The sequence below is a fragment of the Streptomyces sp. TRM70350 genome (assembly GCF_019219825.1).
Taxonomy (GTDB): domain Bacteria; phylum Actinomycetota; class Actinomycetes; order Streptomycetales; family Streptomycetaceae; genus Streptomyces.
Window position 1 is genome coordinate 57,672 of record NZ_JAHUXH010000011.1, and the last position, 57,671, is coordinate 115,342.

Genomic DNA, 57,671 nt, shown 5'->3' on the forward strand with positions numbered 1-57,671 from the left:
GCGGTGGCGCGGACCGGGCTGAAAGAGCTGTCGTACGCGCTGGCCGAGCTGGTCGCGCAGGCGCGGGCCGCCCGGCCCAAGGAGGAGTCGACGCGGATCGTCATCCGGCCCAAGGCCGTGGACGACGCGGGCTTCACCGTCGTACGCGAGGACGACGGGCTGTTCCGGGTGCGCGGCGAGAAGCCGGAGCGCTGGGTGCGGCAGACCGACTTCAACAACGACGAGGCGGTCGGCTATCTCGCCGACCGGCTCAACCGGCTCGGTGTGGAGGAGGAGTTGGTCAAGGCCGGAGCCCGGGCCGGGGACGGGGTGGCCATCGGGCCCGAGGAGAACGCCGTGGTGTTCGACTGGGAGCCGACCGTCATGGCCGGTGCGGAGATGCTGGGCCGCCGCGGCGAGGACCACCGCATGGAGGCGCAGCGGCCCGCGGTGCAGCGACGCCGGGACCGGCAGGCCGAACGGGACGAGCTCCAGCGGGAGTTCGACGACTTCGAGCCGTTCTGAAGCCAGCCGTTCTGAAGCCAGCCGTTCTGAAGCCAGCCGTTCTGAAGCCAGCCGTTCTGAAGCCAGCCGTTCTGATTCCGGCCGTTCTGATCCCGGCCGTTCCGAGCGGCGGCCGTGCGGGCCGTACCCGGCCGGTACGGGGTGCTGTGGTGATGTCAACGCTCGTGGGTGATTGTCCCTTTATATCGTCATGTCTGGCTGCTTGCTAACGTACACAAGTATGCAGACGTGAGGTAAACACACTGCATACTTGATATTTCCGTATTCTGAGCAGTGGTTGATCGGAGCGGCCGTTCACCGGACGGCAGCCCATCGGAGGGGGAGTTCCCGCAGTGCGAAACCCTGAGGCGTCGCGTTTGGTCGGTGTGTACCGTCGCGCGGTTCCGGTCGGCGCGCGACGGATGATCGCGGAGCACGTGGGGACGGATCTGCGAGAGCAGGTGAAAGCCCGCATAGCCGCCGCCGCCGAGCTGCGGGAGCAGGCGGTACGGCTACGGGTGACGCGCCGCCACCGGGAGCTGCTGGCGCGGTACGACAGGACGGTCGTCAGCGTGGCGGGGGCGCCGCGCATCGCCCATGTCGTACCCGGCATCACCCCGCTCCAGGCGCGCCGGGCCAATCTTGAGACGGTGACGGCCGCGCTGCGCGACGCCGGTGTCGACTACTTCTGCGTGCGCTCCACCTCCGACACGGCGGCCGCGGTCGCCGTCCGCGCCGAGGACCGGGAGCGTGTGCTCACCGCGCTGCGCCGGGTCTGCCGGGCCAGACCCGGCTACGTCGTTCCGGTGCGCGGGAGGCAGCTCCAGGAGGACTCCGCGCTGCCCGGCTACGGGCCGGGTTCGTGGAAACGCGTCGCCGGCGCGGACGTCGTCCGCTGCACCTGGTACCTCACCGACCGGACCAGCCGTCTGGTGCTGGGCGTGCGCTACGGCTGCGACATCGAGTTCTGGCGGCGGGAGGACGGCGAGCTGGTCGCCCCGCGGCGCAACGGGATCGCCGAGGCGGTGCCCGCGGACGAGCCCGCGGTCGAGGCCGACGAGAGCCTGTTCACCGACTTCACGTCGCTGCCCGCGGAACGCGAGCCGGTGCGGGTAACGACGCGGCCGGTCTTCGCCGCGGGAGCCGTCGGGCGCCGCACCTTCCCCATCGACGTGGTGTACACCTGGGTGGACGGCTCCGATCCGCGCTGGCTGCAAGAGCGGGCCGCCTTCTCCGACCGGCCGTACCACGAGGAGGCGGCCAACGCCGCGCGCTACCTCAGCCGGGACGAACTGCGCTACTCGCTGCGCTCGCTGCACCTTTACGCGCCCTGGGTGCGCCACATCTACCTGGTGACCGCCGACCAGACGCCGGCGTGGCTGAACACCGACCACCCGCGGATCAGAGTCGTCAGCCACAAGGAGATATTCAAGGACCCGGCCGCGCTGCCGACGTTCAACTCACACGCCATCGAGAGCCAGCTGCACCACATCGACGGCCTGTCCGAGCACTTCCTGTACTTCAACGACGACGTGATGCTCGGCCAGGAGATTCTTCCGCAGCACTTCTTCCTGCCCAACGGTCTCGGGAAGTTCTACCTCTCGCCTGCCCTGATTCCCTACGGTGAACCGTCCCCCGACGATCCGCCCGTGGCGGCCGCAGGCAAGAACAACCGCAGGCTCCTCGCCGAACGTTTCGGCGACACCATCTTCCGGAAGATGAAGCACGTTCCGCACGCGCTGCACCGCAGCGTGCTGGACGAGATTGAGGCGGAGTTCCCCGAGGCGCACCGGCGCACGGCGGCCAGCAGGTTCCGCAGCTCCGGCGATGTGTCGGTCACCTCGTCGCTGCACCACTACTACGCCTTCCACACCCAGCGTTCCATCCCCGGCGAGGACCTGGTGTACCGCTACTGCGACGTCGGCAAGCCCGGCGTGGAGCGGGTCCTGGGCCGGCTGCTGGCCACCCGGGACGCACACGTCTTCTGCCTGAACGACACGACGTCGACGGAAGCGGAGCTGAGCCGCCAGCAGGCCCTGATGACGCGCTTCCTTGACGAGTACTTCCCCTTCCCCAGCCCCTTCGAGCGTGGTGCAGACAACCGATGAGACAACTCCCCACTCCGCACAAGGTGATGCGCAAGGGGTATGCCGTAGTCCGCTCGACCCGGTCGCGCCTGAACCATCTGGTCCTGGTACCGCCGAGCGCCGACGACTGGCCGCGGGTCACCGCCGAGCACCTGTCCCTCTTGGACGGCAGGACCCTGAACTTCTGCGTCCGTGTGCCGGACGAGGTGACGGCCTCGTCGGCCTCCCTGCTGCTGGGCGGATCCTCGTCCCCGGTCGTCATCCCGCTCACCCTCGTCCAGCGCGGCGACGGTCACGTCGAGGCACAGGGCACCGCCGTCCTCGACCTGCTGGAGGCGGACGCCGACCAGCACCGGCCGCTGCCCGCGGGGATGCGCAGGTTCCTGCTGGCCGCCGGGCAGTGGCGGCTGTCCGTCGTCTTCACCGACGCTGCCGGGGCCGAACGCCGGTACGCGCTGGCCAAGGCGCCCCGGCTGATGCCCGACGGGCCCACGACTCCCGGGCCGGTGCGCGAGGACGGTACCTACTGCCGCCTGATCGCATCGGGTACCGGACGGGCGTACGTGTCCGTGGGCAGGGACGACGCCGAGGCCGAGATCCTGTCCGTGAAGATCGGCTGGTCCGAGGTGACGCTGGAGGGCCGGCTCGTCAACGCTCCGGCCGATGAGTGCCGCGGCGACGTCGAACTCGTCCGCAGGGGTGGCAAGGCGGCCCGTGTCGTGCCGGCCACCTGGCAGGGTGACACCTTCGTCTGCTCGCTGAAGCCGGCCGACTTCGGCGACCTCGGCACCAAGGAGCAGATCTTCGACGTACGTCTGCGGCGGCCGCGTCGCCGGTCGCTGAAGATCTCCCGGCGGCGCACCGAGGTACGCAACCCCGGCGACGTCTTCCGGATGCCGTACCGGCTGCTGACCGGGGAGGACGACGGCACCGTGCTCAGACTCAACCCGTACTACACGCCCATCGGCAGCCTCGCCTTCCGTGCGGCCCACCTTCCTTCTGGATGCTGACAACAATGAAGATCACTTTTCTGCTCACCTGGGGCGACGAGATGGGCGGCACGGAGCAGGCCGTCTACACCCAGGCGACGCACCTGGCGCCCCGGCACACCGTCGAGGTGCTGAGCGTCTTCAAGACGCGTGAGCGCCCCTTCTTCTCCGTGGACGAGCGGGTCTCGGTGCGGTACCTGGTGGACCGCACCGGCAAGACCGAGCGGCCGGTGCGCGACAGCGGCATCGGCGCCGAGGAGTGCCGCCGCCTGGCCGGGCTGCCCAGCGAGCTGATCAGCCCCAAGTGGGAGGCCACCTTCGACGCCCTCTCCGACGTCGAGATGAACCGCGCCCTGCGGACCATCGACACGGACGTCCTGATCACCACCTCGCCCGCCCTGATGTCCGCCGTCGCCGACCTGGTGCCCTCCCGGGTGATCACCATCCACCAGGAGCACCGGCCCTCGCAGCTGCGCGGCGCCACCGGCGAGCCGCTGCTGCTGCGCGCTCCCGAGATCGACGCCCTGGTGGTGCTGACGGAGCGCACGAAGCAGTGGCTGGAGGAGTCGCTCGGCAAGGCGGCCCCGCGCCTGGCGGCCATCCCGAACGCGATCCCCGAGGGTTTCCGGCCGCGTTCCAGCCTGACCGGCAAGAGCATCGTGATGCCGCGCCGCCTGGTGCCCGACAAACAGGTCGACCACGCCATCCAGGCCTTCGCCAAGGCCCTGCCCGACCACCCGGGCTGGCGGCTGCGCATCTTCGGCGACGGCCCGCAGATGTCCCGGCTGCGCAACCTGGTCCAGGGCCTCGGCCTGCACGACGCCGTGGAGATCCTCGGGCCGAGCCAGCACATGACGGAGGAGTGGGCCAAGGCCAGCCTGACCATGCTGCCGTCCCAGGACGGCGAGGCCTTCCCGCTGGTGCTGCTGGAGGCCTTCGCCGCCGGTGTCCCGGCGGTGGCGTACGACATCGTCACCGGACCTGCCGAGATCATCCGGCACGGCGTGGACGGACTGCTCGTCCCGCCCAACGACATCGACGGGCTGGCCGAGGCGATATCCCGGCTGATGGGCGACGAGGAACTGCTGCGTTCCTACGGGGAGAACGCCTACGACGGCTCCGCGCGCTTCGCCGCGGACGTCATCGTCAAGCAGTGGGAGGAACTGTTCACCGAGCTCGTGCTGCGGCGCGACGACCCGCAGCGGATGGCGGAGCGGGCCGACCGCATGGCCCACCGCGTGGCCCACGGCGGCGCGGGCCGCTTCCACGCCGCGGTCGCCGCGGACCGCACCGCCCCGTCGTCGGGCGACCAGCGGGCGCGTGAGCTGGTGATCGGCGCGGCCAACCGTTCCCTGGTACGGGCCGCGGGCCGGCTCTCCGAGGTCCGCGACGACCTGCAGGGCTCGGACATCCTGCAGCGGAACTTCGAGACGGTCATCGCCGCACTGGAGAAGCACGACATCCCCTACGTGCTGCTGCGGGACCGGGAGGACACCCCGCGCCAGCGGGTGGCGGTGGACAACACCCACCAGGAGCGGGTGCGCAAGGCCCTGGCCACCGAGTACGAGGGCAAGGCGGTGTACGCCGAACTGCTCAAGCCCCGCACGCACGCCCCGGGCGTGCTCCTGGCCGAACGCCTGGAAGGGGCCGGCGAGGTCGCGGGGTTGCGGGTCTTCCGTCCCGTGGTCACCTCCAGCCGTACCCTGCGCTTCGGCCCCGCCTACGGCTGCGACGTGGAGTTCTGGCGCCTGGTGCCGGAGGAGGAGGGCGGCGACGGCCAGTTCGTCGCGCCGCTGCGGCCGAGCGCGGTCGGCCCCAAGCTGCCGTCGCTGACCGCCGACGCCCGCCTGCGCGTGCGGGACCGGGAGTACCCCACGCTGGAGCCGTTCACCAAGAAGCTGGTCAGCGACATCACCTTCCCGGTGGACGCCGTCTACACCTGGGTCGACGACTCGGACCCGCGATGGCAGGAGCGCCGGGCCCAGCGGCGCGCGGCCCTCGGCCTGGACGCCGAGGCGTCCGGGGACGAGGCGGCGCGCTTCCGCAACCGGGACGAGCTGCGCTACTCCCTGCGCTCGCTCGCGATGTTCGCGCCCTGGGTCCGCAAGATCTACCTGGTCACCGACGACCAGACGCCCGAGTGGCTGAACACCGAGCACCCGGGCATCGAGGTGATCTCGCACCGGGACATCTTCACCGACGCAAGCTGCCTTCCCACGTTCAACTCCCACGCCATCGAGAGCCAACTGCACCACATCGACGGGCTGTCGGAGCACTTCCTGTACATGAACGACGACGTTTTCGTCGGCAGGCCGCTCAGCGCGCAGAAGTTCTTCCAGCCCAACGGCACGAGCCGCTTCTTCTGGACGCCGACGACCGTGCCGATCGGGGAAGCGACCGAGGAGGACGAGGGCTACTTCGCCGCGGCGAAGAACAATCGCCGGCTGCTCGAGGACCGCTTCGGGGTGACCGTGGCGAACAGCTTCGCGCACGCTCCGCACCCGTTGCGCAAGAGCGTCCTGCAGAAGATCGAGGCGGAGTTCCCCGAGAGCGTGGCCCGCACCGCGGCGAACCCGCTGCGCGGCTGGCAGGACATCTCCATGGTCTCCTCGCTGCACCACCACTACGGCTACCTGACGGGTGCCGCGGTGCCCAGCAGCATCCGGTGCGCCTACATCGACGTGGGCACCTACGCACGGCACCCGGAGCTGACGCGTCTGCTGGCGATCCGGGGCCACGACGTGTTCTGCCTCGGCGAGTCGCGGGACGCCGAGGTTCCGGACCAGGAACAGGCCCGCATCATCGACGCCTTCCTGCGCGCCTACTTCCCGGTGAAGAGCCCGTACGAGCTCTGAGCACGACGCGTCACGACGAAGGGGGGCTTTCCCCGGCCGAAGGCCGGGGAAAGCCCCCCTTCTTGCTGTCGGGTCCGGCTAGCGGACCACGTAGCCGAAGCGGCCGCCGGTGGCCGGCAGACCACCCTGGCCGGGCTGGTAGGTGGTGATCGCGGCGTTCGAACCGCCGGCGGTCACGTTGGACAGCGGCAGGGCGTAGACCGTGCCGTAGCTGCCCGGACCGTACGGCATGCCCACGTACAGCTTGGTGCCGGTGTAGTGGATGCTCCGGCCGAGGTGCTGGTTGGCGCCCGCGGGACCCGGGATGCCGGAGTTGCCCGCCTCGATCCAGCGGTTGTTCGTGTCGCGCGAGCCGAGCAGCGAGAAGGTGGTGATTGCGCCCGCCTTCGCCGTCGTACCGACGGCCTCGTCCGTGATGCCGACGGCCAGCTTCATCGTCGCGGTGGTGCTCACCTCACGCGGTGCCGTGTTCACCGCGGCCAGGGTCTGGCCGAAGCGGTCACCGGCCTCGGAGGTGCCGGGGACGGCATCGGAAGAGGTGCCGGAGTAGTACGTGCTCAGCTGCTTGTACGTCCCCGCGGCGGTGACCTCGAACGTGATGACGTTGCCGGTGTCGGTCTTGTTGACACCGTCGATGTCCAGGTCCTCACCGGGAGAACCGACCGCGAGAATCGAGTGGGTGGCGGCCGCCGCTCCGGACGGGCGGTAGGGGACCAGGGCCAGGGACCTGCCGAACTGGTCGCCCGCCTCGGCTGCGCCGGCGACGGTGTCCAGGTCCTGGTCGAGACCGAACAGCGGGGTGGGCCGCTTCTCGGAGTTCAGCCGGTGGCTGAAGACCGCCAGGTTGCCGGCGCCCGCGTCGGAGCCGATGGCCTCGCCCGGGGCGCCGATGGCGATGTGGTTGGCGTCGGCCGCGACGACGGCGCCGAAGCCGTCGTTCGCCTCCACCGCACCCGGCACATCGGTGCTGTCCTGGCTGATGGCGATGTTGGTGTCGCCGTGCACGTAGAAGGCCATGCCCGCCTTCGCGGTGGAGCCGATCGCCTCGCCCGGCGAGCCGATCACCACGAACGGCTCGCCCGCGGCGGTGGTGCCCGCGGCGATGGCCTGGCCGGTGCGGTCACCGCTCTCGGGGGCGGAGTTCTTGAAGGAGCCGGTGCCGGCGCCCTGCTCGAAGTGGGTGTTCTTGATCGCCCCGGTGCCGATACCGCCCCGCGCGCCGTACAGAATGTCGACCATGCCGGCGTCGGTGGCGCTGCCCAGGTCCTCGGACGGCGTGCCGACGACCAGGTCGGTGCAGCCGTCCTGGTTGTAGTCGACGGTGTCGATCGCCTCGCCGAACCAGTCGCCGGCCTCCGAGCCGCCCGGCACCCAGTCGAGGTCCTGGTGGAACTCGGCGGTGCCCTTCCCGCCGCCGTAGACCACCCGGACGACCCCCGCTCCGTCGTCGCCGCCGACACTCGCCTTCGGGTCGGCGATGGCGACGTCCTCGACGCCGTCGCAGTTGAAGTCGGTGATGGGCAGGGCGCCGACGGTGGACGTCACCCAGGAGTTCAGGTCGTCGACGCGGGCGGCGATGCCGCCGGTACGGGTCTCAGCGGTGTCGATGCCGAAGCAACCGCCCTGGTAGGAGCGGCTGTTGAGGGCCACCAGCTGCGGGCTGCCGTTGGTCGTGCGCACCACCGGACCGCCGGTGTCGCCCATGCAGGCGGCCGCGCCGTCCTTGCCGGTGAAGGTGGCCGTGGTGGCGTCGGCGGCGTCCACCGTCAGCGCGCCGGTGTGCAGCTTCAGCGGCGCCCACTCGGTCTTGGTGCGCCCGTACCCGGCGAACTTCAGTTCCTCGCCCGCGGCGGGTGCGGTGGTGGCCACGGTGACCGGGGCCACGTTGGTGACCGGCCGGTTCAGACGGGCCAGGACGACGTCGCGGTCGGTGCGCGGCACGAGCTGCACCACCTCGCGCTCGGCTCCGTCGGAACCGCTCAGGTCGGAGCGGCCGATGGTGGCGGTCGTGGGCTTCGCGGGCTTGCCCGCGGGCACCGACAGGCTCGTCGCCGGGTCGTCGGCGAAGCAGCTCGCCGCGGTCAGCAGCCAGTCGGGGGCGACCAGCACGCCGGAGCAGCCGCGATCGTGGTCACCGACGATGACCTGCGCGGTGTAGCTGAAGGAGGTGTCGGTGGCCGGTGTGCCGGTCACCGCTGACGCGGGCGCGGCGCACAGCGCGACCGGGCCGACGGCCAGGGCGGCGACCAGTGCCGCAAGGCGCACGTGTCTGGTGTGTCGCATGATGTGATTCCTTGGACTCGAAGGACTGCCGGGCCGAGCGGCCCGGGGCAGCCTGGGAAATGCCGACGGGCGTGCGCCCAGCGCTACTTGGCGGTCCTGATCTCCACGAGCATGAACTCGCGGCCCTGTTCGTCGGCGCTCTCGCCGACCGCGGTCCAGGCGTTCTTGTCGACGTCGAAGGACTTCTCCTCGGTGCCGGTGGTCATGTCCACCTGCGTGGTGTAGTCGTTGCCCCTGATGCCGTAGACCGAGGGGATCTCCAGGGTCAGCCAGCCGGAATTGCCGGTCACCTGGAAGCAGATCCTGTCCTTGCTCCGCGCCCAGACCTCGAGCTGTCCGGTGCCGCTCACGCAGTCGGCGAGCGTGATGTGGCCGTCGCCGCGCTTGAGGACGATGTTCTGCTCCGCGAGGATCTTGTCCGCCTGCGGGTAGTTGAAGTCCTCCACGGCGTAGCCGGGGGCTTCGCCCGCGACGGGTGCGGCCGCCCGTGCGTCCGCGCCCCCGGTGGCGGAGGTACCGGCCGGGACGGCGAGCCAGGTCAGTGCGCCGGCCACCGCCGCGGCCAGCAGGGTGCCGACTGTTCTTCTGTGGTGCGGCCTTGCCGCGATTGCGCTGAGCGCCTTCATTGAAGTCCTATGGGTCGATTCCGATGAAATTCAGAATACGTTCGAAACAGCTGTGAGGCTGCGATGGCCGGGGGCGGCAGCAGCGGGCATGGATTGAGAATTCTCAGAAATGCGCATGGCCATGAAACTGCCCCAGCCTCGTTTATCAAAGCCGGAATGATTGATCTCTGTCCACCGGGCGAAGAGTGCCAAAACGGGCACATTGGGAACGGCTGACATGGCGTGTGTCACACCGTGAAAAGGGTGCCGATCAGCCGCCGTTCTTCACGCCCACCGCCCAGACGGCACCGATCACCACCAGCATGACCGTCATGGAGGTGCAGATCCAGACCGTCACGACCCGGCTGCTCTTGGTCGCCGGATCCTCGACCCACCGGTGGTAGTCGCGCGTGATGCGGCCCCGCACGGGGGCCAGCATGGCCGGGAACATGAGCATGGTCGCCGCGTAGAGGTAAAGGGCGGCGGCCGGGACCTGGCTCTCGGCGAAGCCGCGCGCTCCCACACCGACAATGCCGATGACCGGAAGCCAGAACATCTTCTTGCGGTACTTCGGAATCTGGATGATCCACTGCATGGCGGCGAGATTGACCAGGGTGGCACCTATCGCAATCAGAATCCAGGCACCTGTGGACAGTGACAGAAACATACAGGGCCTCCCGGGTCGGAACCTCGTCATTCTTTCATATGCGGTTCCGACCCCGAGTGCGTCGTCTAGAAGAGGGAGTCCCACCCGTCGGAGATGGCGCCTCCGATGCCGGACGCGACATCACCGGCCTTGTCCCACGACGTGGTCGCGAAAGTGACCGCGGGACCCACCATTTCGTGCCCGATCCGCGAGGCGATCACGGTGCCGCTCTTCAGGCCCTGGGCGCCCCACTCGATGGCCTGGGACACGCCCGGAAGCTTGATCTTGCCGAGGGCGAAGCCGCCCGTGAGAGCGCCGACCGCGAGCCCGGCGACGGAGCCGAAGAACGCGTCGGACGTCCATCCGTCCGTGAAACCGGTGATGACGGCCGAACCGATGCCCGTGACCCACGAGATGGTGCCCGCCACTCCGGCGATGACCTGACCGGCCGGTGGCGGAACGAGCAGGCTGAACGCGGCGACGGTCCCGGAGACGGCGCTGATCGCGTTGAGCGCCTGCGCGACGTCGCGCCAGTCGTCCTTGCTGCCCCAGCCCTCGGGGTTGTCGACCTTGTCGTGGTCGCTGGTGTCGGACGGGTCGACCCCGTTCTGCTGGTTCTCCCTCGCCGCCTGTGCGGCCGCGCGCGCGGCCGCGGCCAGTTCCTCCTGCCGCTTGGCGGCGGCTGTCCTGCGGGCCTCGGAGGCCGCCTGTGCGGCGGCCGCCGCGTCCTGCCCGGCCTCGTAGGCGGACTGGCGTGCGGCGTTCGCCGACGCCTGCGCCTGGCCGGCGGACTGCACGGCGGCAGCGGCGGAGGCCACGGCCTGGTTGGCGGAGTAGTTCGCCCGCCGTGCGGCGCCGCGCGCGGCGGCGGCCGCGGTCTTCGCCTTGTCCGCGGACGCCTGCGCGTCCAGCGCGGACCGTTCGGCGGCGTCCGCGTTCGCGTCGGCCTCCGTGGCGTAGTCGGCGGCCCTGTCGGCGGAGGCCTGGGCCTTGTCCGCCCACTGCGCCGCCTCGGCCGCCGCCTGGCGCGCCTCGGCCGCGGCCCTGGACGCCTCGTAGGCGTCCTTCTGCGCCTCCTGGGCGATCTTCGCCGCGTGGGCGATGGAGGCGCGGACGGCGGCGACGTGCGAGCTCCAGTCGTGGTCGAGCTGCGCGGCGCGGTGGTGCACGGTGGTGACGAAGTCACGGCGCATCCACGACGGCCCCTCCAGCGCCACCTGCGCGGCCGCCTTGGTGTACGGACCGGCGGTTTCCAGGATGGACAGGACGGCGACCTGGTCGTCCTCGACGACCTTGTCGGCGTAGCCCAGGAAGAAGCCGTGCAGGGCCGTGGCCGAGCCGTCGTCCAGGGCGGCCTGCGCCGCGGCCCTGACCGCGTTCCCGGGGTTGTCGTCGAGGATGCGGAGGATGGCGACCCGGTTGTCCGCCGCCGCGGCTTCCAGGACGCCGCTGGTCAGGAAGTCGCCCACGGCCTTCGCGTCGTCCGCGGCCAACGCCGTGCCGGCGGCGTCGGCGACGGCTTCGGTGGACACCTTCGCCAGGGCGAGGACCGTTTCCCGGTCGTCCTGGGTCTGCGCGATCCGCCGGTCGGTGGAGACCCAGGCCAGCACGTCCTCGTCGGCTCCGGCGAGGGCGTACTCGGCGGCGCTCCGGCTCCAGGTGCCGATGGTCGTGGAGATCAGGTTCATCGCGGCCCGGCGGCCGAGGGTGACGGCCTGGGCGGTGTCGCCGGAGGAGTACGCGGCCTCGGCCTTGGCGATGAGGTCCTTGGTCGCGGCGTCCAGGGCGTCGGCCTGGGTGGCCGCCGTGCGGGCCGCCTGCCGGTCCGCCGCCTCCGCCTGCGCCAGCTCCCGGGCCTCGGCGAGTGACTGCTCGGTCTCCTCCGCCAGCTTCCGGGTCTCGGAGTCACGGGCCGCCTGCTCCACGGCCTGGGCGTCCTCGACCGCCGTCGCCGCCGCTTCGGCGGCCTGCACCGACTCGGCGGCCCAGGCGGTGGCCTTCTTGGCGTAGTCGGCCGCCTGCCCGGCGGCGTCCGCCGCCTCGTCGGCCGCCTTCGCCGCGTTGTCGGCGTGCGTGGCGGCGGAGTTGGCCGCGTCCCGTGCGGAACGCGCCGCCTGCGCGGCGGTGTTGGCCAGGGACTGAGCGGTGTTCGCGGCCTTGGTGGCGCGGGCCGCCTGCGCGTCGGCCTCGGCGGCGGCGGCCTTGGCGCGGGCCGCCTCCGACTGGGCGGCACCCGCCGCCTGGGCGGCCACGGCGGCGGAGTTGGCCGCGGCGGCCGCGTTGCGCGCCGCGCCCGCCGCGGCGGATCCGGCCGCTGCCGCCCGGCTGGAGGCGGTCGCCGCCGCGTCGGCCGCCGCGGCCGCCGTCCGGGCCTTGGCGGCCGCGTTGCGCGCGCCCTCCGCGGCGCTACGTGCGGCCTGGGCCTTGGTGGCGTCATTGGCTGCCGCGATGGCGGCCGAGTAGGCGGCGGAGGCGGCTCGTCCGGCGGTCGCCGCGGCCTGGGCGGCGGCGGTGGCGGCCAGCGCCGCGCGGCGAGCGGCGTTGTGCGCGGCGGAGGAGGCCCGGATGGCGGTGCGGGCGGCGGAGGCGGCGCCCTGGGCGGCGGAGGCGGCCTTGCGGGCGGCAGCGCCGGACCTGGCGACATCGTCGCGGGCCGCGTCCGCCTCGGCGGCGGCCTTCTCCGCCGCTTCCTTCGCCTTCTCGGCTGCTTCCTGCGCCTTGTCCGAGGCGGCGACGGCGCGGTCGGAGGTCAGCTGGGCCCGCCTGCCCTCGCGTTCCACGATCGCCACCAACTGGTCGATGGTGGCGCTCTCGTGGTCCCGTGCCCGCGCGATGTGCTGACCGGTGTTCAGGAACCAGTTGATCGCGGACGGCGAACCGTCGTCCAGCGCGCGCACTGCGTACTTCTCCACCTCGGGGGAGGCGGTGGCGAGGATGCGGAAGACCTCGGCCCGCTCGTCCTCCTGGCGCGCGGTGATCTGGGTGTCCAGCAGGAACAGCGACAGGGCGTCGCTGGTGCCGTCGGTGAGCGCCTTCTGCGCCTCCCGCTGGATCGCCCTGCCACCGCTGTTCATGATGGCCAGGGTGGTGACGCGGAGGTCCTCCAGCTCGGCGGTCCTGTATCCACCGGCCAGGAAGTCGGCGATGGCCTCGTCGCCGCCGTCGAGCGCGGCGGAGGCGTCGCGGGCCGTGCCCTTGCCGCTGGCGGGCAGTGCCTTGAGCAGGGCGAGGCGGTTGTCCTCGGCGGTGGCCTGCGCCAGTCCCCCGGACAGGAAGCCGTCGATGTCGGCGCCGGTGCCGGTCAGCGCCTGCGCGGCCACTGTCTTGACGGTGCGTCCGCCGATCTTCCACGCGGTGACGGCCTTCGCCCGCGCGGTGTCGGGGAGTTCGGGGAGCCTGGGCAGTTCCGTTCCGGCCGTGGCCGTGGCTGCGGTGGCGGCCAGGGCGCGGGAGGGCGCCGAGAGAGGGATCGCGGTCGCCGCCGTGGCCGCCCCAACGGCGGTGAGGACGCGCCGTCTGCTCCAGTACGTGGTGTCCAATGAATCCCCCCTCGTGTGGCCGAACTGCGTGAACGTATGGGCGTGCGAAGGGAGTTGACCAGCCGTCAGCGTGTACGGAGCCCATGAGAAACCCCACACCGGCCCGTATGGTCGTATTCGCCGGGATGCTCCCGAGTGGGCGGTTGCGTGCGCGGCGTACGCATGTTCTGATCATTTGTTCACGCTGCGGATGGGGACCGTTCCCGCTGCCTTCCGGTTCCGTTCAGGCGGTACGGCCCACCTCGCTGTGCCGGACCTGCTCCGCCGCTCGTCCGCGTACTGGACCGACTGCGCGGTGACCCGCCCCCGTCGCGTAGATTCGGCACGTGGACAGCAAGGTGTCAGGGGCAAGGCAGGCCGTGCGCGAGGCCCGCAGGATCGTGGTCAAGGTGGGTTCCTCGTCGCTGACCACTGCCTCCGGCGGGCTGGACGCGGACCGGGTCGACGCGCTCGTCGACGTCCTGGCCAAGGCTCGCAGCGGGGGGGAGAAGGAGATCGTGCTGGTCTCCTCGGGTGCCATCGCCGCCGGGCTCGCCCCGCTGGGCCTGCGCCGCCGCCCCAAGGACCTCGCCCGCCAGCAGGCCGCCGCCAGCGTCGGCCAGGGGCTGCTGGTCGCCCGCTACACCGCCTCCTTCGCCCGCTACGGCGTCCGCGTCGGCCAGGTGCTGCTCACCTCCGACGACATGAGCCGCCGCGCCCACCACCGCAACGCCTCCCGCACCCTGGACAAGCTCCTGGCCATGGGCGCCCTCCCGGTCGTCAACGAGAACGACACCGTCGCCACCGACGAGATCCGCTTCGGCGACAACGACCGGCTCGCCGCGCTCGTCGCCCATCTCGTCCGCGCCGACCTGCTGGTCCTGCTCTCCGACGTGGACGGCGTCTACGACGGCGACCCCAGCAAGCCCGGCACCTCGCGGATCACCGAGGTGCGCGGGCCCGCGGACCTCTCCGGTGTCGAGATCGGCAGCGCCGGGAAGGCGGGCGTCGGCACCGGCGGCATGGTCACCAAGGTCGAGGCCGCCCGGATCGCCGCCGCCGCGGGCATCCCCGTCGTCCTCACCAGCGCGATCCACGCCGCCGACGCGCTGTCCGGCCAGGACACCGGCACGTACTTCCACCCCACCGGCAAGCGCTCCGCCGACCGGCTGCTGTGGCTGCAGCACGCCTCCGCGCCGCAGGGGGCGTTGACGCTGGACGACGGTGCCGTACGCGCGGTCGTGGAGCGCCGCACGTCGCTGCTGCCGGCCGGGATCGCCGCCGTCGAGGGCGAGTTCGGCGCGGGCGACCCGGTCGAACTGCGCGACGGCAGCGGGCGCGCCGTGGCGCGCGGGCTGGTCAACTTCGACGCCAAGGAGATCCCGCAGCTGATCGGCCGCTCCACCCGGGAGCTGGCGCGGGACCTCGGCCCGGCGTACGAGCGTGAGGTCGTCCACCGGGACGATCTGGTGATCCTGCACCACTGAGCACCACTGAGCACCTTGGCGCGCGGCCGAAGCACGGCCGAAAACGGGGGGAACGCCCCGCAAAAGCCCCCGCCCTGAGGTGGACGTTCCGCAAAACCGCCCCGCGATCCCCCGGGGGCCTGCTCAACTTTGTCCAGAGGCACGCACTGGCACTGCATGAAGGAGGCCGCCGGTGAGACGAGTGCGCCCCGGGGCAGCGTCCCGCGCGGCAGGTACCGAGCGCGCCCTCACGAGCGTCGCCGCCGGTGACCGCTACACGGGCGAGGAGCCCGAGGACCTGCCCAGGCTGTGGCACATCACCCTCAGCGTCTCCGGCGACGCGGCCCCGCTGAAGGAGGTCAGGCGCGCCCTGGAACAGCTCGCCCACGACCACCCCTTCCTGCTGACCAGCAGATACGCCGAGGACCACGCGGAGATCCGGTACTGGGAGGAGGCCCGCGACCTGCACGACGCGGCCGCCGTCGCGCTGCGGCTGTGGGGCGAGCACCGGCAGAGCGCTGGGCTCCCGCCCTGGGAGATCGTCGGCCTGGAGGTCATCGACCGGGCCACCTACCACCAGCGCATCTCCGAGGGCTACGGCCCGCCGCCCGCGTCCCCCGTCGGCGTCCACCCCTTTTGAGGGTCTTGCGCACGTGTCTCGGGGTTTGGGATGAGCGCTGGACCGTCCCGCGAGGCGCACTACCCTTCCCTCATGACCACGCTTTCGCCGTACGACTCCATGACCCCGGTCACCCGGGCCGCCTACCGTGCCAAGGCCGCCGCCGCCGACCTCGCGCCGCTGCCCCGGGCCGTGAAGGACGACGCGCTGCTCGCCATCGCGGACGCGCTGGAGGTCCGGACGAGCGAAATCGTCGAGGCCAACGCCAAGGACGTGGCCAAGGCCCGGGAGGCCGGCACCAGCGAGGCCATCGTCGACCGGCTGACCCTCACCCCGGAGCGGGTCCGGGCCATCGCCTCCGACGTGCGGGACGTGGTCGCGCTGCCCGACCCGGTCGGCGAGGTCGTGCGCGGCTCGACCCTCCCCAACGGCATCGACCTGCGCCAGGTCCGCGTCCCGCTGGGCGTCGTCGGGATCATCTACGAGGCCCGCCCGAACGTCACCGTCGACGCCGCCGCGCTCTGCCTGAAGTCCGGCAACGCCGTACTGCTGCGCGGCTCGGCCTCCGCGTACGAGTCCAACACCGCCCTCGTCCGGGTGATCCGTGACGCCGTCGGCGGCGCCGGGCTGCCCGCCGACGCCGTGCAGCTGGTGCCCGGCGAGAGCCGCGAGAGCGTGCGTGAGCTGATGCGCGCCCGGGGCCTGGTCGACGTACTGATCCCGCGCGGCGGGGCCTCGCTGATCCAGACGGTGGTCCAGGAGTCCACGGTCCCGGTGATCGAGACCGGCACCGGCAACTGCCACGTCTACGTCGACGCCCACGCCGACCTCGACATGGCGATCGAGATCCTGATCAACTCCAAGGCCCAGCGGGTCAGCGTCTGCAACGCCGCCGAGACGCTGCTGGTCCACCAGGACATCGCGGCCCAGTTCCTGCCGCGCGCCCTGGACGCCCTCGCGGAGGCGGGGGTGACCGTGCACGCCGACGAGCGGGTGGCGGCGTACGCCAAGGACTCCAAGGCGACGGTCGTCGAGGCCACGGCGGAGGACTGGGAGACCGAGTACCTGTCGTACGACATCGCCGCCGCGGTCGTGGACTCCCTCGACAAGGCCGTCGAGCACATCCGGCTGTGGACCTCCGGCCACACCGAGGCCATCGTCACGACCTCGCAGGCGGCCGCCCGCCGCTTCACCCAGCTGGTCGACTCCACGACGGTCGCGGTGAACGCCTCCACCCGTTTCACGGACGGCGGCCAGTTCGGTTTCGGCGCGGAGATCGGCATCTCCACGCAGAAGCTGCACGCGCGCGGCCCGATGGGGCTGCCCGAGTTGACCAGCACGAAGTACATCGTCACCGGGGACGGGCACGTACGGCGCTAGGCGCACGACCCCGGCGCGCGCGGCCGGGAGATGTCTTGAGCAGACGGATGAATTTCCATACCGTCTGCCCAAATTGACCCCCCCGGTCTACTCTGGTTCCGTGCCGGAGGACGTGGGGGGCACGCCGTTCCCTGACGGCTGGGAGCCCGACGACGACCACGACCGCGGGGTGTCGGACGAAGAGTTCGCCTCCGTGGTCTTCGACGAGGCCTTCGTACGGGCGGCCGTGGTGCACGAGCCGACCGCTGTCGAACGCCTCCTGGCCGCCGCCCAGGCGAGAGCCGAGGCCTCCGAGACGGAGGCCCGCCGGGCGCACCGCAGGGGCGAGCGGTACGACGACGGGTACGGCCCCGACGACCACGGCGGTTTCGGCCAGGACCCGGACCTCGACGACCTGGACGACACCGAGATCCTCGACCACCGCGACGGCGCGGCGGGGCCGTACGGGAAACAGGTCCGCTGGCACCGGCCGGTCGCCTGGCTGCTCGCCCTGGTGATGGGCATCGGCATGGTCGCGCTGGCCTTCGCCGCGGTCTACCGGGGCGCCTCGTCCGGCCGTCAGGACCAGGTCCCGCCGCCCGCCTCGACCGGCCTGGAGCACGGCACCTCGGCGGCGCCCTCCGCCTCCGCCGACTTCTCCCAGCCGGCTGTCTCGGCGGTCCCGCGCACCCCCTGAACGGCCCCTTCCATAGGGCCGGGCGGAGGCTTACCGACTTGGTGAGTACCTGTCAGAAGTTGTCGCACAGCGGGGCGTTTACCGGAGCTTGTGGCGACCTACTCTGAAGATATGGGCGGGCCTGGAGACCCACCCGAGGGGACACCCGACGGCGCCCCCAACGGTGCGGAAGACGAATACCGATCCGTTGTGTTCGACGAATCGTTCGTCCGCGCTGCCCCTCTCCAGGAGTTCTCCGCGCAGGAGCGCATGGCCGACCACGCGCCCGCCGTACGCCGCCGCCCGCCCCAGCGCCGGGGCCTGCCCCGGCAGGCGCTGGTCCTGGTCCTGCTGATCGCGGTCGCCTTCGGCACCGCGATCTACATGGGCGTACGGCACCCCTACCAGACCCCACAGATCGGCCGGGCCGTCGAACCGCTGCGGATGACCGTCGTCCCGCTCGCCCCGCACGGCAAGGTCCCCGGCGCCACCGACCCCGAACAGCTGTACGCCAACAGTCCGGCGGCCCAGTTCCGCGTCGGCGCCGAGGGGATACCGCTGCCGGCGACCCGGCGCACCGCGAACTTCTCGGACGCCCAGGTCGTCACCGCCCTGACCACCGCCAAGGACTACCTCGTCCGCTCCTCGCTCTACCCCGAGGTGCTCACCGGCGGGCAGGTCAGGCCGGTGCGCGTGCTGCTCGACCCGGAGCAGCTCGGCCAGTTCGACCGGAGTTTCCAGCAGCCCACCGCCGACGGGCGGCACGCCCCCACCGGCTGGCTGGTCCGCTTCGACCCGACCCGGGCCGAGCTGGCCGACCGCAAGATCCGGGTGCAGGGCTCCCTGGAGGCCACCGAGGCCGACCCGTCCACTCTCGACGTCACCACGGATCACACGTTCGTGTACGCGCTGCGACCGGCCGGAGCCGACGGGACGGCCGAGGCGTCCCTGTTCACCGTCCGGCGCGAGCTGCACTTCCGCTTCGACCGCGACGACCTGCGGCTGCACCAGGCCGAGCTGGTCGACTCGTCCCTCCGGGCCGGACCGCTCTCCTGCGCCGAGGACGCCGCGAACCACCTGCGCCCGCTGCTCGCCGGTCAGACCCCCAAGGCGGGCGGCCCGGCCGACACGGACCCGTACGCACCCCAGGGCACGGCGGCACTGTGCGGGACGCTGGCGGACAGCGCGCAGCCGAAGGCGTGAGCGGGGGCGCGGCGATGCGGCCCTCGGGCGGGGTCAGTCCTCGTCGCGCGGCGGTTCCTTCGACGCGGAGCCAGTAGAGCCAGTAGAGCCATTGGATCCCGTAGACCCCGTAGTCCCCCCGGTCCCCGTGGTCCCGGTGGTCCCCGTAGACCCCGTCGTACCCGCGGAGCCCGGCGTACCGCTGGAACCCGCCCCACCCCCCGCAAAGCTGCCGAACCCCCGCCGCACCCGGCTGCCCAGGTCCCCCGCGCCGCCTGCTATGTCCGTCACCAGCTTCATCAGCGGATCCTTGCTGCTGCGCACCTGCCCCGCGTAGCTCGCCGCCGACTCGCGGAAGGAGTCGGTGACCGAGGTGTCCTTGTCCTCGCCGCGCCGCGGGTAGTGGCCGTCCATGATCCGCTGGTAGTCGCGGGAGGCGGCCCACTTCTTCAGCTCGGCCGCGCGGATCGTGGCGAACGGGTGGGAGCGGGGCAGCACGTTCATGATCTTCAGCACGGAGTCGCGCAGGTCGCCGCCCGCCTCGTACTCGTCGGCCTGCTCCAGGAACGCGTCCACGTTCATCTGGTGCAGATGGTTGCCGCCGGCCATCTTCATCAGGCCGCGCATCGAGGCCTGGAGGTCCTGCCCGACCAGCAGGCCCGCGCGGTCGGCGGACAGCTCCGACTTGCGGAACCACTCGCGCAGCGCGGTCACGATCGCCATGATCGCGACATTGCCGAGCGGGATCCAGGCGACCCTCAGGGCGAGGTTGGTCAGGAACAGCAGGATCGTGCGGTACACGGAGTGGCCGGACAGGGCGTGGCCGACCTCATGGCCGATCACCGCCCGCATCTCCTCCTCGTCGAGCAGCTCGACGAGCCCCGTGGTCACGACGATGATCGGCTCGTCCAGGCCGATGCACATCGCGTTGGGCTGCGGGTCCTGGTTGACGTACATCGGCGGGACCTTCTCCAGGTCCAGGATGTAGCAGGCGTCCCGCAGCATGTCGTTCAGGTGCGCGAACTGCCGGTCCGAGACGCGCACCGAGTCGGACAGGAACAGCAGCCTCAGGCTCCGCTCGGGCAGCAGGCCGCTGAGGGCCTTGAAGACCGTGTCGAAGCCGCTCAGCTTGCGCAGCGCGACCAGGGCGGAGCGGTCCGCCGGGTGTTCGTACGCACGCGAGGAGATCTCCGGGAAGCGCCTGCGCTGCCTGCTCGGCACGCGCTCGTGCCCGCCCTGCTGGTGGCCGTCGTCGGACATGTGGTCCCCCATGTGCGTCGGTGTGCCCTGTGTGCCTTTTGCGATTTCTTGTACGCCCCCGAAGCAAGGCCCAGCCTAGGCGGAGATACCGTGGACGGGCAGTACGACGAAGGAGTCCCGCACCATGGAGCACATCGCCGCGATCGACTGGCTCAGCGCCGCTCAAGAGCCGGGGGCGGGGAATCTTCTCCGGGTCGTGCTGATCGTGATGGTGGTGGGTTGGGGGATTTCCCTACGAAACGCCATGGAGCCGAAAAGGTGGTCCCCGCTCCCGGCCGGGGGGACCGAAAGCGGGGACCGGGGAAGCCGCCCAGCACGGGCACGAGGTAACCGGGCGGCGGGTCGATGAGCGTCAGTCTTCGGAGAGCCAGCGGAGCATGTAGAGGTACGTCGGCGCCCCGTCCCACAGGCACGAGCGGCCGACGAGCCGGTACCCAAGCGCGGCGTAGAGGGCCACCGCCGGTTCAGCTTCAGGACGAACCGCGAGCGTGACCCGTTCGGCAGGGTTGCCGCAGATCAGCGCAGCGTGCAGCGCCCGCGCGAGACCCCGACGCCGATGGGGGGCGCGAATCGCCACCTCCATCACCGCGAACGTCCGCCGTCCGTCCTCACGGGTGAAGTCGTCGGACAACTCCACGTCAGTCAGCGCGTCCCACCATGGCGTGTCGGAGGCGAGGGGGAGCCCGTAGGCGAAGCCCATAAGGTGCTCGCCGTCACGCGCGAGCGCGAGGCGGAACCCCTTGTGTTGGCGCTCGCGCTGAAAGCGGGCGATGAAAGCACCCACCTCACGCGGACCCTCTCCGTACGGAGGTTCGGCGAACACCTCCTCATAGAGCGGGGCGAGGTCATCGAGGAGTCGAGCCGCTAGGCCGGTGTCCGTGATGGTGTCGATGGGGTGCCGTTCGGCGGCCGTGTCCACGGGTCTCCTTGTTGGTGTCAGCGATCAGGCGTGGGGCGCGAGGCGGGCGAGTTCTTCGCGTGCAGCGGAGAGCGCAAGGCGGGCGCGGCCAGAGGAGACCTCGGTGAGCAGCGCCTGGCCCTTGCGGATGTGGTGTGCGGCTTCCTCGGCTTCCCCAGAGCGGACGAGCGCGGAGGCCAACGCGCCGCGCCCGAGCGCTTCGTTGCGGGCGTAGCTGGCTTCGTGTCGTTCGAGCGAGCGCCGTAGCCAATCCACGGCGGCGCCGTGGTGGCCCATCTCCGTAAAGAGGTGCGCTTGCGCGTGGCACAGCTCCGCAGGCCCGTGGAACGTGGTCCACTCGGGTGCGGGGCGGGTCGCGCGATCCTGCTCGTAGAGATGCACGGCGTGCGCCAGGGTGGTTCGCGCGGCCGTGTGGTCTCCGAGCGTGGCGAGCGCCCGAGCCTCCCGCGTGGCCAGGATCGAAAGCAGCGTCGGCGGCGCCCAGGGTTTGGCTCGCTCGGACGCACGACGGGCAAGATTCAGGGCCTCACGTGGGTTGCCTTCGCGCAGGCTCAGCAGCGACGTGGACGCCATGACGAGAACGGCCAGGGACGCGTCTCCGAGTTCTTCGGCGCGCTTCTGAGCTTTCGCCCAGGAGCGCCGCGCCGCCGCGCTGTCGCCCGCGTCGAACGCCAGCCAGCCGACGTGCTCGGCCGTCTCACCCGCGATGAGGCGCAGTTGCCGCCCGATCGTCTCGGGATAGGTCCCGGTCTTTATGAGACGGTCCACACGGGCGAGGTGGGCGGCGGCGAGCGGGCCGACGATCGCGCCGCCGTATCGGTCGTCCAGGCCGTAGAGGTTCGCAAGGCCGGTGCGAAGATCGGTCACGGCATCCGTGCCGATGCGCAGCTCTGACTCGTCCGCGCGCGGGTCGTCGCGCTGATGGTGCGTCGGCACGGCAGCGCCCAAGGCGGTGCCCCCGGCAGCGTTGAGGAAGGCGCGGCGGTTCACGGGGTCGGTGGTTCCTTCGAGTGGTGCGGCGTCTGCAACCGGCAGCGGCAAAGCCGTCCTGACGGGGTTGCGGCGGTGCGGGGGGACGTCGAATCCGAGTTGTTCCAAGGGCTTGCCGAAGATCGCTTCAAGCACCCGCTGCCGCCCTGGGTGGGGACACGGCGGGTCCGCCGTGCGCCAGCGCTGCACTTGCCGGGCCGACAGGCGAGGCGACACGCCGACCTCTGCGGCGGCCTTCTCGTACACGGGGATGAAGGCGGCCGGCGTCGACCACCCCAACTGATCGCATAGCACCGCGAACGGCGTTTCGGCCGGTTCGATCACCGGTGACCTCCCTTACATCGTGCGGCATCCACGGTAACCGCCAAAGGCGCCAACGCGCACGACTCGCGGCGGCAGAAAAGTCCGGGGAAAAGTCGCGCTCCGGGGTGCACAACGACCACGCGGCGGCGTTGACTAGGCGTCACAGCCCGCACACGGCCTGGGAGATGAACATGACGGATCGTCGAGGCACGGCCCCCCGGTCGGAGTGCGGGACGCAAGCGGCCGTGACGGATGCACCCGGAGGCCCAGGCGCCGGGACCTATCAGCGGGACCGCGTGACCGGGATGGTCGGGAGGGTCATCACCTACGTCTCTGCGTCAAGGGTGCGCCTACGTCCAGCGGACTTGTCCGCAGACTTCGAAGCGGACGTGGAGGACCTGAAGCCGGTTGCGACGGGCGAAGCGTTGCGGCTGTCGATCAATCGTGTCAACCAGGAGGTTCGATGAACGGGCAACGGCGGCACGCCGCCAGGCATTGGGTCAAGGACGCTGACGGCGTGCTGTTCGCGATGGCGACCATCGGGACGGCGGCATGCATTGCCGTGATGGCCGTGGCGGGGTGGCTGTGAGCGAGACCGCGAGCCTGGATCCGCCCGGAGCGGCGCTGGCCAGGCAGAACTGGTGGATCAGCGCGCGTCGCTGGCCGTCTGACGTCGTCACGGCGCTGCACGCGATCCACGACCGCTACCCGGCGTGGAACACGAGCTACTACCGGGAGGGCACGCGTGACGTTCCGGGACGGCGCGGCCCGCTGGTCCCGGCCGGTGGCTGCACCGCCAGGCTCATGCAGCCGCAGTACGACTACGCGCCCGTGCTCGTGGCGAGCGACCCGCAGGAACTCACGGCGCTCGTTGCGATCGAAGACAAGGTACGAGCGGGGCGCGGATCGTCAGGCAGGCGCCAGGTGATGGCGTGGGCGCTGATGCGCGACCCTGACGGCTCCGTGCTGGCCGTGGACTACGGCGCCGCCGGGGGATGGGCCTTGCCGGGGGGCGAAGTCGAGCTGAACGAGGCGCCGCCCAAGGGGTGCTTGCGGATCTTGGGGGACATGCTCCGGGTGCCCGGCCTGATGGTGGCGAGGGTCGATGCGATGGACTGGTGGCCCCGCGCCGACCAGCAGCCCGAGACGCATCACATCGTGTTCGACGTGTGGTGCGACCCGAGCACGGTCCCCCAGGACGACAGCGCGGTGCGCTGGCTGCGGGTAGAGGAGTTGGAGCGGTGGTTTTCGGCACCTGTCTTGAAGCGCGCCGTGATGGCGCTGGAGGCCCGCCAGAGCGGGCGCGCGGGCTACCTGATGGGCGGTGCGGGGCTGCTGCCACTGGCAGGCGCATGACGGTGCGGAGCAAGGGCGATGCCTGGTTGTGGAGGACGGCCCCGTGCCCGCTGCTGTCCCCGAGGGCGCGCGCGCGGCGCGCGCGGCGAGGAGGTGACGGGCCGTGGTCGTCGAGCGCGGTGACGTTGCGGCGCCTGTCACGGCTGCTGCCGATGGTCCCGGACCACGACGGCCCGCGCATCCCGCCGTGGCTTCCGTGAACGGGGTGGCGGGGCGCTGGGCGTGGGCGTGGGCGGTGTGGGTCGTCGGGCTGGCGTCCATGCTGCTCGCCGTCTTACGCTGACCCCACCAGGGCCGCCCACCCACTGACAGCCCCGGTCGTCCAGCTCCCCCCCGAAGCGGACGGCCGGGGCGCCCGTGCTTCGCAAGCGCCGCCCGGCCCCGTCGATCCCGGCTCCTCGTGCGGTGCTGGCAGCCAGCGCTAACGCGCAGTCCGCCAGCACCGCACAGACTAGACGGACGGCGCGGGGCGACGGCGCTGGACAAGCACTTCCGTCGTCATCGTGTTCTCTGTCTCGCGGGTGGGTGGCTGGTTAGACGATGGTGGGGATGCCGCCGCCGTCTAGCCGCAGCGCGGAGCCGCGTATGGCAGTGGAGGCGGGAGTGGCGAGGTACGCGACGACTTGCGCGATCTCTCTCGGAGTGGTGGGGCGCTTGAGAAGTGATGCGGGGTGGGCGGCCATCACTTGGTCCCATTGGTCTCCGACAAGGGCCTGTGCGCCTTCGGTCTTCGTGGGTCCGACGAGGACGGCGAGGGAGGTCACGGTGGTGCCCGCCGCCTGCTCGGCGAGCAAGCGCGACATGATGAGCTGGGCGGCTTTGGACACGGCGTACGGTCCCATGTCCGGGGGCGGGATTAGCGCCGTCTCGCTACTGATCCAGATGACGCGGCCGTGGTTGTTCTCGGCGATCATGCGCGGGAGTAGCGCACGGGCGAGCCTGAGCCCTGCCACGGCGTTGACCTGCACCAACCGGGCGTAGTCGTCGTATTCGGCGTCCCCGTGCGACCGCTCGATCTGCCCCGCGTTGTTGATGAGGATATCCACGTCGTGGCCGTAGAAATGCAGCTCATACAGCACCTCGTCGCACCCCTCCGCGCTGGCGAGGTCTCCCACGATGGGGTGCACGCGCCCGCCGCCGCCGAGGCGCGCGGCGGCCCGCTTGGTTTTCACGGGATCGCGGCCATGGACTAGAACGGTTGCGCCACGGGCTAGCATCTCGTCGGCGATGGCATAGCCAATGCCCTGTGTTGATCCGGTGATGAGGGCCGTCTTGTCCTCTAGCGCGCCGCCCATCAGGTTCGCCGACTGTCGAACTGGGCGAGCAGCCTTACGGCGCGCATGACCTCCTCCACGGTCAGGGTGTTCGTGTAATGGTCCTCCTCGTTGCCGGTGTCTGTGAGCATGACCATCCGGAGCTTCCCGCCACGGTGGCGTGTGCGGTCGTCAAGCGCCGTTTCGATCATGTCGGCGGTCATGAGTGTGGAGTAGAGGCCCGGCATCCCGAGGCGGTAGAGCAGGTCCAGGACCCATTCGCATCGCTCCCGGGTGATCAGCTCCCGGTCTCGCGAGATCACCGCCGTGAGGGCGATGTCGTGGCCGACAGCGATGCCGTGGGGGATACGCCCATCTGAGCGTCCTTCGAGCTCGTGCGCGAAGGTGTGCCCGAAGTCCAGCAGGCGGGCAAGCTCGTCCTCAAAGAGGTCGCTGGCGAGTTCGGCGACGGTCGCGCCGATGACGCCTCGTAGGATCAGTTCGCCATCGGGGTCGGCGAACCGGCGCGTGTGCGCGTGGGCGGCGTAGGCATGAAGACCTGGGCTAAGGGCTCCGTTCAGGAGCACAAGCGCGGCCTTGGCCATCTCCATCAGTCCCTCGGTCATGAGGTTGGCCGGGAGGGTTGCGAGCAGCGTAGGGTCAAGCAACCGGAGGCTCGCCGGGTGGTAGTTGCCGATCTTGTTCTTGAGGGTGAGCCCCGAGGGGCGGTGGTGGTTGAGCGCAACCTTTGCGCCAAGCGCGGTGTCGATCATGGCTAACAGCGTGGTCGGGACCGCGACCCATGGCACCCCGCGCAGCACCGTGGCGGCCACGTGGCCGCCGAGGTCCAGCGTCGCGCCTCCTCCGATGACAACGAGCGGCTCGGCCCGGCGGTCGATGCCCCATGTCAGGATACGGTCACAGACCATCTCGGCGACCTCAGCTCGCTTGGCGCGTTCGCCGCCGGGGATGGTGATGATGTTCGCGTCGATATTCCGATCGACGTAGTACTCGTGGACGGGGATCACGTCCTTGACCCCGTCGTCCATGACCACGACGCAACGGCCGGACTGGCCGGACGCCTGGGCCAGGCGGTCACCTTCGACCAATGCAGGGGTGATTTCTACGCTGTAGGTGTAGGGACGGGTCACAGTCACGTCCCATCTGCTGGACCGAGGCTGACTGACTCCCAAGGGTCCTCCCCGACCTATCGGCTACAGCCATGCAGGGGGCGTGTCCCCGAGGGTGGGGGCACACGCCGGGGCCGAGCACGGGCGCCTACCTGCCGAGGTCGCTGGTTTGGGAGCCGTCCCGCGTCGGCCTTGCGTTCGACGGTAGGCGACGGTGCGCGGGGCGCGCAAGGGGGTCACGGGCTTGGGGTTGGTGATCGGTCTGGCTCCGGGCGGGTGCTGGCTGAGCGATCCCCCAAGGGCCGGGCCGCGAGGGCCCGCGCGCCGGGAAATCGCCGTGGGTTGTGTGTTGACCGCCTGGTTCCTGCTTCGGGGTTACAGGCGGAAGGACGACTGAGGGCCCGGGAAGGTTGCTCGACGGCGGAGGCGGGGTGATCGCGTCCGAGGCGCCCGCTTACGATGAGCCGACGTCTTTATCCCGCCCACACGCGATAGGTCCTGCCGAAGATGAGCTTCCACAGCGCCGCTGCCCAGTTGGTCACCCTCGCCGCCGAGGGCCAGGAGCACGGCGGCAATCACGAGAGCCTCAACCCCCTGCTCACCGGCGGTGGCGCGTTCATCGCCCTGATGCTGCTGCTGTGGATCACCACCCGCTTCAACCGCGACCGCTAGGGCCTGGCCGGCGGATCAGGCCGCAGGAAGTCGGCGGCGCCCGACTGCGGCATGATCCGCGGGCAGGTCCTGGTCCACAGGCCGGGCCGGTAGGGTCTGCACGCATGGGAGAGCAGGACATGCCTACCGGCCCGTCGACGTCGGCCAAGCGCCGCCTCGGCGTCATGGGCGGGACGTTCGACCCGATCCATCACGGGCACCTGGTGGCGGCCAGCGAGGTCGCCGCGCAGTTCCACCTCGACGAGGTGGTGTTCGTACCGACCGGGCAGCCGTGGCAGAAGACCCACCGCAAGGTCTCCCCGGCCGAGGACCGCTATCTGATGACGGTCATCGCGACCGCCGAGAACCCGCAGTTCTCGGTGAGCCGGATCGACATCGACCGCGGCGGCCCCACCTACACCGTGGACACCCTGCGTGACCTGCGCGCCCTCAACCCCGACACGGACCTGTTCTTCATCACCGGCGCCGACGCCCTCGCCCAGATCCTGACCTGGCGGGACAGCGAGGAGCTGTTCTCCCTCGCGCACTTCGTCGGGGTCACCCGGCCCGGCCACCACCTGACCGACGCCGGGCTTCCGGAGGGCGGTGTCTCGCTGGTCGAGGTTCCCGCCCTCGCCATCTCCTCCACGGACTGCCGTGCGAGAGTCGCCAAGGGCGACCCGGTCTGGTATCTGGTGCCGGACGGAGTCGTGCGCTACATCGCCAAGCGACAGCTGTACCGCGGCGAGTGAGCCGAGAGGGGCACCGGTGAACGACCGATACGACGCGGGGGCCGCAGGGTACGGCGCCGACCAGTACGAACTCGTCGGCTACGACGAGTACGGCCGGCCTGTGTACCGGCAGGTACCGGCCCAGCAGCCGTACGACCCCTACGCACAGCAGCAGGGCTACGGCTACGACCCGTACGCCACCGGCCAGCAGCAGCCGGCGCCCCCGTACGACCCGTACGGGACCGGTCAGCAGCCGCCCGTGACCTCGTACGACTCCTACGACCCCTACGGCCGGACCGCCACCAGCGGGCAGCAGCCGCGCGTGGCCGAGCAGACCGCGTACATCCCGCAGCAGCCGCGCCCGGCCGAGACCGAGCAGCTCCGGGAGCCCGCCCGCGAGGACCGGGACTACCGGACGGAACAGTTCGCCTTCGTCGAGGAGCCCGACCAGGACTCCGAGGACGTGATCGACTGGCTGAAGTTCACCGAGAACCGCACCGAGCGCCGCGAGGAGGCCAAGCGCCGGGCCCGCAGCCGCCTGATCGCCCTCGTCGTGGTGCTGGCGATGGTCGCGGCCGGGGGCGTCGGTTACCTCTGGTACGCCGGGAAGCTGCCCGGTCTGTCCCCGTCCGGCGACACCAAGGGCGGTACGACGTCCGCGGCCGCGCAGAAGCGGGACGTGATCGTCGTCCACCTGCACGACACCAAGAAGGGCGGCACCTCCACGGCGCTGCTCGTCGACAACACCACCACCCGGCAGGGCAGCACCGTCCTGCTGCCCAACTCGCTCGCGCTGTCCGGCGACGACGGTACGACGACGCTGGCCAAGTCGGTCGAGGACGACGGTTCCTCCGGCACCCGTGAGGCCCTGGACTCCGTCCTCGGCACGTCCATCCAGGGCACCTGGCGCCTGGACACCCCCTACCTGCAGAACCTCGTCGACCTGGTCGGCAACATCGAGATCGACACCAACGCCGACGTGCCCGACCCGGACGCCAAGAAGAAGGGCGAGGCGCCACTGGTCAACAAGGGCGAGAGCCAGACCCTCAGCGGCAAGATGGCGGTCGCCTACGCCACCTACCGCGCCTCCGGCGAGGCCCAGAACGCCCAGCTGGAGCGGTTCGGGCAGGTCATGCAGGGGGTGCTGCGCAAGATGTCGTCCGACGCGCAGGCCGCCACGACCACCGTGCAGACGCTGGCGCAGATCCTCGACCCGTCGCTCACCGACAAGGACCTCGGCACCTTCCTCGCCAAGCTGTCCGACCTCGCCAAGAGCGGCGACTACAAGACCGCCGTGCTGCCCGTCCAGGACGACGGCACCCTCAGCGCCGAGGCGAGCGCCGGCGTGGTCAAGGACGTCCTCGGCGGCACCGCGAAGAGCCCCGACCAGGACGCGGCCGTCCGGGTCTCGGTGCAGAACGCCAGCGGTGTGCAGGACAACACGGAGAACGCGCGCGTGGTGCTCCTCAACGGCGGCTTCACCTTCCTGGGGGGCGGTACGGCCGGCAGCGCCCAGTCCGCGTCCAAGGTCACCTACGCGGACGCCGCCGACAAGCAGAACGCCACCGAGGTCGCCAAGACCCTGGGACTGCCCGACAGCGCGGTCACCAAGGGCGAGGTCTCCTCGGGCGCGAACGTCTCCGTGGTCCTCGGTCAGGACTACGAGCCGGCCTCCGCCGGGTAATGCGTGGGGCGCCGTCGGCGGTCCGTGAGACCCTTGGAGACAAGTGACCGCCGACGGAAAGCCATGTAGTGACCGCAACCGACCGTTCTCTCGAGCTCATCAACACCGCGGCCCAGGCGGCCGCCGACAAGCTCGCTCACGACGTCATCGCCTACGACGTGAGCGATGTGCTGTCGATCACGGATGCCTTCCTGCTGGCGTCCGCGCCCAACGACCGCCAGGTCAAGTCGATCGTCGACGAGATCGAGGAACGGCTCTCGAAGGAGCGCGGTGCCAAGCCGGTGCGCCGTGAGGGCGACCGCGAGGCCCGCTGGATCCTGCTCGACTACGTCGACATCGTCGTGCACGTGCAGCACAGCGAGGAGCGCGTCTTCTACGCCCTGGAGCGGCTGTGGAAGGACTGCCCCGAGATCGAGCTGCCCGCCGACGCCAAGGCCACCCGCGGCAAGGCCGAGGAGCACGCCAGGCTGCAGGCCGCCGAGGAGGCCGCCGAGGCGAGCGGTGACTGGCGGTGAGCGCCACCGGTGAGGTGACCGCCGCCAGGCCTGGCCGCGGCCGCCGCGTCATCCTCTGGCGGCACGGGCAGACGTCCTGGAACGTGGAGCGCCGCTTCCAGGGCACCACGGACGTCGAGCTCACCGAGACCGGCGTCGCCCAGGCCCGCCGCGCCGCCCGCCTGCTCGCCTCCCTCAAGCCCGACGCGATCATCTCCTCCGACCTCAGGCGGGCCGCGAACACGGCCGCCGAGCTGGCCGCGCTCACCGGCCTGGAGGTCAACCGCGACGAGGGCCTGCGGGAGACGTACGCGGGCGTCTGGCAGGGCCTGACGCACGACGAGATCATCACCCGGTACGGCGAGGAGTACGCCGCGTGGAAGCGCGGGGAGCCGGTGCGCCGCGGCGGCGGCGAACTGGAGTCCGAGGTGGCCGACCGCGCCGCCCCGGTCGTGCTCCGGTACGCCGAGAAGCTGCCCGACGACGGCACCCTGGTGGTCGTCAGTCACGGCGGCACCATCCGCACCACCATTGGCCGCCTCCTCGGCCTGGAGGCCCGCCATTGGGAGAGCCTCGGCGGCCTCTCCAACTGCTGCTGGTCCGTCCTCGGCGAGGGCGCCCGCGGCTGGCGGCTGCTGGAGCACAACGCCGGCACCCTCCCGGAGCCGGTGCTCGGCGACGACGACTGAGCCCCGCCCCGCGGGCCGTACCCCGGATTTCACTTTCCGGCAGGTCGCAGGCTAAAGTTCTTCTTGTTCGCCCCGCGGAGCGGGGCGAAACACCATGCGGCTGAGCCGCGTGGCACCAGGGGCTATAGCTCAGTTGGTAGAGCGCCTGCATGGCATGCAGGAGGTCAGGAGTTCAATTCTCCTTAGCTCCACGGACGAATCCCGTCCCCCTCAAGGGGGCGGGATTTTTCGTCGTCACGCGTTTGAGCAGGCGTGGCCCGGCAGGCGTATACCTCTGTGGAGACGCCCGGGCTGCCGTGTCCGGACTGGTACCGAGGCGTCGCTGACCGTATTGGTCCGGTCGTGGCAGAATCAAACGGCCGGAAGGGGGCGCGGCCCGACGGGAGGGAGTAGCGATGCCTGCGAGCATCCTCAGGGAGGTCGGCCACCTCCTTGGCGAAGCGGCGTTGATACGGGACACCACCACCCGGCTCAGCTGCCCTTCCTGCGGCTCCGCGCATGTCGCCCAGGTGCTCGGCGACAACGGCGGGATCTCCTACGTGTGCACGGCCTGCGGCCACAGCTGGAGCTGAGCGATGGGTGCACACAGGCGGAAGTGCGACTGGTGCGGCAGCGGTACGCCGATCGTCCGCGACATGGAACCGGTGAACCCCGACTACCAGTACTGGTGCGAGGAATGCGCACGGGCGCTGATCATAAAGGGCGACCCGATCGAGACGTACCGCGAGCTGGAGGGTGAGCCGATCTACGGCCGGCTCCTCGAAGAGCACTGCACGCTCAAGCGGTTCTATTCGTTCGTGACGGCCTGACGCGCCCGGGTGGCGGCCGCGGCGAGCGCCAGGACGAGGCAGCCGGTGACGGCGTAGAGGCCCGACAGCAGGAACTCGACGGGGTTCTGGTGCAGTTCGGGCCTGCCGGAGGTGTGCGGCACCCACCACAGGCTGTACGAGCAGAACACCAGCAGCGTGCCGACGGCGGCCGCGCGACCGGCGCGCGCCGCGAGGAGCAGGACGAGCGGCACGCACCACACCCAGTGGTGCGACCACGACACCGGGCTGACGAGCAGCGCCGTCACCGCGCAGCACACCACCGCCCAGGCCCGCTCCCCGCGCAACTCCGCCCGCACCGCCACCGCCAGCCCCACGGCGGCCACAAGGGCCGCCACGGCGGTCCACAGGGCGCCCGGGTCGGGGGTGTGCAGCAGACGCGCCAGGACGCCGCGCAGCGCCTGGTTGGCGGTCTCCTCGGCGTGCCCGGCACGGTCCGTCCGGAACACCACGTCGGTCCAGAACCGCCAGGAGTCGTACGGCAGAACGGCCGCCGCGAGCAGCGTCGCCCAGACGAAGCTGCCGGCCGCCACGCGCGCGTGCCGCAGCCAAGGGCCCTTCCGGTGCCTTCGGTACGCCACGACACCGGTGGCGAGCAGGAAGACGGCGAACAGCGCGGGGGTCAGTTTCACGGCCGCCGCGAGGCCGATGCCGACGCCCGCCCAGCGGTCGCCCGGACGCCGGGAGAGGTCCCACAGGACGAGTACCGCGAGCACCAGGTTGACCTGGCCGTAGCGCAGGGTCGTCCACACCGGCTCGCACCACACGGCCACCGCCGAGGCCCACCAGACCGTCTCCACGCGCGTGTGCCCGACGAGGCGCAGGGAGAGCCGTACGAACACCACCAGAAGGGCGAGGTTCCCGGCTGTGGCAAGGGTGCGCAGGGATCCCGTGTCGAGGAGCGTGAGCGGGGTGAACAGCAGGGCGGCGAAGGGCGGGTAGGTGGCGGGCAGTTGGGCGGCGGTGGCGCGCAGGGCGTACAGGTCGCCGGCCGCGCGTACGGTGGCGCCCTCGGCCCGGTACACCAGCAGGTCGATCATCGAGACGTGCGCGGCCCGCTGGGCGAGCCAGAACGCCGCGAAGGAGAGCAGGCACGCACCCAGCGCGACGGGCGTCCGGCGGTGGACTGCGGTGGACGTGATCACGGTCACGAGGGCCGACCATAGCGGCCGTATCGGGGCAGAAGGGAAACGATTTGGTGGAGTGCCCGGTCGACCGTGTAATGTTGGCGTCGCCGCCGGGGGGAACCCGGCGGACCACAACGAGGGGCTATAGCTCAGTTGGTAGAGCGCCTGCATGGCATGCAGGAGGTCAGGAGTTCAATTCTCCTTAGCTCCACAAGCAGATCCCGCCGGGTCGAGTCGATCCGGCGGGATTCTTCTGTTTCCGGGGCTGTTGACGAGTGGGGCCGCCCGGTGTCGGGCGGCCCTTCGTGTGTGCGGTCAGCGGCCCAGGGCGCGGCGGCCGCGGCCCTGGGAGAGGACCGGGAGGTTGTTGCGGGCGGGGGCCCGTTCCACCTGTTCCTCGATGCGCAGGGCGAGGGCCGGGCAGCGGCGGACCGCGCGCATGGCCTTGTCCTCGGCGAAGCGGGGGACGGGAGCCTGAGCGACGGTCGGGAAGCCGTCGGCGCCGAGCTGGAAGACCTCCGGGAGGATGTCGGCGCACAGGCCGTGGCCCCGGCACAGCGTCCAGTCGACGTAGATCTTCTGGCGGCTGGGGCCGTTCTCCCCGCCCTCGCCGCCGCCCGGGATGCCCGTCGGGGCCCTGCCGCCCTCGAAGAGCGGCAGAACGCCCTGCACGGGCCGTCCGCAGCCGTTTCCGAGGACATGGGCCGCCAGGTCGTCCGTGAACGCCTTCACGGTCGACTCCAGGAACATCGCGGAGCCGTCCGGGTGCGAGCACGCGCCGCGCCGCTTCACGTTCTTGGCGACCTGCTTGAGCGCCTCCAGGGCGGCCGGGCCGCCGCCGCCCAGGAGGTCCTCCAGGCCGCGCGCGGCGGCGGGCAGGCCGAGGTAGCAGGGGCCGCACTGGCCCGCGCTCTCCTCCGCCAGCCACTGGGCGACCCGCAGCGACTCGCCCAGCGGGCAGGTCTCCTGGGTGATCGGCAGGATCGCGCCGGCGCCCAGCGAACCGCCCACGGCGTCCAGCGAGTTGCGGGAGACGATCGCCTCGTTGACCGTCGCCGCGTCGATCCACTTGCCGTGGTAGCCGCCGGTCAGCACGCCCTGCGGGACCGGCGGGGCGCCGGCGAGCTGGAGGACGTAACGCAGGGGGACGCCGGTGGGCACTTCAAGGACCATGGGGCGGGCGACGGCGCCGGACACCGTCAGCATGACGGTGCCCGGCTCGTCGTACAGGCCGGTGTTGCCGTAGCGGTCCGGGCCGATGCGGGCGGCGATCGCCAGCTGGGCGAAGGTCTCGGCGTTGGACAGCAGGGTGGGGGCGCCGCCGACGCCGCTCTGCGAGGCGCTGATCTTGCGGCCGGGCGGGATCGCCGGGCCGCCGTCGATCGAGCGGATCAGCGAGGCGGCGGCGCCGGAGACCATACGGACCGGGTTGCGCTGCACGCGCGCGCGGAGGGCCGATCGGCGGCCGTTGCTGAGGCCGCGTTCGGCGAGCGCGGCCTCCATGGAGCGCTGCGTCGACTCACGGGTGACCCCCACCACGAGCGTGCGGGCACCCAGCGCCTCCGCGCACAGCAGGGCGCCGTCCAGGATCAGGTGCGGAGCGCGGTTGATCAGCACCGTGTCCTTGCGGCAGGCCGGTTCGTCCTCGCTGCCGTTGACGACGACGACCGGCCGGACGCCGCGCTTGATCGCCGATTCGGCGACCGAGCGCAGCTTCTTGTGGAAGGGGAAACCCGCGCCGCCGCGGCCCCTGAGGTTGATGCGTTCGGCGAGCTTCGCGAGCTGCTCGCCGCCCATCGGTTCGAGTGGCCCGTGCACCTTCAGGTGCATGGGCAGATCGAGTCTTTCGACAAGGTCGAAGCCCGACGTGAGCTGAGGAAGGCCGACCACGCGGACTTCTGGGACGTCGGGCAGGGCCTCGTTCACTTAAAGCCTCCGGAAGGCGTGTTCCAAGGTTCGCCCGAACCCGGTGCGTCGAAGTCGTAGGACGCACCGGGCAGTGTTTCAGTGGCGGGACCGCTGTTGTTGTACGTGTCATCCGGGTAGTACGTACCGAAGGCGGCGTTCATCTCACCGGTGTCGTACACATCACTCGATCCATAGCCGGACGCGCCCGAATTGCCATAGGCCGGGATGTTGTATCCCGTGTCCTGGAGCGGGTCGTAGGCCGACGGGGGCGCCTCGCCGACCGGGGGCGGGGACGGGATCGGCCAGGAGCCGGACGTGCTCTCCACGCGCGGGAGGGCCTCCGTGGGCTGGATGTCCTGCAGCCCCATGCGCGAGGTCTCGTCGGCCGCGAGGGCCTGCCGCCGGGTGCGCTTGGGTGCCGAGACGGCGCGGTAGGCCGCCGAGAAACCGCTCGCGGGCTCCGGCGCGGCAGCACGCTCGGCGGTCTCGTACAGCGGTCCCGAGGGTGAGGCCGTACGCGGCCTGCCGCCCGGCTGGTTCTCGTAGCCCGGCAGCGCGGACCCGCCCGCCACCCGGGCCCGGCTCTCCTCCAGCTGCTCGCTGCCCGGCGCCAGCCCGGTGCCCAGCAGCGCGATGATCCGGTCGGCGACCCGGCGCTTGACGGGGCGGGGTGCGGCGCGCAGCGCCAGAGCCGCCGCGACTCCGGCCAGGGACAGCCCGTACAGGAACACGAAGAGCGGCTTCGCCGTGCGACCCGCGTAGAGGCCGTGGACCAGAGCCGCACACCAGGCCGGGTAGGCCAGCATGTGCATGGCCCGCCAGCGTGCGGCGACGGGTGCCGGGGACGCGAATCGGTTGCGCAGGATGCCGGTGACACCGACGAAGATCATGAGCAGGCCGGCCAGGGTGCCGAGGCCGATGAGGACGCCCCGGCCCATGAGCTCGTCATTGTTGGTGAGGAGGAGCCCGAAAGGGATCACCGCGGCGATCCAGGTGGTGTGGTCCAGTGCCAGCTTGACCACGATGTGCACCAGGAGGAAGACGACAGCGGCGACGGCGGTGGCCCGGTGCACCGCCTGCGCCAGGATCCGTCGGCGGGCGTCGAGAAGGATCCGGTCCTGGGCGACCAGTCCCCAGATCACCGAGCAGCTGAGGCAGACGAGCGCCAGGACGCCCACGCCGAAGTCGAGGAACACCACGATCGAGGTGTCCACGGTGCTGTCGTTGGTCGTGTCCGCGACCTCGTCTGCGGTCAGCACGGCCCACCTCCCCACGGCGCGACGCGGTGCGCAAGCGGTGGGGTACTGCGGGGAGACGTCATGGGGCAACTCCGAGCGGTTCGGGAAAGCGGTCCCGGGCCGCACTCTAAGTGGCTCCATACCGATGGGTAGGAGGTTTGAGTTATTGCGCTGTTATCAAAGGACAATGTGCTTGCTGTAATGCCCCATAGTGGCTGTTACGCGAAGTAATTGTTGACCGGTGTTCAAGTCCGTCGCGGCCCGGTCGACGGCTGCGGTACCCTGACGCCATGCGTGCCGTACGCCTTCTGCTTAGCGGGCCGCGCTGATCAGTCCCGGCCACCGGATGAGTCGAGTGGCCGGAGTCGGCGCGGCGTCCCCTCCTGTGTGAGGGGATTTTTCGTTTCCGAGGAACCGCAGCCGCTGGCAGAGACGATCGATGGAGCTTTGAGGATCATGAGCGAGACGAACCCCGCAGCCGCCACTGGCATGTCGGTGGATGCCGCGCCGCACCGCTACACGGCCGCCATGGCAGCCGAGATCGAGGCACGCTGGCAGGACTTCTGGGACGCCGAGGGCACCTACGCGGCATCCAACCCCAAGGGTGACCTGGCGGGCGATCCCGAGACGGTCGCCAAGCCCAAGAAGTTCTTCATGGACATGTTCCCCTACCCCTCCGGCGCGGGCCTGCACGTCGGCCACCCCCTGGGCTACATCGCCACCGACGTCTACGCCCGCTTCCACCGGATGACCGGCCACAACGTCCTGCACACCCTGGGCTTCGACGCCTTCGGCCTGCCCGCCGAGCAGTACGCCGTACAGACCGGCACGCACCCGCGCGTGTCCACCGAGGCCAACATCGAGAACATGAAGATCCAGCTGCGCCGGCTGGGCCTGGGCCACGACAAGCGCCGGTCGTTCGCCACGATCGACCCGGACTACTACAAGTGGACCCAGTGGATCTTCCTGCAGATCTTCAACTCCTGGTACGACGACGAGGCGAAGAAGGCCCGCCCGATCGCCGACCTGATCGCGCAGTTCGAGAGCGGTGAGCGCGCGCTGCCCGGCGGCCGCTCCTGGAACGAGCTGAGCCCCACCGAGCGCGCCGACGTGCTGAGCGAGTACCGCCTGGCGTACGCCTCCGACGCGCCGGTCAACTGGTGCCCCGGCCTGGGCACCGTGCTGGCCAACGAGGAGGTCACCGCCGACGGCCGCTCCGAGCGCGGCAACTTCCCGGTCTTCAAGGCCAAGCTGCGCCAGTGGAACATGCGGATCACCGCCTACGCCGACCGGCTGCTGGACGACCTGGACGCGCTGGACTGGCCCGAGGCCATCAAGCTGCAGCAGCGCAACTGGATCGGCCGCTCCGAGGGCGCCCGGGTCGACTTCCCGATCGACGGCGAGCACATCACGGTCTTCACCACGCGCCCGGACACCCTGTTCGGCGCCACCTACATGGTGCTGGCGCCCGAGCACCCGCTGGTCGAGAAGTTCACCCCGGCCCAGTGGCCCGAGGGCACCCACCAGATGTGGACCGGCGGCCACCGGACCCCGGCCGACGCCGTCGCCGCGTACCGTGCGCAGGCCGCCGCCAAGTCCGACGTGGAGCGGCAGGCGGAGGCCAAGGACAAGACCGGCGTCTTCACGGGTGCGTACGCGACCAACCCGGTCAACGGCGAGCGGATCCCGGTCTTCATCGCCGACTACGTGCTGATGGGCTACGGCACCGGCGCGATCATGGCCGTCCCGGCCCACGACACCCGTGACTTCGCCTTCGCCCGCGCCTTCGAGCTGCCGATCCGCTGCGTCGTCGAACCCTCGACTGCATCTGACAGCGGCTCCGCCGCGGGCCGGGGGACCGACCCCTCGACCTGGGACGACGCCTTCGTGTCGTACGACGCGAAGATCGTGAACTCGTCGGGCGAGGGCGTCTCCCTGGACGGCCTGGGCGTCGCCGAGGCCAAGGCGCGCATCACCGAGTGGCTGGAACGCAAGGGGATCGGCGAGGGCACCGTCAACTTCCGGCTGCGCGACTGGCTGTTCAGCCGGCAGCGGTACTGGGGCGAGCCGTTCCCGATCGTGTACGACGAGCAGGGCGTCGCGCACGCGCTGCCCGAGTCGATGCTGCCGCTGGAGCTGCCGGAGGTCGAGGACTACAGCCCGCGCACCTTCGACCCGGACGACGCCGACACCCAGCCCGAGACGCCGCTGTCGCGCAACGAGGACTGGGTCAACGTCACGCTGGACCTGGGCGACGGCCCGAAGAAGTACCGGCGCGAGACCAACACCATGCCCAACTGGGCCGGTTCCTGCTGGTACGAACTGCGCTACCTGGACCCGCACAACAGCGAGAAGCTGGTCGACCCGGAGATCGAGCGCTATTGGATGGGCCCGCGCGAGGGGCAGCCGCACGGCGGTGTCGACCTGTACGTCGGCGGCGCCGAGCACGCCGTGCTGCACCTGCTGTACGCGCGCTTCTGGTCCAAGGTGCTGTACGACCTGGGACACGTCTCGTCCGCCGAGCCGTTCCACCGGCTGTTCAACCAGGGCATGATCCAGGCCTACGTCTACCGGGACAGCCGCGGCATCGCGGTGCCGGCCGCCGAGGTGGAGGAGCGCGACGGCGCGTACTACTACCAGGGCGAGCAGGTCACCCGGCTGCTGGGCAAGATGGGCAAGTCCCTGAAGAACGCGGTCACTCCGGACGAGATCTGCGCCGAGTACGGGGCCGACACGCTGCGGCTGTACGAGATGGCGATGGGACCGCTGGACGTCTCCCGGCCGTGGGACACGCGCGCGGTGGTGGGCCAGTTCCGGCTGCTGCAGCGGCTGTGGCGCAACATCGTCGACGAGACCACCGGTGAGGTGACGGTCGTCGACGCCGAGCCCGCCGAGATCGACGAGGAGACGCTGCGGGCGCTGCACAAGGCGATCGACGGCGTGCGCGGGGACCTGGAGGGACTGCGGTTCAACACCGCGATCGCCAAGGTCACCGAGCTGAACAACCACCTGACCAAGGCGGGGGGCCCGGTGCCGCGGCCGGTCGCCGAGGCGCTGGTCCTGATGGTCGCGCCGCTGGCGCCGCACATCGCGGAGGAGCTGTGGCGGCGGCTGGGGCACACCGGCTCGGTGGTCCACCAGGACTTCCCCGTCGCCGACCCCGCGTACGTGGTGGACGAGACCGTGACCTGTGTGGTGCAGGTCAAGGGCAAGGTCAAGGCGCGGCTGGAGGTGTCGCCGTCGATCTCCGAGGAGGAGCTGGAGAAGGTGGCGCTGGCCGATGAGAAGGTGGTCGCGGCGCTGGGCGGGGCCGGGATCCGGAAGGTGATCGTTCGGGCGCCGAAGCTGGTGAACATCGTTCCGGCGTAGGTGCCCGGGGGTTCCGGTCCTGCGGTCCTGCCCCCGGGTGGGCGTGTGGTTCTGCGTCGGGGCCTGTGTGGTCTGCGTCGGGGCCTGTGTGGTCCTGCGTCGGGGGCGTCCCCTACGGGGCGGTTCCAGGTGATCTGCGGGCAGGTTCGGGGTTCTTCTGGAACTCCGGGCCTGCCCGTTGCGTTTACCGTTGAAGAGCGGCGCGGGGTGTGCCGCGGCCGGTTCGGAGGAGGAGCGTCGTGGAAGCAGTGATCATGGTGTTCGCCCTGCTCTTCGTGCTCTTCCTGGTGCTGGGCGCCTACGCCACGGTCAAGGTGGTCGGCGCCGCCAAGCGAGGCGTGGACCGCACGATCACGCAGGCCCGCCGCACGGTCGAGGACCACACGCTGCGCGCCAAGTCCTTCACCCAGCCCGGCCCCGTCGGCGAGCTCGCCCAGCTCCGGCTGAGGCTGCGCACATCGATGCGGGCCACGCAGGACACGCTGCACGCGGGCGTGGCCGAGGACGAGTCCCTGAAGGAGGCGCTCGGCCTCTTCCAGCGGCTCAGCGCGCATGGGCACGAACTGGACGCCGAGCTCAGGCGCCTGGAGTCCGAGCCGGACCGGGCGACGCTCGCCGAGCGGCTGCCCGAGCTGCGCGACCGCACCGAGCGCATCACACGGTCGGCCGAGTCGCTGCGCTGGGCGGCGCGCGACCGGGCGGGCCGTTTCGCGGACGACGACCTGGACGCGCTGAGCGCCCAGATCGACGTGGAGACCGGGGCGCTGCGGCACTGGACGACAGCGGACTCCGCCGCGACCCCGCCGCCGTGGCCCGAGGCCCCGCCCACCGACGCCCCGAACGCACAGCAGACCTGGCCGGACACCCCGCAGTCACGCACGGCCGAGGAGCCGACGCGGCCCGCCATCACCCCGCCGGGGCCGCGTCCGACGTACCCCTGGCAGAAGAAGCCCCGCCCCGAGAGCACCACCTGAGCACGTGGCGGCGGCCTGGATGTCCGCGCGGGTTCCGCGTGGCGTCCTTGCGCATGTTTCGCACGGGTGAGAGGCCCGGGCTGCCACCCGGGCGCTACGGCAGGTAACCTCCAGCTCATGTCCCGCCATGTCGCGATCGTCACCGATTCAACGGCCTACCTGCCGCCCCGGACGATGGAGCGCCACGGCATCACAGCGGTACCCCTGACCGTGGTCCTCGGCGACCGCGCGCTGGAAGAGGGCACCGAGATCTCGACCCGTTCGCTGGCCCAGGCGCTGCAGAAGCGACGCTCCGTCACCACCTCGCGCCCCAGCCCCCAACTGTTCGCCGAGACCTACCGCAAGGTCGCCGAGTCCGGCGCCACCGGCATCGTCTCCCTGCATCTGTCGGCCGAGTTGTCGGGCACGTACGACGCCGCGGTCCTCGCGGCGCGCGAAGCGCCGGTGCCGGTGCGGGTGGTGGACACCGGGATGATCGCGATGGCGCTCGGCTTCTGCGCGCTGGCCGCGGCCGAGGTGGCGCAGACGGGCGGCACGGTGGACGAGGCGGTCACGGCCGCGGAGAAACGCGCCTCGGGCACATCGGCCTACTTCTATGTCGACACCCTCGACTATCTGCGGCGCGGCGGCCGGATCGGCACCGCGCAGGCGTTCCTCGGGTCCGCGCTCGCCGTGAAGCCGCTGCTGCAACTGGAGGGTGGCCGTATCGAACTCCTGGAGAAGGTCCGGACGGCGTCGAAGGCGATCGCCCGGCTGGAGGAGATCGTGGCCGACCGGGCGGGGGACGCCCAGGTGGACATCGCGGTGCACCATCTGGCCGCGGCGGACCGGGCGTCGGCGCTGGCGGAGCGGGTGCGGGCGCGGGTGCCGGGGCTGGCGGATCTGCATGTGAGTGAGGTGGGGGCTGTGATCGGGGCGCATACCGGGCCCGGGTTGTTGGGGGTTGTGGTTTCGGCGCGGTGAGGGGCGGCCGGAGGGCCTCGTCACTGGGCGCCGTGGCTTTTGGGGCGGCCGTCCTCGAGGTGCCGTGTCCTTCGGGTTTCACCCGTGTGAGGGGCGGAGTTTTCCACAACTGCGCGGTTGTCCCCGGGAACTGAGCAAGATCATCGCGAGGTCGGCGGACTGCCGCATCCTCGTCGCATGGCACTTCGATCACGCACACGCGCAGCATCCGTAACGAGCGGACCCGGCCGCGGACCCGCCTCCGACGGCCGTACGGCACACCGCCATCGCCGCCCTCCAGCCCTCGGCCGGGCCCGGCACCGGCATGCCTCGGCAGAGGAACTCCGGCGCCGTGCGGAGGTGCTCTTCGGCGAACGCGCCGAGGAGTGGCGGGAGTCGGGAGCGGGGCCACCGGATGACGCCGGTGCGGAAGAGCCGGCAGTCGCACCCGACGGTGCGGGCGGTCGGCGGGAGCGGGCCGCGCTGGCTGTGCGGGAGCGGATGCCGGTCTGGTTGCAGACGCGGTGCGGCCTGGAGCGGAGGAGCGTGGTGGTGCTCACCGTGCTGCTCGTCGTTGTCGCGGGCTTCGCCGTGCAGCACTTCTGGGCCGGGCGGACCCAGTCCGTGCAGGCACCCGAGGTGGTCCGGGCGGCGGCGCCGTTGGACGAGCAGGAGGGCGAGCCGGTGGCCGAGATCGTGGTGGACGTCAGTGGCAAGGTGCGCGAGCCCGGCATTCACCGTCTCCCGGCCGGATCGCGGGTCGCCGACGCGCTGAAGGCGGCTGGTGGAGTGCGGCCGGGCACGAACATCGACGGTCTGAACCGGGCCCGGTTCCTGGTGGACGGGGAGCAGGTGGTCGTCGGGGGTCCCGCGCCCGCCGCCGTCCCGGCTCCGCCCGGGGGAGCCCCGGCGGGCGGCGCGGGTGGCGCGCCCGCAGCCCCCGTCTCCCTGAGCACCGCGACGGTCGAGCAACTCGACACCCTCCCCGGCGTCGGCCCCGTGCTGGCGCAGCACATCATCGACTACCGCACCCGGCACGGCGGTTTCCGCTCGGTGGACGAGCTGCGGGAGGTCAACGGCATCGGCGAGCGGCGCTTCGCCGATCTGCGGAATCTCGTACGGCCATGAGGAGCTCCCAGGACGCCTCGCCCTCGGGCGCGCGCCGCGCCGTGCACATGACTTCCGGGAGCCGCCTCGGAGCCGCCCATCCGAGGCAGGAAGGACCGACGGACCTCCGGCTCGTACCCCCCGCCCTGGCCGCCTGGGCGACGGCGGCGCTGGCGCTGGACGCCTCGCCGGGGCTGCTGACCGGCGCGGTCGTGGTCTGCCTGGTCGTGGGGTGCGGGCTGCTGCTCGGTCCTGTTCGCGCGGCAGTGGGCGCCGGGTCGCGTGCCGCGGTCGCCGCCGTGCTGCTCTGCGTCGCGGCGGCCGCCGCCTCGGCCGGGCTGCACGGGGCCGATCTGCGGCGGGGGCCGGTGCCGGGGCTGGCGGGGCGGTTCGCCACGGTGACCGCCGAAGTGCAGGTCACCGCCGACCCCCGGCTCACGCGCCCACGGGTCACCGGGAACCGTTCGGCGCCGGTCTCCGTGCTGGCGAAGGGGGAGGTGCGGAGCGTCGAGGAGGCGTCCGGGGCGAAGGCCGTGACGCGGACACCCGTGCTGGTGATCGTCGACACGGGGGCGGCCGGGCGACGGGAGTGGCTCGACCTGCTGCCCTCCACCCGGGTCACGGTGACCGGGCGGCTCGCGCCCCCGATGGTGGGCGGGGACCGGATCGCGGCCGTGCTGCGGGTGCGGGACCGGGCGGGACCGGAGGTGGTGGGGGAGCCGTCGCGGGCGCAGCGGTTCGCCGGGCGGTTACGGGCGGGCCTGCGAGAGGCCACCGACGGGCTGCCGGCGGACGCGCGGGCGTTGCTGCCGGGGCTGGTCGTCGGGGACACCTCGCGGATCACGCCGGACCTGGACGAGGCCTTCAGGGAGACCGACCTCGCCCATACGCTGGCCGTGTCGGGCAGCAACCTCACGATCGTCCTCGCCCTGCTGCTGGGGCCGCCGGGCCTGGCGCAGCGCAGTGAGCGGCGTGGCCTGGCACCCCGGATCGGCATCTCGCTGCGGACGACGGCGGTGCTCGGCGGAGCGCTCACGCTGGCGTTCGTGGTCGTGTGCAGACCCGACCCGAGCGTGCTGCGGGCCGCGGCCTGCGGTGCCGTCGCGCTGCTGGCCCTCGCGACCGGGCGGCGGAAGTCGCTGATCCCGGCGCTGGCGACGGCGGTACTGCTGCTGGTGCTCTACGACCCGTGGCTGGCCCGCAGTTACGGCTTCCTGCTCTCCGTCCTGGCCACGGGGTCGCTGCTCACCCTCGCGCCCCGCTGGAGCGGCGCCTTGCGCAGGCGCGGGGTGCCGCCGCGGCTGGCGGAGGCGCTGGCCGCGGCGGGGGCGGCGCAGGCGCTGTGTGCGCCGGTGGTGGCGGTGCTGTCGGCGCGGGTGAGTCTGGTGGCGGTGCCCTGCAATCTGCTCGTGGAGTTCGCGGTCGCGCCGGCCACCGTGCTGGGCTTCGCGGCGCTGGCGGTGGCTCCGGTGGCGATGCCGGTGGCCAAGGGGCTGGCGTGGTACGCGGGTTGGCCGGCCGGGTGGATCGCGCGGGTCGCCCGGACCGGGGCGGCGCTGCCCGGTGCCGGGGTGGACTGGCCGGGCGGCTGGGGCGGTGCGGCCCTGCTCGCCCTCGTCACGGTGGTCGTCGTGGTCGCCGGCCGGCGGCTGCTGCGGCATCCGTGGCTGTGCGCGGGCTGCGGGGTGCTGCTGGTGCTGGCGGTGGTGCAGCCGCCGCCGCTGGCCAGAGTCGTCACGGGCTGGCCGCCGCCGGGGTGGCGGCTGGCGATGTGCGATGTGGGACAGGGCGACGCGACCGTGCTGGCGGCGGGCGCGGGCACGGGGGTCGTCGTGGACGCCGGACCGGACCCGAAGCTGGTCGACCGGTGCCTGCGCAACCTCGGCGTCACCCGCATCCCGCTGGTGGTCCTCACCCACTTCCACGCCGACCATGTGGCCGGGCTGCCCGGGGTACTGCGGGGGCGTGCGGTGGGGGCGATCGAGACGACCGGGTTCGAAGAGCCGGTGGACCAGGCGGAGTTCGTCCGCAGAGAGGCGGCCGCCCGGGGTATTCCGGTGACGCGTGCTCTGGCCGGGGAGCAGCGCCGCACCGGGGACCTGACCTGGCAGGTCCTGTGGCCGCCGCCCAGACCGGTACCGGCGCCGGAGGGCCCGAACGACGCCAGCGTCGCGATGCTCGTACGCTCGGCGGGCCTGCGGATGCTGCTGCTCGGGGACCTGGAACCCCCGGCCCAGCAGGCCCTGTTGCGGACACCGGCGGCCGCGCTGGTGGGGAGCGTGGACGTGCTGAAAGTGGCCCATCACGGCTCCGCCTACCAGGACCTGGAGTTGATACGCCGGGCCGCGCCGCGGCTGGCGCTGATCTCCTGCGGTGCGGACAACCCGTACGGCCACCCGGCCCCCAGTACGGTCGCGGCGCTGCGGGACGGGGGCGCGAGGGTGCTGCGGACGGATGTGGACGGGGCGCTGGCTGTCGTCGGTGCGGGTGGGGGCTTGCGCGTGGCGCGAGACTGAAGGCATGAACTCCGCACAGGTTGACGCCTACCTCCGCCGCCTGGGAGTCGCGCACCCGGCGTGGCCCACCATCGACGTCCTGCGTGACCTGCAGCTGCACCATCTGCAGGCGGTCCCCTTCGAGAACCTGTCGATCCACCTCGGCGAGGAGATCGTGCTGGAGGAGAAGCGGCTGCTGGACAAGGTGGTGGGGGCGCGGCGCGGCGGGTTCTGCTACGAACTGAACGGGGCCTTCGGCGCCCTGCTCGTCGCGCTGGGATACGACGTCTCGCTGCTGGCGGCGCGGGTGTACGGGGAGGGCGGGCGGCTCGGTGTCCCGTACGACCACCTGGCGCTGCGGGTGCGGACGGTGGACGCGGGGGAGTGGCTGGCCGACGTCGGCTTCGGCGCGTTCAGCCACGGTCCGCTGGCCTTCGAGGAGCGGCGCGAACAGATGGATCCCGGCGGTGTGTTCCGGATCGCCGAGGCAGGGCCGGACGCGGCGGGCATGCGGGGTGCTCCCGCGGCCGGGGGCGGCGCCGGGGCTCCCGACCTGGATGTGGTCAGGGACGGCAGGCCGGTGTACCGGCTGGAGCTGCGGCCGCGGGTGCTCGGGGACTTCGTGACCGGGGCCTGGTGGCACAGCACCTCCCCGGAGTCGCACTTCGTGCAGTCGCTGGTGTGCTCCCGGCTCACGGAGGACGGCGGGCGGATCACGCTCAGCGGGCGGCGGCTGAAGACGACGGCCGCCGACGGGACGCGGGACGAGCGGGAGCTGGGGGCGGACGAGGAGGTGCTGGAGGTGTACCGGGAGCGGTTCGGGATCGAGCTGGACCGGGTGCCGGTCGTGCGGGGGAGCGATGGTGGTGCGGGCTGACCTGCTTGTTCGCGGGCTCGGGCGGTGCCGGAAAATGGGCGCCGTGAGTGATGTGCGACATGTGCTGGTGCTGCCCGACCGTGATGCCGCGGAGGAGGTGGCGGAGGCGCTCGGGGACCGGTTCGGGCTGCGCGAGGAGCCGCAGCTGGTGCGGGACGCGCTGGCCGGTGAGGACGACGCCGAGGACGCGCAGTGGCTGGTGGTACTGCGGGACGGCGACGGGCGGCTGGATGCGGGGGAGCTGGACGAGTTCGTGGCGGAGTGGGAGGGATGGCGGGAGGACCCGTAGGCCCGATGCGTCCGTGCACGCGGGCGGAGGCCTACGAGTATCAATGTCAGTGGCGCGTGGGATGCTGTGCGGGATGGCCAGGAAGACTGCTCAAGACGACCCTCTCGCCCCCGTGACGCTTGCCGTGGGCCAGGAGGACCTCCTGCTCGACCGTGCCGTGCAGGAGGTGGTGGCCGCCGCCAGGGCCGCCGACGCCGACACGGACGTGCGTGACCTGACGCCGGACCAACTGCAGCCGGGCACGCTCGCGGAGTTGACCAGCCCGTCGCTGTTCGCGGAGCGCAAGGTCGTGGTCGTACGCAATGCGCAGGACCTGTCGGCCGACACGATCAAGGACGTGAAGGCGTATCTGGGGGCGCCCGCCGAGGAGATCACGCTCGTGCTGCTGCACGCGGGCGGGGCCAAGGGCAAGGGCCTGCTGGATGCCGCGCGCAAGGCGGGGGCGCGGGAGGTGGCGTGCCCGAAGATGACCAAGCCGGCGGACCGGCTGGCGTTCGTCCGGGGCGAGTTCCGTGCGCGGGGGCGGTCGGCCACGCCGGAGGCCTGCCAGGCGCTGTGCGACGCCATCGGCAGCGATCTGCGGGAGCTGGCGTCCGCCGTGTCCCAGCTGTGCGCGGACGTCGAGAGCACCATCGACGAGGCGGTCGTCGGACGGTACTACACCGGGCGGGCCGAGGCGTCGAGCTTCACGGTCGCCGACCGGGCGGTCGAGGGGCGGGCGGCGGAGGCGCTGGAGGCGCTGCGGTGGTCGCTCGCGACCGGGGTGGCACCGGTGCTGATCACCAGCGCGCTGGCGCAGGGCGTGCGGGCGATCGGGAAGCTGTCGGCCGCGCGCGGTGGGCGGCCGGCCGATCTGGCGCGGGAGCTGGGGATGCCGCCGTGGAAGATCGACCGGGTGCGGCAGCAGATGCGGGGGTGGACGCCGGATGGGGTGGCGGTGGCGTTGCGGGCGGTCGCCGAGGCCGACGCCGGGGTCAAGGGCGGCGGGGATGACGCCGAGTACGCCCTGGAGAAGGCGGTCGTGACGATTGCGCGGGCGGCTCGGTCGCGGGGGCGGGGGTAGCGGCCACCGACCCTGCGTCGAGGTGTGACCGGCTCCTCCCCAGAGGAGAATCGTCGGTATCAGCGGTATCCGCCACATCCTCCGGTAGCACGAAAGGTGGCGATTCGGCATGGCTGAGCATCCGCACGCAACTGTCGTCCGCAAAGGCTACGAGGCCTTCACGCGGGGTGACATGGATGCCCTGCGGGGACTGCTGACCGGGGACTGCACGCACCACGTTCCCGGCAGTCATCCGCTCGCGGGGGACTTCAAGGGGCAGGACGCGATCATCGACATGTACCGTCGGCTCTTCGAGGAGACCAACGGGACGATTCAGGTCGATCTGCGCACCGTCCTGGTCGACGGTCGCGGGCATGCGGTCTCCGTGCACCGCTTCCAGGCCGATCGGAACGGCAAGCACCTCGACGAGACCGGAGCCCTCGTCTTCCGGATCGTCGGGGACAAGATGTCCGACATCGACGAGTGCATCGAGGACATCGAGGCGAGTAACGACTTCTGGTCGTGATCAGCGGTGCGCAGGCCGAAGGCCCCGGCGTCCGCCCTGGGGAAGAGCGGGGCGCCGGGGCCTTCGGTTCAGGCTGGTGAGCCCGTACCCGCGTGGCGAACGCAGGCCGCGTACGGACTCGGGGTGCCGGTCGGGAGCGGATGAGAGAGGGCCCGCTCTGGGTCCTTCCGGCGGCTGGATCCGGCGGGCCGGATCCGATCAGACCAGATAAGGGGTTCAGCCCTTGATGGACGCGACCTTCGCAGCCAGCGCCGACTTCTTGTTGGCGGCCTGGTTCTTGTGGATGACGCCCTTGGAGACGGCCTTGTCGAGCTGACGCGCGGCAGCGCGCTGGTACTCGGTGGCCTTCTCGACGTCACCCGCGGCAGCAGCCTCGCGGGCCTTGCGGATCGCGGTCTTCAGGGAGGACTTGACGGCCTTGTTGCGCAGCCGAGCCTTCTCGTTGGTCTTGATCCGCTTGATCTGGGACTTGATGTTCGCCACGAATGAGCCTTTTCAGGTTCAGGCACGGGGCCAGAGGGATTCCGGGTCCCGTACCAGGTGATTTCTTGAAGAAGCGCCTCGCGCTGAGAGGGCATGAGACGCAGCCACCCAGGCTACCAGCGGGGCTCCAGCTGGCCCAAACCGGTCGCCGGTCGCCGCCCGTGGGACCATGGAGGCTACGTGACGATCCGACCCGAGGCATAAGGCGCCTCAAGAGACAGGACCCTGCGTGCCCGCGACCCCTAACCATGTGCCCGAGCCGAGCCGTACCGACCCGGCTCTGATCCGCAATTTCTGCATCATCGCGCACATCGACCACGGCAAGTCCACGCTCGCCGACCGGATGCTCCAGCTGACCGGTGTGGTCGAGCAGCGGCAGATGCGTGCTCAGTACCTCGACCGGATGGACATCGAGCGCGAGCGCGGCATCACGATCAAGTCCCAGGCCGTGCGCCTGCCCTGGGCTCCCACCCATGACCCGGGCAACACGCACATCCTCAACATGATCGACACCCCGGGGCACGTCGACTTCACCTACGAGGTCTCGCGGTCGCTCGCCGCCTGCGAGGGGACCATCCTCCTGGTCGACGCCGCCCAGGGCATCGAGGCCCAGACCCTCGCCAACCTGTACCTGGCGATGGAGAACGACCTCACCATCATCCCCGTACTGAACAAGATCGATCTCCCGGCCGCCCAGCCGGAGAAGTTCGCCGAGGAGCTGGCCAATCTCGTCGGGTGCGAGCCGGACGACGTGCTGAAGGTCTCCGCGAAGACCGGGCTCGGGGTGGAGGCCCTGCTCGACAAGGTGGTCGCCGAGATCCCGGCGCCGGTCGGCGTCGCCGACGCCCCCGCGCGCGCCATGATCTTCGACTCCGTCTACGACTCCTACCGCGGCGTCGTGACGTATGTCCGTGTCATCGACGGGCAACTCAACAGGCGTGAGCGGATCCGGATGATGTCCACGAACGCGACGCACGAGCTGCTGGAGATCGGCGTCAACTCGCCCGAGATGCTCCCGGCGGACGGGCTCGGCGTCGGCGAGGTCGGTTACCTGATCACCGGTGTGAAGGACGTCCGGCAGTCCAAGGTCGGTGACACCATCACCAGCCAGGCGAAGGGCGCCACCGAGCCGCTCGGCGGCTACAAGGACCCCAAGCCCATGGTCTTCTCCGGGCTGTATCCGCTGGACGGCTCCGACTACCCGGAGCTGCGCGAGGCGCTGGACAAGCTCCAGCTCAATGATGCCGCGCTGGTGTACGAGCCGGAGACCTCCGCCGCCCTCGGCTTCGGTTTCCGTGTCGGCTTCCTCGGCCTGCTCCACCTCGACGTGGTCCGCGAGCGGCTGGAGCGCGAGTTCGGGCTCGACCTGATCGCCACCGCGCCCAATGTGGTCTACCGCGTGATCATGGAGGACGGCACCGAGCACACGGTCACCAATCCGAGCGAGTTCCCCGAGGGCAAGCTCGCCGAGGTGTACGAGCCGGTCGTACGGGCGACGATCCTCGCGCCGACCGAGTTCATCGGCGCGATCATGGAGCTGTGCCAGACCCGGCGCGGCACCCTGCTCGGCATGGACTACCTGTCCGAGGACCGCGTCGAGATCCGCTACACCCTCCCGCTCGCCGAGATCGTCTTCGACTTCTTCGACCAGCTCAAGTCCAAGACCCGCGGTTACGCCTCGCTCGACTACGAGCCCACCGGCGAGCAGTCCAGCTCGCTGGTCAAGGTCGACATCCTGCTGCACGGCGACAAGGTGGACGCCTTCTCGGCGATCACGCACAAGGACCAGGCGTACGCGTACGGCGTGCGGCTCGTCGCCAAGCTCAAGGAGCTGATCCCGCGGCAGAACTTCGAGGTGCCGGTGCAGGCCGCCATCGGCTCCCGGGTGATCGCCCGCGAGACCATCCGCGCCATCCGCAAGGACGTCCTCGCCAAGTGCTACGGCGGTGACATCTCGCGTAAGCGGAAGCTGCTGGAGAAGCAGAAGGAAGGCAAGAAGCGGATGAAGATGGTGGGTTCCGTGGAGGTTCCGCAGGAGGCCTTCATCGCCGTGCTGTCCAGTGATGACAGCGCGGGGCCGAGCAAGAGCAAGAAGTAACCGCGGTTCCAGGGGTTACTTCACAAATCATCCGCAACAGGGGCCTGCCGTACCGGACGGCGGGCCCCTGTCGTGTGCATACGGCTGTCCTTCTGGAGGAAGTGACAAGGCACGGAGGCTTACGCAGTGGCCGGTCGGCCTCTACCCTGATCCCTGCTCGATAGTTACTCGCGAGTTAAACAACGCGGGTGAAAAACTGCCGCACTGAAGGCGCTAGACGCCCTGAGCCAGCCGCACCGTCGCGGGCCCCGGAGGATGTCGTGAGCGACACACAGACCTTGATCGAGAACCGTCCGCCGTCCGTCGCGGGCCTCTTCCTGGAGCGCGTTTCGGCCACCCCGGACGCCGACGCCTTCCGCTATCCGGTCCCGCCCGCCTCGGGGCAGGGCCCGGACGACTGGAAGTCGCTGAGCTGGGCGCAGGCCGCCGAGCGGGTGTACGCGATCGCGGCCGGGCTGATCGAGCTGGGCGTCCAGCCGGAGCAGCGGGTCGCGCTGGCCTCCGCCACCCGGATCGAGTGGATCCTCGCCGACCTCGGCATCATGTGCGCGGGCGCGGCCACCACCACGATCTACCCGCAGACCAACGCCGACGAGTCGGCGTACATCCTCGCCGACTCCGGCAGCCGCGTGCTCATCGCGGAGAACGCCGAGCAGCTGGCCAAGGCGCAGGAGAAGCGCGCCGAGCTGCCCGATCTCACGCATGTCGTGGTCATCGACGCGGAGGGCGTGGAAACCGGCGACTGGGTGCTCAGCCTCGCCGAGCTGGAGTCCCGGGGCGCCGCCCGGCTGGAGAAGGACCCCACCCTGGTCAAGGACCGGGTCGCCGCGATCACCAAGGACCAGCTGGCCACCCTGATCTACACCTCCGGTACGACCGGCCGGCCCAAGGGTGTCCGCCTGCCGCACGACAACTGGTCGTACATGGCGAAGGCGATCGCCGCGACCGGGCTGCTCGGTCCGGACGACGTGCAGTACCTGTGGCTGCCGCTCGCGCACGTCTTCGGCAAGGTGCTGACCTCCGGGCACATCGAGGTCGGGCACATCACCGCCGTCGACGGCCGGGTCGACAAGATCATCGAGAATCTGCCGGTGGTGCAGCCGACGTACATGGCGGCCGTGCCGCGGATCTTCGAGAAGGTCTACAACGGCGTCGCCGCGAAGGCCCGGGCCGGTGGCCCCGCCAAGTACAAGATCTTCCAGTGGGCGGTGGGCGTCGCGCGCGAGTACGCCAAGGTCACGCAGGACAACTTCCGCCGCACCGGGACCCGCACCGCGCCGTTCGGGCTCGCCGCCAAGCACAAGGTGGCCGACGTGCTCGTCTACTCCAAGCTGCGGGAGGCCTTCGGCGGGCGGCTGCGGGCGTGTGTGTCGGGGTCGGTGGCCCTGGCGCCGGAGATCGGGTACTTCTTCTCCGGTGCCGGCATCCACATCCTGGAGGGGTACGGACTGACCGAGTCCTCCGCGGCGTCCTTCGTCAACCCCGGTGAGGCGTACCGGACCGGCACGGTCGGCAAGCCGCTGCCCGGGACCGAGGTGCGGATCGCGGAGGACGGCGAGATCCTGCTGCGCGGGCCCGGGATCATGGAGGGGTACCACGGGCTGCCCGAGAAGACGGCGGAAGTGCTGGAGCCGGACGGCTGGTTCCACACCGGGGACATCGGGGAGCTGTCGCCCGACGGGTATCTGCGGATCACCGACCGGAAGAAGGACCTGTTCAAGACCTCGGGCGGAAAGTACGTCGCGCCGACCGAGATCGAGGGCGCCTTCAAGTCGGTGTGCCCGTACGTGTCCAACATCCTGGTGCACGGGGCCGACCGGAACTTCTGCACCGCTCTCATCGCGCTCGACGAGGCGTCGATCATGCAGTGGGCGAACGAGAACGGGCTGGAGGGGAAGTCGTACGCCGAGGTGGTGGCCGCGCCGGCGACCGTGAAGATGGTCGAGGGGTATGTGCAGCAGCTGAACGCGGGGCTTCAGCGGTGGCAGACGATCAAGAAGTTCCGGCTGCTGCCGCGGGACCTCGATGTGGAGCACGGGGAGATCACGCCGAGTCTGAAGCTGAAGCGGCCGGTGGTGGAGCGGGAGTACCAGCATCTGCTGGATGAGATGTACGCGGGGACGCGCGAAGCGTAGGGGCTGCTGAGGGGATGTGCGGCTGGCCGTTGTGTGTGGCCGGCCGCAAATCCTCGCGCCCCTGGGTGGGTCAGGGCGTCCTTCGTTTGTTAGTTGGCGTCTTCTGGCCGAAATTGGCCACTTCCGTAACTCGGCGCTTATGTGTGGGGTCTGTCTGTCACCCTGTCGGCATTGATCGAGGCGTAGTCGTCTTCGTCCGAGCCGCTCGGGGAGCTGTAGATGGGGGCCGTTCCGGCGCAACGGGAGTCCGTATCCCTGTCCCTTGTCTCCGTGCGCCCCGGCGCACAGGTGCGCGCCGCGCTGAACGGGAGCCCGCTCGCGCCGGGTGCCGCCCGGGGACTGCTGCGCGCGGCGTTCCAGGAGTGGACCGGCCTCGGGCTGCCCGGCGCCGAGCGGCTCACCGACCGGCTGGCCCATGACGCCATGGTCGTGTTGAGCGAGCTGGTCACGAACGCCGTCGTGCACGCCGGTACCGATGTCGAGCTGGTCTGCCGGCTGGAGCCGGACTCCGGCGCCGTCGTCGTGGAGGTCTGCGACCACCACCCCTCGCGGCCGCCCCGGGACGGGGAGCGCGAAGCGGCGTACGAGACCCCGGAGTACGGGCGCGGGCTGCGTCTCGTCGCCGCGCTCTCCGAGGCCTGGGGCGTGACCTATCGGCGGGGCGCCAAGACGGTGTGGGCGCGGGTGTCCGCCGAGGTGTGTCCGGAGGCGGAGGCCGAGGGGTACGACCCCGAGCGCACGGGCTTCTTCGGCGCCGAGTTCCTCGCGCCCGGGCCCCATCGGGCCGAGCGCGACCGGGACTGGCTCGGCCGGGGCGCGCTGTCCTTCCTCGCCGAGGCCTCCGACTTGCTCGCCGGACAGCTCGACGAGGACCTCGTCGCCGCGCTCACCGGCCAGCTGATCGTGCCCCGGCTGGCGGACTGGTGTGCGGTGTGGCTGGAGGACGAGGTCCTGGGCGGCAGGGCCGGGTGGGGCGAGGGCGGACCGCGGCTGGCGCGGGTGTGGCACACCAGCGAGGAGCGGATCGAGGAACTCCGACGCTGCCTGGAGAAGGAACCGCCGCGGGTGGAGGACGGACTGACGCCCTCGGGGCCGGTGCCCTATCCGTGGCCTGGGGACCCCGGGGCCGACAGCTCGCTCGGCGAGGGGGCGTGGCCTGGGGGCCCGGGCCGTGGCGGTCGGGGCCACGATCACGCGGGGCAGGGCGTCCCGGGGCCCGGCAGCCCTGGCCCTGTCAGTCCGGGCCCCGGCGTCCCGGGCACCAACGGTCCGGGCCCTGGCGTGCTGGGATCCGGCGATCCGGGTCGGGGGCATGTGGGCCAGGGCGTCCCGGGCCCTCGCGATTGCGGCCATGGCGATCCGGGCCCCGATCACGCCGCCCAGGGCGTCCCGGGCCCTGGCAATCCGGGCCCCGGCCACGCGGCGCAGGGCATCGCGGGCCCCGGCGTTCCGGGCCGCGGTATCCCGGGCACCAGTGGTCCGGGCCCTGGCGTGCTGGGATCCGGCGATCCGGGTCGGGGGCATGTGGGCCAGGGCGTCCCGGGCCCTCGCGATTGCGGCCATGGCGATCCGGGCCCCGATCACGCCGCCCAGGGCGTCCCGGGCCCTGGCAATCCGGGCCCCGGCCACGCGGCGCAGGGCATCGCGGGCCCCGGCGTCCCGGACCCTGGCAATCCGGGCCCCGGCCACGCGGCCCAGGGCATCGCGGGCCCCGGCGTCCCGGGCCCCGGCCACGCGGCCCAGGGCGTCCAGGGCCCCGGCGTCCCGGACCCCGGCAATCCGGACCCCGGCCACCCAGAGATCGGCAACCCGCCCCCGGCCACCCCACCCCCGGACCGCCCCTGGCCCCAGCAACCGCACGCTGACGCCGAGGGGCCCGGCGTCTCCGGCGCGGCCGAAGGGGGCGCCGGTGGTACGGCCCTGTCGTATCGGCTCGTCGCCGGGGGGCAGCCGCTCGGTTCGCTTGTTATCGGGCGGGCCGGAGGCGAGGGTTTCCCGGACGAGATCACCGGGCTCGTCGAGGATCTGAGCCGTCGGGTGGCGCTGGCCATCGGGGCGGCCCGGCAGTACGCCCGGCAGGCCACCATCAGCGCCGTACTCCAGCGCGGCCTGCTGCCCGGCGCGGTCGCGCAGATCCCCGGCGTGCGCAGCGCCCTCGTGTACGAGCCCTGCGACAAGGGCGGGCCCAGCGGCGACTTCTACGACGTCTTCCCGGCCGGCCACGGACGCTGGTGCTTCGCCGTCGGTGACGTCCAGGGCAAGGGACCCGAGGCCGCCGTCGTCATCGGGCTGGCCCGCCCCTGGCTGCGGCTGCTCGCCCGCGAGGGCTACCGCGTCGCCGACGTCCTCGACCGCCTCAACCAGCTCCTCCTCGACGACGCCACGGAGGCCGCCGACGCCGCCGCCCGCGCCCTGGTCGGCCCCGCCGGTCCGGGCGACGGCCCGCAGACCCGCTTCCTCTCCCTCCTCTACGGCGAACTCGCCCCCTTCGACGGCGGCGTCCGCTGCACCCTCGCCTCCGCCGGGCATCCGCTGCCGCTGCTCCTCGGGCCCGACGGCGACGTCCGCACGGCCGCGCGGCCGCAGACCCTGCTCGGGGTCGTCGAGGACGAGACGTACACCAGCGAGAGCTTCGAGCTGCGGCCCGGCGACACCCTGCTGTGCGTCACGGACGGGGTGACCGAGCGGCGCAGTGGCTCGCGCCAGTTCGACGACGGGGACGGGCTGGCGGCGGCGCTGTCGGGGTGTGCGGGGATGAGCGCCGAGCTGATCGCCGAGCGGATCAGGCAGTTGGTGCACGAGTTCGGCGGACGGCCGCCGGAGGACGATCTCGCGCTGCTGGTCCTGCAAGCGGAGTGACGCGCCGCGTACGGGACAATGGAGGACATGCCTTCCGCACTTCCCGACGGCGAGCCCGTCCCCCACGACGGCGCGCTGCCCCCGGCCGCGCTCGCCGGGGCGGCGGACCGACCCCTCGGGTTCTATCTGCACGTCCCGTACTGCGCGACCCGCTGCGGCTACTGCGACTTCAACACCTACACGGCGACCGAGCTGCGCGGCACGGGCGGGGTGCTCGCCTCCCGCGACAACTACGCCGACACGCTGATCGACGAGATCCGGCTGGCCCGCGAGGTGCTCGGCGACGATCCGCGCGAGGTCCGGACGGTCTTCGTCGGCGGCGGTACGCCGACACTGCTGGCCGCGGACGACCTCGTACGGATGCTGGGGGCGATCCGGGAGGAGTTCGGGCTGGCGGCGGACGCCGAGGTCACGACGGAGGCCAATCCCGAGTCGGTCGACCCGGCGTATCTCGCGGCCCTGCGGAAGGGCGGCTTCAACCGGGTGTCCTTCGGGATGCAGAGCGCGAAGCAGCATGTGCTGAAGGTCCTGGACCGGACCCACACCCCCGGCCGCCCTGAGGCGTGCGTCGCGGAGGCCCGCGCCGCGGGCTTCGAGCACGTCAACCTCGACCTGATCTACGGCACACCGGGGGAGTCCGACGACGACTGGCGGACCTCGCTGGACGCGGCGCTGGGGGCTGGGCCGGACCACATCAGCGCGTACGCGCTGATCGTCGAGGAGGGCACGCAGCTGGCTCGGCGCATCCGCCGGGGCGAGGTGCCGATGACGGACGACGACGTGCACGCCGACCGGTACCTGATCGCGGAGGAACGGCTCTCCGGGGCCGGTTTCGAGTGGTACGAGGTGTCCAACTGGGCCACCTCGGACGCCGCCCGCTGCCTGCACAACGAGCTGTACTGGCGCGGCGCCGACTGGTGGGGCGCGGGGCCCGGCGCGCACAGCCATGTCGGGGGCGTGCGGTGGTGGAACGTGAAGCATCCGGGGGCGTACGCGGCGGCACTGGCGGCGGGGAAGTCCCCGGGCGCGGGCCGCGAGCTGCTGTCCGCCGAGGACCGGAGGGTGGAGCGCATCCTGCTGGAGCTGCGGCTGCGGGACGGGGCACCGCTCGGCCTGCTCCGGGAGGAGGGCCTCAGGGCATCCCGCAGGGCGCTGTCCGAGGGGCTCCTTCAGCAGGTGCCGTACGAGGAGGGGCGTGCCGTGCTGACCTTGCAGGGGCGGTTGCTGGCCGATGCGGTGGTGCGGGACCTGGTGGACTGAAGCCCTGAGCAGGGGCTGTAAGACGCCCTGAGCAGTGACCGCAAGACGCCCTACGCGGGTGCGGTGACGAAGTCAATCAGCTCCTCGACCCTTCCCAGCAGCTCCGGTTCCAGGTCCTTGTACGACCGCACCCGCCCCAGAATCCCCCGCCACGCCTCCCCGGTGTTCTCCGGCCACCCCAACGCCCGGCACACCCCCGCCTTCCAGTCCTCCCCGCGCGGCACCCGCGGCCACCCCGCGATCCCCAGCGACGACGGCCTCACCGCCTCCCAGATGTCGATGTACGGGTGGCCCACCACCAGCGCGTGCTCGCTCGTCACCGCCTGTGCGATCCGCCACTCCTTCGTGCCCGGCACCAGGTGGTCCACCAGGACGCCCAGCCGCGCGTCCGGGCCCGGCGCGAAATCGGCCACGATCGACGGAAGGTCGTCCACGCCCTCCAGGTACTCCACGACCACGCCCTCGATACGCAGGTCGTCGCCCCAGACCTTCTCGACCAGCTCGGCGTCGTGCCGACCCTCGACGTAGATACGGCCGGCGCGGGCCACGCGCGCGCGTGCGCCGGGGACGGCGACCGAACCGGAGGCGGTGCGGGTGGGACGTGCCGGAGCCGAAGCAGACGGCCGTACGAGGGTCACCACCTTGCCCTCCAGCAGAAAACCCCGCGGCTCCAGCGGGAACACCCGGTGCTTGCCGAAGCGGTCCTCCAGCGTCACCGTGCCCGCCTCGCAGCGGATCACCGCGCCGCAGAAACCGGTGCCGGGCTCCTCGACCACCAGACCGGGCTCCGCGGGGACCTCCGGGGCGGGCTGCTTCGGCTTCTTCCACGGCGGGGTCAGGTCCGGAGAATACTGGCGCATTCGCATGACGATATGGACAGGTCGCTACGTCATCCGGGCGACACGCCGAATCGGGCGGCCAGGGCGTCGCGCTGGCGCCGTACGAACGCCGCGTCCACCACCGCTCCGTGACCGGGCACGTACAGCGCGTCCTCGCCGCCGAAGCTCACCAGCCGGTCCAGCGCGTCCGGCCAGTGCGACGGCACCGCGTCCGGGCCCGCCTGCGGTTCACCGGACTCCTCGACCAGGTCGCCGCAGAAGACCACCTCGGGCTCACCCGGCACGAGGACCGCCAGGTCGTACGCCGTGTGCGCCGGGCCCACGTTCGCCAGCAGGACCTGGCGGCCGGGGCCCAGGTCGAGGGTCCACTCGCCGGAGACGAGGTGGCGGGGCGGGACCAGGGTGTCGGCCGCCTCCTGGGCCGCCGCGGCGTCGAGGCCGTGATGGACGGCGTCCGCGCGGAGTTCCTCACGGCCGCGCCGGCCGCCGAGCACGGCGTCGATGCCGACCGCGCCGAAGACCTCCGCCCCGGCGAAGGCCGCCGCGCCGAGGACGTGGTCGAAGTGGGGGTGGGTGAGCGCGAGATGGGTCACACGGTGACCGGCGAGCGCCTCCGCCTGCGCCCGCAGCCGTGCCCCCTCCGCGAGGCTCGACCCCGCGTCGATCAGCAGCGCCGCGCCGCGTCCCACCACCAGCCCCACCGTGCAGTCCCAGCCGGGCAGGCGACACCGCCCGGCACCGGCCGCCAGCCGCTCCCAGCCCACCTCTTCCCAAGTCACGCTCATACAGCGACGCTAGGCCCTGTCGCCCCGTTCCCGCCTGCCGTACGCCCCACCCGGCACGACCTCGCGGGACCGGCCTTGCCCGGGGCGTACCCGACGGCCGTACACTGGGCCGGTAAGGCTGGCACTCGCGTGCGTCGAGTGCCAGGGGGAGCGCCAAGGGGACGACGTACTGGAGGTGTGCGCGGATGCTCAGTGAACGAAGGCTCCAGGTACTGCGCGCGATCGTCCAGGACTACGTCGGTACCGAGGAGCCGGTCGGTTCC

47 protein-coding genes and 2 tRNA genes (2 of these 49 cut by a window edge) are annotated in these 57,671 nt (G+C 71.5%); 34 read left to right on the forward strand and 15 right to left on the reverse strand.

Going from position 1 to position 57,671, the window contains the following annotated elements; translation table 11 throughout:
- The 4 genes from obgE to KWI83_RS18835 all read left to right on the forward strand — a co-directional run.
- Nucleotides 1-504: the final stretch of a GTPase ObgE gene (gene obgE / locus KWI83_RS18820; protein ID WP_218515526.1), read on the forward strand. 933 nt of this gene lie to the left of the window's left edge; 504 of the gene's 1,437 nt are visible here — the last part of the coding sequence; its start codon lies off the left edge, out of view; the stop codon is at nucleotides 502-504.
- Between the two features lie 332 nt (nucleotides 505-836).
- On the forward strand, nucleotides 837-2,591 hold the full coding sequence (locus KWI83_RS18825; RefSeq protein WP_218515527.1) for a stealth family protein: 1,755 nt from the start codon (nucleotides 837-839) through the stop codon (nucleotides 2,589-2,591).
- Nucleotides 2,588-3,580 (forward strand): hypothetical protein, encoded by a 993-nt coding sequence (locus tag KWI83_RS18830; RefSeq protein WP_256362491.1) that lies wholly within the window; start codon nucleotides 2,588-2,590, stop codon nucleotides 3,578-3,580. Before KWI83_RS18825 ends, KWI83_RS18830 begins: the two co-directional genes overlap by 4 nt.
- Nucleotides 3,581-3,585: 5 nt before the next feature.
- Nucleotides 3,586-6,414, forward strand: a complete 2,829-nt coding sequence (locus KWI83_RS18835) for a stealth conserved region 3 domain-containing protein (RefSeq protein WP_218515528.1) — start codon at nucleotides 3,586-3,588, stop codon at nucleotides 6,412-6,414.
- A 78-nt stretch (nucleotides 6,415-6,492) separates the two neighbouring features.
- Here KWI83_RS18835 and KWI83_RS18840 read toward each other — a convergent pair whose 3' ends face one another.
- The 4 genes from KWI83_RS18840 to KWI83_RS18855 form a co-directional block, all read right to left on the reverse strand.
- Nucleotides 6,493-8,697, reverse strand: a complete 2,205-nt coding sequence (locus KWI83_RS18840; RefSeq protein WP_218515529.1) for a trypsin-like serine protease — start codon at nucleotides 8,695-8,697, stop codon at nucleotides 6,493-6,495.
- Between the two features lie 83 nt (nucleotides 8,698-8,780).
- On the reverse strand, nucleotides 8,781-9,323 hold the full coding sequence (locus KWI83_RS18845) for a hypothetical protein (RefSeq protein WP_256362492.1): 543 nt from the start codon (nucleotides 9,321-9,323) through the stop codon (nucleotides 8,781-8,783).
- A 250-nt stretch (nucleotides 9,324-9,573) separates the two neighbouring features.
- The gene (locus KWI83_RS18850) at nucleotides 9,574-9,897 is read right to left on the reverse strand and encodes a hypothetical protein (RefSeq protein ID WP_218515530.1); all 324 of its coding nucleotides are present in this window, start codon (nucleotides 9,895-9,897) and stop codon (nucleotides 9,574-9,576) included.
- A 137-nt stretch (nucleotides 9,898-10,034) separates the two neighbouring features.
- On the reverse strand, nucleotides 10,035-13,487 hold the full coding sequence (locus KWI83_RS18855; protein ID WP_218515531.1) for an ALF repeat-containing protein: 3,453 nt from the start codon (nucleotides 13,485-13,487) through the stop codon (nucleotides 10,035-10,037).
- Between the two features lie 359 nt (nucleotides 13,488-13,846).
- On the opposite strand from KWI83_RS18855, the gene proB reads away from it, so the two are divergent.
- The 5 genes from proB (at nucleotide 13,847) to KWI83_RS18880 (ending at nucleotide 18,789) form a co-directional block, all read left to right on the forward strand.
- Nucleotides 13,847-14,953: a glutamate 5-kinase gene (gene proB / locus KWI83_RS18860; RefSeq protein ID WP_218515659.1), complete on the forward strand. Its 1,107-nt coding sequence runs from the start codon at nucleotides 13,847-13,849 to the stop codon at nucleotides 14,951-14,953.
- 172 nt (nucleotides 14,954-15,125) lie between these two features.
- A complete protein-coding gene (locus tag KWI83_RS18865; protein ID WP_374106332.1) occupies nucleotides 15,126-15,572 on the forward strand; it encodes a hypothetical protein in 447 nt (148 codons plus the stop codon).
- A 72-nt stretch (nucleotides 15,573-15,644) separates the two neighbouring features.
- Nucleotides 15,645-16,931 (forward strand): glutamate-5-semialdehyde dehydrogenase, encoded by a 1,287-nt coding sequence (locus tag KWI83_RS18870; protein WP_218515532.1) that lies wholly within the window; start codon nucleotides 15,645-15,647, stop codon nucleotides 16,929-16,931.
- Between the two features lie 73 nt (nucleotides 16,932-17,004).
- Nucleotides 17,005-17,607, forward strand: coding sequence for a hypothetical protein (locus KWI83_RS18875; protein WP_218515533.1), 603 nt, complete (start codon nucleotides 17,005-17,007; stop codon nucleotides 17,605-17,607).
- Nucleotides 17,608-17,718: 111 nt separating this feature from the next.
- A complete protein-coding gene (locus tag KWI83_RS18880) occupies nucleotides 17,719-18,789 on the forward strand; it encodes a hypothetical protein (RefSeq protein ID WP_218515534.1) in 1,071 nt (356 codons plus the stop codon).
- A gap of 33 nt (nucleotides 18,790-18,822) precedes the next feature.
- Here the strand turns inward: KWI83_RS18880 and KWI83_RS18885 are convergent, their stop codons facing one another.
- The 3 genes from KWI83_RS18885 to KWI83_RS18895 form a co-directional block, all read right to left on the reverse strand.
- Complete coding sequence (locus KWI83_RS18885; RefSeq protein ID WP_218515661.1) at nucleotides 18,823-20,028, reverse strand: M48 family metallopeptidase; 1,206 nt, start codon at nucleotides 20,026-20,028, stop codon at nucleotides 18,823-18,825.
- Between the two features lie 352 nt (nucleotides 20,029-20,380).
- Nucleotides 20,381-20,947, reverse strand: a complete 567-nt coding sequence (locus KWI83_RS18890) for a GNAT family N-acetyltransferase (RefSeq protein ID WP_308122105.1) — start codon at nucleotides 20,945-20,947, stop codon at nucleotides 20,381-20,383.
- Between the two features lie 24 nt (nucleotides 20,948-20,971).
- Nucleotides 20,972-22,261 carry a hypothetical protein gene (locus KWI83_RS18895; protein WP_218515535.1) on the reverse strand — a complete coding sequence of 430 codons (1,290 nt, stop codon included), beginning with the start codon at nucleotides 22,259-22,261 and terminating at the stop codon, nucleotides 20,972-20,974.
- A 442-nt stretch (nucleotides 22,262-22,703) separates the two neighbouring features.
- Here KWI83_RS18895 and KWI83_RS38740 point away from each other — a divergent pair, with 442 nt between their 5' ends.
- The gene (locus KWI83_RS38740) at nucleotides 22,704-22,829 is read left to right on the forward strand and encodes a hypothetical protein (RefSeq protein ID WP_256362494.1); all 126 of its coding nucleotides are present in this window, start codon (nucleotides 22,704-22,706) and stop codon (nucleotides 22,827-22,829) included.
- Nucleotides 22,826-23,596: an NUDIX domain-containing protein gene (locus tag KWI83_RS40015; protein ID WP_218515536.1), complete on the forward strand. Its 771-nt coding sequence runs from the start codon at nucleotides 22,826-22,828 to the stop codon at nucleotides 23,594-23,596. Before KWI83_RS38740 ends, KWI83_RS40015 begins: the two co-directional genes overlap by 4 nt.
- 533 nt (nucleotides 23,597-24,129) lie before the next feature.
- Here KWI83_RS40015 and KWI83_RS18905 read toward each other — a convergent pair.
- Nucleotides 24,130-24,891 carry an SDR family NAD(P)-dependent oxidoreductase gene (locus tag KWI83_RS18905; RefSeq protein WP_218515537.1) on the reverse strand — a complete coding sequence of 254 codons (762 nt, stop codon included), beginning with the start codon at nucleotides 24,889-24,891 and terminating at the stop codon, nucleotides 24,130-24,132.
- Complete coding sequence (locus KWI83_RS18910) at nucleotides 24,891-25,898, reverse strand: hypothetical protein (RefSeq protein ID WP_218515538.1); 1,008 nt, start codon at nucleotides 25,896-25,898, stop codon at nucleotides 24,891-24,893. The genes KWI83_RS18905 and KWI83_RS18910 overlap by 1 nt, the downstream gene beginning before the upstream one ends.
- A 588-nt stretch (nucleotides 25,899-26,486) precedes the next feature.
- On the opposite strand from KWI83_RS18910, the gene KWI83_RS18915 reads away from it, so the two are divergent.
- From KWI83_RS18915 to KWI83_RS18950, 8 genes are all read left to right on the forward strand, one after another.
- On the forward strand, nucleotides 26,487-26,651 hold the full coding sequence (locus KWI83_RS18915; protein ID WP_218515539.1) for a hypothetical protein: 165 nt from the start codon (nucleotides 26,487-26,489) through the stop codon (nucleotides 26,649-26,651).
- Between the two features lie 104 nt (nucleotides 26,652-26,755).
- A complete protein-coding gene (gene nadD / locus KWI83_RS18920; protein ID WP_218515540.1) occupies nucleotides 26,756-27,382 on the forward strand; it encodes a nicotinate-nucleotide adenylyltransferase in 627 nt (208 codons plus the stop codon).
- A gap of 16 nt (nucleotides 27,383-27,398) precedes the next feature.
- Nucleotides 27,399-29,045, forward strand: a complete 1,647-nt coding sequence (locus KWI83_RS18925) for an LCP family protein (protein WP_218515541.1) — start codon at nucleotides 27,399-27,401, stop codon at nucleotides 29,043-29,045.
- Nucleotides 29,046-29,113: 68 nt separating this feature from the next.
- On the forward strand, nucleotides 29,114-29,560 hold the full coding sequence (gene rsfS / locus KWI83_RS18930) for a ribosome silencing factor (RefSeq protein ID WP_218515542.1): 447 nt from the start codon (nucleotides 29,114-29,116) through the stop codon (nucleotides 29,558-29,560).
- On the forward strand, nucleotides 29,557-30,228 hold the full coding sequence (locus KWI83_RS18935; protein ID WP_374106333.1) for a histidine phosphatase family protein: 672 nt from the start codon (nucleotides 29,557-29,559) through the stop codon (nucleotides 30,226-30,228). The genes rsfS and KWI83_RS18935 overlap by 4 nt, the downstream gene beginning before the upstream one ends.
- A 118-nt stretch (nucleotides 30,229-30,346) precedes the next feature.
- Nucleotides 30,347-30,419, forward strand: a tRNA-Ala gene (locus KWI83_RS18940).
- Nucleotides 30,420-30,623: 204 nt separating this feature from the next.
- Nucleotides 30,624-30,800 (forward strand): hypothetical protein, encoded by a 177-nt coding sequence (locus KWI83_RS18945; RefSeq protein ID WP_141310671.1) that lies wholly within the window; start codon nucleotides 30,624-30,626, stop codon nucleotides 30,798-30,800.
- A gap of 3 nt (nucleotides 30,801-30,803) precedes the next feature.
- Complete coding sequence (locus KWI83_RS18950) at nucleotides 30,804-31,037, forward strand: hypothetical protein (protein WP_003976229.1); 234 nt, start codon at nucleotides 30,804-30,806, stop codon at nucleotides 31,035-31,037.
- Here the strand turns inward: KWI83_RS18950 and KWI83_RS18955 are convergent.
- A complete protein-coding gene (locus KWI83_RS18955) occupies nucleotides 31,016-32,206 on the reverse strand; it encodes a glycosyltransferase 87 family protein (RefSeq protein WP_308122106.1) in 1,191 nt (396 codons plus the stop codon). The genes KWI83_RS18950 and KWI83_RS18955 overlap by 22 nt on opposite strands.
- Before the next feature lie 114 nt (nucleotides 32,207-32,320).
- Here KWI83_RS18955 and KWI83_RS18960 point away from each other — a divergent pair.
- A tRNA-Ala gene (locus tag KWI83_RS18960) sits at nucleotides 32,321-32,393 on the forward strand.
- A gap of 104 nt (nucleotides 32,394-32,497) precedes the next feature.
- Here the strand turns inward: KWI83_RS18960 and KWI83_RS18965 are convergent.
- Nucleotides 32,498-34,108 carry an NADH-quinone oxidoreductase subunit NuoF family protein gene (locus KWI83_RS18965; protein ID WP_218515544.1) on the reverse strand — a complete coding sequence of 537 codons (1,611 nt, stop codon included), beginning with the start codon at nucleotides 34,106-34,108 and terminating at the stop codon, nucleotides 32,498-32,500.
- Nucleotides 34,105-35,349: a cytochrome b/b6 domain-containing protein gene (locus KWI83_RS18970; protein ID WP_308122107.1), complete on the reverse strand. Its 1,245-nt coding sequence runs from the start codon at nucleotides 35,347-35,349 to the stop codon at nucleotides 34,105-34,107. Before KWI83_RS18970 ends, KWI83_RS18965 begins: the two co-directional genes overlap by 4 nt.
- A gap of 435 nt (nucleotides 35,350-35,784) precedes the next feature.
- Between KWI83_RS18970 and leuS the strand changes: the two genes are divergently transcribed.
- The 9 genes from leuS (at nucleotide 35,785) to KWI83_RS19015 (ending at nucleotide 46,949) form a co-directional block, all read left to right on the forward strand.
- Entirely contained in the window at nucleotides 35,785-38,697 is a 2,913-nt protein-coding gene (leuS, locus tag KWI83_RS18975; protein WP_218515546.1) for a leucine--tRNA ligase, read from the forward strand.
- A 239-nt stretch (nucleotides 38,698-38,936) separates the two neighbouring features.
- Nucleotides 38,937-39,671 carry a hypothetical protein gene (locus KWI83_RS18980; protein ID WP_218515547.1) on the forward strand — a complete coding sequence of 245 codons (735 nt, stop codon included), beginning with the start codon at nucleotides 38,937-38,939 and terminating at the stop codon, nucleotides 39,669-39,671.
- 117 nt (nucleotides 39,672-39,788) lie between these two features.
- Nucleotides 39,789-40,634: a DegV family protein gene (locus KWI83_RS18985; RefSeq protein ID WP_218515548.1), complete on the forward strand. Its 846-nt coding sequence runs from the start codon at nucleotides 39,789-39,791 to the stop codon at nucleotides 40,632-40,634.
- A 177-nt stretch (nucleotides 40,635-40,811) separates the two neighbouring features.
- Complete coding sequence (locus KWI83_RS18990) at nucleotides 40,812-41,741, forward strand: ComEA family DNA-binding protein (protein WP_218515549.1); 930 nt, start codon at nucleotides 40,812-40,814, stop codon at nucleotides 41,739-41,741.
- A complete protein-coding gene (locus tag KWI83_RS18995; RefSeq protein WP_218515550.1) occupies nucleotides 41,738-44,236 on the forward strand; it encodes a ComEC/Rec2 family competence protein in 2,499 nt (832 codons plus the stop codon). The genes KWI83_RS18990 and KWI83_RS18995 overlap by 4 nt, the downstream gene beginning before the upstream one ends.
- Before the next feature lie 4 nt (nucleotides 44,237-44,240).
- Nucleotides 44,241-45,092, forward strand: coding sequence for an arylamine N-acetyltransferase (locus tag KWI83_RS19000; RefSeq protein WP_218515551.1), 852 nt, complete (start codon nucleotides 44,241-44,243; stop codon nucleotides 45,090-45,092).
- Between the two features lie 43 nt (nucleotides 45,093-45,135).
- Nucleotides 45,136-45,381, forward strand: coding sequence for a hypothetical protein (locus tag KWI83_RS19005; RefSeq protein ID WP_218515552.1), 246 nt, complete (start codon nucleotides 45,136-45,138; stop codon nucleotides 45,379-45,381).
- Nucleotides 45,382-45,454: 73 nt separating this feature from the next.
- Nucleotides 45,455-46,444, forward strand: a complete 990-nt coding sequence (holA, locus tag KWI83_RS19010) for a DNA polymerase III subunit delta (protein ID WP_218515553.1) — start codon at nucleotides 45,455-45,457, stop codon at nucleotides 46,442-46,444.
- Between the two features lie 109 nt (nucleotides 46,445-46,553).
- A complete protein-coding gene (locus KWI83_RS19015; RefSeq protein ID WP_218515554.1) occupies nucleotides 46,554-46,949 on the forward strand; it encodes a nuclear transport factor 2 family protein in 396 nt (131 codons plus the stop codon).
- Nucleotides 46,950-47,165: 216 nt separating this feature from the next.
- On the opposite strand, the gene rpsT is transcribed toward KWI83_RS19015, so the two are convergent.
- A complete protein-coding gene (gene rpsT / locus KWI83_RS19020; RefSeq protein ID WP_218515555.1) occupies nucleotides 47,166-47,432 on the reverse strand; it encodes a 30S ribosomal protein S20 in 267 nt (88 codons plus the stop codon).
- Nucleotides 47,433-47,661: 229 nt separating this feature from the next.
- Here rpsT and lepA point away from each other — a divergent pair, with 229 nt between their 5' ends.
- The 4 genes from lepA (at nucleotide 47,662) to hemW (ending at nucleotide 55,784) form a co-directional block, all read left to right on the forward strand.
- Nucleotides 47,662-49,530, forward strand: a complete 1,869-nt coding sequence (gene lepA, locus KWI83_RS19025; RefSeq protein ID WP_218515556.1) for a translation elongation factor 4 — start codon at nucleotides 47,662-47,664, stop codon at nucleotides 49,528-49,530.
- A gap of 260 nt (nucleotides 49,531-49,790) precedes the next feature.
- Nucleotides 49,791-51,665, forward strand: coding sequence for a long-chain fatty acid--CoA ligase (locus tag KWI83_RS19030; RefSeq protein ID WP_218515557.1), 1,875 nt, complete (start codon nucleotides 49,791-49,793; stop codon nucleotides 51,663-51,665).
- A 219-nt stretch (nucleotides 51,666-51,884) separates the two neighbouring features.
- The gene (locus KWI83_RS19035) at nucleotides 51,885-54,524 is read left to right on the forward strand and encodes an ATP-binding SpoIIE family protein phosphatase (RefSeq protein WP_218515558.1); all 2,640 of its coding nucleotides are present in this window, start codon (nucleotides 51,885-51,887) and stop codon (nucleotides 54,522-54,524) included.
- A gap of 27 nt (nucleotides 54,525-54,551) precedes the next feature.
- Nucleotides 54,552-55,784 carry a radical SAM family heme chaperone HemW gene (gene hemW, locus KWI83_RS19040; protein ID WP_218515559.1) on the forward strand — a complete coding sequence of 411 codons (1,233 nt, stop codon included), beginning with the start codon at nucleotides 54,552-54,554 and terminating at the stop codon, nucleotides 55,782-55,784.
- 50 nt (nucleotides 55,785-55,834) lie between these two features.
- Here the strand turns inward: hemW and KWI83_RS19045 are convergent, their stop codons facing one another.
- The gene (locus tag KWI83_RS19045; protein ID WP_218515560.1) at nucleotides 55,835-56,644 is read right to left on the reverse strand and encodes a DUF3097 domain-containing protein; all 810 of its coding nucleotides are present in this window, start codon (nucleotides 56,642-56,644) and stop codon (nucleotides 55,835-55,837) included.
- 29 nt (nucleotides 56,645-56,673) lie between these two features.
- Nucleotides 56,674-57,408, reverse strand: coding sequence for an MBL fold metallo-hydrolase (locus KWI83_RS19050; protein ID WP_218515561.1), 735 nt, complete (start codon nucleotides 57,406-57,408; stop codon nucleotides 56,674-56,676).
- A gap of 185 nt (nucleotides 57,409-57,593) precedes the next feature.
- Here KWI83_RS19050 and hrcA point away from each other — a divergent pair, with 185 nt between their 5' ends.
- A protein-coding gene (gene hrcA, locus KWI83_RS19055; RefSeq protein ID WP_218515562.1) for a heat-inducible transcriptional repressor HrcA crosses the window boundary here: on the forward strand, nucleotides 57,594-57,671 show its 5' end (the start). The gene runs 939 nt beyond the window's last position; only the first 78 of its 1,017 coding nucleotides appear in the window; its start codon is at nucleotides 57,594-57,596; the stop codon falls past the right edge of the window.

Coding starts and splice junctions, on each gene's coding strand:
- KWI83_RS18830 (WP_256362491.1), top strand. CDS start 2,588: ATGAGACAACTCCCCACTCCGCACAAGGTGATGCGCAAGGGGTATGCC.
- KWI83_RS18835 (WP_218515528.1), top strand. CDS start 3,586: ATGAAGATCACTTTTCTGCTCACCTGGGGCGACGAGATGGGCGGCACG.
- KWI83_RS18840 (WP_218515529.1), bottom strand. CDS start 8,697: ATGCGACACACCAGACACGTGCGCCTTGCGGCACTGGTCGCCGCCCTG.
- KWI83_RS18845 (WP_256362492.1), bottom strand. CDS start 9,323: ATGAAGGCGCTCAGCGCAATCGCGGCAAGGCCGCACCACAGAAGAACA.
- KWI83_RS18850 (WP_218515530.1), bottom strand. CDS start 9,897: ATGCAGTGGATCATCCAGATTCCGAAGTACCGCAAGAAGATGTTCTGG.
- KWI83_RS18870 (WP_218515532.1), top strand. CDS start 15,645: ATGACCACGCTTTCGCCGTACGACTCCATGACCCCGGTCACCCGGGCC.
- KWI83_RS18880 (WP_218515534.1), top strand. CDS start 17,719: ATGGGCGGGCCTGGAGACCCACCCGAGGGGACACCCGACGGCGCCCCC.
- KWI83_RS18885 (WP_218515661.1), bottom strand. CDS start 20,028: ATGTCCGACGACGGCCACCAGCAGGGCGGGCACGAGCGCGTGCCGAGC.
- KWI83_RS38740 (WP_256362494.1), top strand. CDS start 22,704: ATGAACGGGCAACGGCGGCACGCCGCCAGGCATTGGGTCAAGGACGCT.
- KWI83_RS18905 (WP_218515537.1), bottom strand. CDS start 24,891: ATGGGCGGCGCGCTAGAGGACAAGACGGCCCTCATCACCGGATCAACA.
- KWI83_RS18910 (WP_218515538.1), bottom strand. CDS start 25,898: ATGGACGACGGGGTCAAGGACGTGATCCCCGTCCACGAGTACTACGTC.
- KWI83_RS18915 (WP_218515539.1), top strand. CDS start 26,487: ATGAGCTTCCACAGCGCCGCTGCCCAGTTGGTCACCCTCGCCGCCGAG.
- nadD (WP_218515540.1), top strand. CDS start 26,756: ATGGGAGAGCAGGACATGCCTACCGGCCCGTCGACGTCGGCCAAGCGC.
- KWI83_RS18945 (WP_141310671.1), top strand. CDS start 30,624: ATGCCTGCGAGCATCCTCAGGGAGGTCGGCCACCTCCTTGGCGAAGCG.
- KWI83_RS18950 (WP_003976229.1), top strand. CDS start 30,804: ATGGGTGCACACAGGCGGAAGTGCGACTGGTGCGGCAGCGGTACGCCG.
- leuS (WP_218515546.1), top strand. CDS start 35,785: ATGAGCGAGACGAACCCCGCAGCCGCCACTGGCATGTCGGTGGATGCC.
- KWI83_RS18985 (WP_218515548.1), top strand. CDS start 39,789: ATGTCCCGCCATGTCGCGATCGTCACCGATTCAACGGCCTACCTGCCG.
- KWI83_RS18990 (WP_218515549.1), top strand. CDS start 40,812: ATGGCACTTCGATCACGCACACGCGCAGCATCCGTAACGAGCGGACCC.
- KWI83_RS18995 (WP_218515550.1), top strand. CDS start 41,738: ATGAGGAGCTCCCAGGACGCCTCGCCCTCGGGCGCGCGCCGCGCCGTG.
- KWI83_RS19000 (WP_218515551.1), top strand. CDS start 44,241: ATGAACTCCGCACAGGTTGACGCCTACCTCCGCCGCCTGGGAGTCGCG.
- holA (WP_218515553.1), top strand. CDS start 45,455: ATGGCCAGGAAGACTGCTCAAGACGACCCTCTCGCCCCCGTGACGCTT.
- KWI83_RS19015 (WP_218515554.1), top strand. CDS start 46,554: ATGGCTGAGCATCCGCACGCAACTGTCGTCCGCAAAGGCTACGAGGCC.
- KWI83_RS19035 (WP_218515558.1), top strand. CDS start 51,885: ATGGGGGCCGTTCCGGCGCAACGGGAGTCCGTATCCCTGTCCCTTGTC.
- hemW (WP_218515559.1), top strand. CDS start 54,552: ATGCCTTCCGCACTTCCCGACGGCGAGCCCGTCCCCCACGACGGCGCG.
- KWI83_RS19045 (WP_218515560.1), bottom strand. CDS start 56,644: ATGCGCCAGTATTCTCCGGACCTGACCCCGCCGTGGAAGAAGCCGAAG.
- KWI83_RS19050 (WP_218515561.1), bottom strand. CDS start 57,408: ATGAGCGTGACTTGGGAAGAGGTGGGCTGGGAGCGGCTGGCGGCCGGT.